General features: G+C 45.9%; 37 protein-coding genes, 2 tRNA genes and 1 pseudogene. 26 read left to right on the top strand and 14 right to left on the bottom strand.

Annotation, left to right across the window (positions count from 1 at the left end; all coding sequences use genetic code 11):
- The 16 genes and pseudogenes from NTW12_11700 to NTW12_11625 form a co-directional block, all read left to right on the top strand.
- Positions 1-631, top strand: a 631-nt coding sequence (locus NTW12_11700; protein MCX5846998.1) for an alpha/beta hydrolase, incomplete at its 5' end; no start/stop codon positions are given.
- A gap of 63 nt (positions 632-694) precedes the next feature.
- A tRNA-Gly gene (locus NTW12_11695) sits at positions 695-769 on the top strand.
- Between the two features lie 8 nt (positions 770-777).
- A tRNA-Cys gene (locus tag NTW12_11690) sits at positions 778-853 on the top strand.
- A 301-nt stretch (positions 854-1154) separates the two neighbouring features.
- Positions 1155-1382, top strand: a complete 228-nt coding sequence (locus NTW12_11685) for a MerR family DNA-binding transcriptional regulator (GenBank protein MCX5846997.1) — start codon at positions 1155-1157, stop codon at positions 1380-1382.
- A 67-nt stretch (positions 1383-1449) separates the two neighbouring features.
- Positions 1450-3330, top strand: a complete 1881-nt coding sequence (gene pilM, locus NTW12_11680; GenBank protein ID MCX5846996.1) for a pilus assembly protein PilM — start codon at positions 1450-1452, stop codon at positions 3328-3330.
- 9 nt (positions 3331-3339) lie between these two features.
- Complete coding sequence (locus NTW12_11675; GenBank protein ID MCX5846995.1) at positions 3340-3873, top strand: hypothetical protein; 534 nt, start codon at positions 3340-3342, stop codon at positions 3871-3873.
- Positions 3874-3950: 77 nt separating this feature from the next.
- On the top strand, positions 3951-4460 hold the full coding sequence (locus NTW12_11670; protein MCX5846994.1) for a hypothetical protein: 510 nt from the start codon (positions 3951-3953) through the stop codon (positions 4458-4460).
- A gap of 26 nt (positions 4461-4486) precedes the next feature.
- The gene (gene pilQ, locus NTW12_11665) at positions 4487-6121 is read left to right on the top strand and encodes a type IV pilus secretin PilQ (protein MCX5846993.1); all 1635 of its coding nucleotides are present in this window, start codon (positions 4487-4489) and stop codon (positions 6119-6121) included.
- 22 nt (positions 6122-6143) lie between these two features.
- Positions 6144-7703: an AAA family ATPase gene (locus NTW12_11660; GenBank protein ID MCX5846992.1), complete on the top strand. Its 1560-nt coding sequence runs from the start codon at positions 6144-6146 to the stop codon at positions 7701-7703.
- A 55-nt stretch (positions 7704-7758) separates the two neighbouring features.
- A complete protein-coding gene (locus NTW12_11655) occupies positions 7759-9462 on the top strand; it encodes an ATPase, T2SS/T4P/T4SS family (GenBank protein ID MCX5846991.1) in 1704 nt (567 codons plus the stop codon).
- A 17-nt stretch (positions 9463-9479) separates the two neighbouring features.
- Entirely contained in the window at positions 9480-10700 is a 1221-nt protein-coding gene (locus tag NTW12_11650) for a type II secretion system F family protein (GenBank protein MCX5846990.1), read from the top strand.
- A gap of 3 nt (positions 10701-10703) precedes the next feature.
- A complete protein-coding gene (locus NTW12_11645) occupies positions 10704-12035 on the top strand; it encodes a sigma-54 dependent transcriptional regulator (GenBank protein ID MCX5846989.1) in 1332 nt (443 codons plus the stop codon).
- A 308-nt stretch (positions 12036-12343) separates the two neighbouring features.
- Positions 12344-12433: pseudogene (locus NTW12_11640) on the top strand (prepilin-type N-terminal cleavage/methylation domain-containing protein).
- A 687-nt stretch (positions 12434-13120) separates the two neighbouring features.
- Positions 13121-13603 (top strand): prepilin-type N-terminal cleavage/methylation domain-containing protein, encoded by a 483-nt coding sequence (locus tag NTW12_11635; protein ID MCX5846988.1) that lies wholly within the window; start codon positions 13121-13123, stop codon positions 13601-13603.
- Positions 13600-14190 carry a prepilin-type N-terminal cleavage/methylation domain-containing protein gene (locus NTW12_11630; GenBank protein ID MCX5846987.1) on the top strand — a complete coding sequence of 197 codons (591 nt, stop codon included), beginning with the start codon at positions 13600-13602 and terminating at the stop codon, positions 14188-14190. The genes NTW12_11635 and NTW12_11630 overlap by 4 nt, the downstream gene beginning before the upstream one ends.
- A gap of 515 nt (positions 14191-14705) precedes the next feature.
- Complete coding sequence (locus NTW12_11625) at positions 14706-16394, top strand: hypothetical protein (protein MCX5846986.1); 1689 nt, start codon at positions 14706-14708, stop codon at positions 16392-16394.
- A 228-nt stretch (positions 16395-16622) separates the two neighbouring features.
- Here the strand turns inward: NTW12_11625 and NTW12_11620 are convergent, their stop codons facing one another.
- From NTW12_11620 to NTW12_11560, 13 genes are all read right to left on the bottom strand, one after another.
- Positions 16623-16952, bottom strand: a complete 330-nt coding sequence (locus tag NTW12_11620) for a DUF86 domain-containing protein (GenBank protein MCX5846985.1) — start codon at positions 16950-16952, stop codon at positions 16623-16625.
- Complete coding sequence (locus NTW12_11615) at positions 16949-17239, bottom strand: nucleotidyltransferase family protein (protein ID MCX5846984.1); 291 nt, start codon at positions 17237-17239, stop codon at positions 16949-16951. The genes NTW12_11620 and NTW12_11615 overlap by 4 nt, the downstream gene beginning before the upstream one ends.
- Before the next feature lie 63 nt (positions 17240-17302).
- Positions 17303-18298 carry a response regulator gene (locus NTW12_11610; GenBank protein ID MCX5846983.1) on the bottom strand — a complete coding sequence of 332 codons (996 nt, stop codon included), beginning with the start codon at positions 18296-18298 and terminating at the stop codon, positions 17303-17305.
- Entirely contained in the window at positions 18295-19239 is a 945-nt protein-coding gene (locus tag NTW12_11605) for an ATP-binding protein (protein MCX5846982.1), read from the bottom strand. The genes NTW12_11610 and NTW12_11605 overlap by 4 nt, the downstream gene beginning before the upstream one ends.
- Before the next feature lie 269 nt (positions 19240-19508).
- Positions 19509-19754 carry a hypothetical protein gene (locus NTW12_11600; protein ID MCX5846981.1) on the bottom strand — a complete coding sequence of 82 codons (246 nt, stop codon included), beginning with the start codon at positions 19752-19754 and terminating at the stop codon, positions 19509-19511.
- A gap of 250 nt (positions 19755-20004) precedes the next feature.
- Positions 20005-21171, bottom strand: a complete 1167-nt coding sequence (locus NTW12_11595) for an ABC transporter permease (GenBank protein ID MCX5846980.1) — start codon at positions 21169-21171, stop codon at positions 20005-20007.
- Positions 21172-22329 carry an ABC transporter permease gene (locus tag NTW12_11590; protein ID MCX5846979.1) on the bottom strand — a complete coding sequence of 386 codons (1158 nt, stop codon included), beginning with the start codon at positions 22327-22329 and terminating at the stop codon, positions 21172-21174.
- Complete coding sequence (locus NTW12_11585; GenBank protein MCX5846978.1) at positions 22304-23008, bottom strand: ABC transporter ATP-binding protein; 705 nt, start codon at positions 23006-23008, stop codon at positions 22304-22306. The genes NTW12_11590 and NTW12_11585 overlap by 26 nt, the downstream gene beginning before the upstream one ends.
- Positions 23008-24225, bottom strand: a complete 1218-nt coding sequence (locus NTW12_11580; GenBank protein ID MCX5846977.1) for an efflux RND transporter periplasmic adaptor subunit — start codon at positions 24223-24225, stop codon at positions 23008-23010. Before NTW12_11580 ends, NTW12_11585 begins: the two co-directional genes overlap by 1 nt.
- Before the next feature lie 38 nt (positions 24226-24263).
- Complete coding sequence (locus tag NTW12_11575) at positions 24264-24836, bottom strand: flavodoxin family protein (GenBank protein ID MCX5846976.1); 573 nt, start codon at positions 24834-24836, stop codon at positions 24264-24266.
- Between the two features lie 3 nt (positions 24837-24839).
- Positions 24840-25904 (bottom strand): 4Fe-4S binding protein, encoded by a 1065-nt coding sequence (locus NTW12_11570; protein ID MCX5846975.1) that lies wholly within the window; start codon positions 25902-25904, stop codon positions 24840-24842.
- 129 nt (positions 25905-26033) lie between these two features.
- Positions 26034-26741, bottom strand: coding sequence for a hypothetical protein (locus NTW12_11565; protein MCX5846974.1), 708 nt, complete (start codon positions 26739-26741; stop codon positions 26034-26036).
- 105 nt (positions 26742-26846) lie between these two features.
- Positions 26847-26969 carry a hypothetical protein gene (locus tag NTW12_11560; protein ID MCX5846973.1) on the bottom strand — a complete coding sequence of 41 codons (123 nt, stop codon included), beginning with the start codon at positions 26967-26969 and terminating at the stop codon, positions 26847-26849.
- Between the two features lie 339 nt (positions 26970-27308).
- Here NTW12_11560 and NTW12_11555 point away from each other — a divergent pair, with 339 nt between their 5' ends.
- The 10 genes from NTW12_11555 (at position 27309) to NTW12_11510 (ending at position 41661) form a co-directional block, all read left to right on the top strand.
- Positions 27309-30800 (top strand): Eco57I restriction-modification methylase domain-containing protein, encoded by a 3492-nt coding sequence (locus tag NTW12_11555; protein MCX5846972.1) that lies wholly within the window; start codon positions 27309-27311, stop codon positions 30798-30800.
- A complete protein-coding gene (locus tag NTW12_11550) occupies positions 30797-31843 on the top strand; it encodes a hypothetical protein (protein MCX5846971.1) in 1047 nt (348 codons plus the stop codon). The genes NTW12_11555 and NTW12_11550 overlap by 4 nt, the downstream gene beginning before the upstream one ends.
- Before the next feature lie 42 nt (positions 31844-31885).
- Entirely contained in the window at positions 31886-32590 is a 705-nt protein-coding gene (locus NTW12_11545; protein MCX5846970.1) for a DUF3800 domain-containing protein, read from the top strand.
- The gene (locus NTW12_11540) at positions 32587-33069 is read left to right on the top strand and encodes a hypothetical protein (GenBank protein ID MCX5846969.1); all 483 of its coding nucleotides are present in this window, start codon (positions 32587-32589) and stop codon (positions 33067-33069) included. Before NTW12_11545 ends, NTW12_11540 begins: the two co-directional genes overlap by 4 nt.
- A 483-nt stretch (positions 33070-33552) precedes the next feature.
- Positions 33553-33840 carry a type II toxin-antitoxin system RelE/ParE family toxin gene (locus NTW12_11535; GenBank protein ID MCX5846968.1) on the top strand — a complete coding sequence of 96 codons (288 nt, stop codon included), beginning with the start codon at positions 33553-33555 and terminating at the stop codon, positions 33838-33840.
- On the top strand, positions 33837-34151 hold the full coding sequence (locus NTW12_11530) for a helix-turn-helix domain-containing protein (GenBank protein MCX5846967.1): 315 nt from the start codon (positions 33837-33839) through the stop codon (positions 34149-34151). The genes NTW12_11535 and NTW12_11530 overlap by 4 nt, the downstream gene beginning before the upstream one ends.
- Positions 34152-34154: 3 nt before the next feature.
- Positions 34155-37490 carry a phospholipase D-like domain-containing protein gene (locus tag NTW12_11525; protein MCX5846966.1) on the top strand — a complete coding sequence of 1112 codons (3336 nt, stop codon included), beginning with the start codon at positions 34155-34157 and terminating at the stop codon, positions 37488-37490.
- A gap of 47 nt (positions 37491-37537) precedes the next feature.
- The gene (locus NTW12_11520; protein ID MCX5846965.1) at positions 37538-38737 is read left to right on the top strand and encodes a hypothetical protein; all 1200 of its coding nucleotides are present in this window, start codon (positions 37538-37540) and stop codon (positions 38735-38737) included.
- Positions 38738-38861: 124 nt separating this feature from the next.
- Complete coding sequence (locus NTW12_11515; GenBank protein ID MCX5846964.1) at positions 38862-40448, top strand: peptide chain release factor 3; 1587 nt, start codon at positions 38862-38864, stop codon at positions 40446-40448.
- A gap of 265 nt (positions 40449-40713) precedes the next feature.
- Positions 40714-41661 carry a fructose-1,6-bisphosphatase gene (locus NTW12_11510; GenBank protein ID MCX5846963.1) on the top strand — a complete coding sequence of 316 codons (948 nt, stop codon included), beginning with the start codon at positions 40714-40716 and terminating at the stop codon, positions 41659-41661.
- 66 nt (positions 41662-41727) lie between these two features.
- On the opposite strand, the gene NTW12_11505 is transcribed toward NTW12_11510, so the two are convergent.
- On the bottom strand, positions 41728-42320 hold a 593-nt coding region (locus NTW12_11505; protein ID MCX5846962.1), incomplete at its 5' end, for an MBL fold metallo-hydrolase.

The raw sequence follows: 42320 nt of genomic DNA, 5'->3' as shown, positions 1-42320 counted from the left end.
CAACATGCTTTTCTTTCACGGCAACGGCGAGATCGTGGCCGATTATAATGATATGGCTGTTTTATATACAGATATTGGTATAAATTTCATTCCTGTCGATTATCGCGGCTATGGCCTCTCTACCGGCAGGCCAACGGTCACAGCTATAATGCGTGACTGTCATGTGATATTTGATTACGTAAAAAAATGGCTCCGGGAAAAACAATACACCGGTCCGTTTATACTAATGGGGAGATCGCTTGGCAGCGCTTCAGCTTTAGAACTGGCGTTTCATTATAAAGACGATATCGACGGACTCATTATTGAAAGCGGCTTTGCTTATGCCGGTCCGCTACTTCTACTCCTGGGAATTAATATGGAAGCGATAGGTGTCAGTGAAGAACAGGGTTTTTGTAACGTAGATAAGATCCGTGGATTTGATAGACCTACACTCATTATTCATGCAGAATATGATCATATTATATCTTTTTCAGAGGGGAGACTTCTGTTTGAGAACTCTCCATCTCATGATAAAAGATTCCTGAAAGTCCCAGGAGCAAATCACAATGATATTTTTTTCCATGGAATGTCGGCGTATTTGGAATCCGTAAAATGGCTGTTGGACAAGTGTGGTGATGCTCAGGCGAAGTGAAATATTAATGTTTTTCTATTGACAAAACAGTTGAATTTGATATAGGGAACAACCAGTATATGAGCGGGCGTAACTCAGTGGTAGAGTGCCACCTTGCCAAGGTGGACGTCGACGGTTCAAATCCGTTCGCCCGCTCCATTTTTTTTGGCGGCATAGCCAAGTGGTTAAGGCAGCGGTCTGCAAAACCGTTATTCATCGGTTCGAATCCGATTGCCGCCTCCAAAAGCATATAAGGAGTTCACCGGAAAAGGTGTTCTCCTTTTTTTATGCGAACAACACAAAAGTGTGAAAACAGTTTAAGACCAATCATATTTCATTCATCAATATTACAGAATTAATGACAGGCGGGACTCCTGTCCTACCGTAGGGTAGGTTGGGCGTCTCGCCCGACATCTATCAGTAGTTATATAAATTCATTGGTAAAAATGATAAAAAAAATATTGAACAGGTGCGAAAGGTGTGATATGTTCGAACCCAAGCTACATTACCCAATGATGCAAAGAATGACCTCAGAGGTGTGTATATGATTATCGTAAAGGGGAAAACATATTATACTATTGTCGATGCATCGGAACGATTAGGCGTTTCGGCTAAAACGATCAGGGATTATATTCACAAGGGGATCATTCCGGAACCTCCGGAGATCAAGTACGGTGTGAGGATTTTGAAACATTTTCCTGTTGAATATATGGATCTGGCTAAACTTCATTTAGATAATTACCGAAACAGCAAGAATGAGAAAAGACAGTAAGATAGTGACCGGCCCTGTACTATGATACGATCTGCAGGGGGATCGAAAAACAAAGAGGAGTTCTGCGTTGTCCCGCTTAAAAGAGATTACTTCTACAGAAAGACTTCTTGATATCATTCGTCATAAAAAGAATGATATTAATGAGTCTGCAGATAAATCGAAAATTGATCCGCCGAAAAAAGGATTTAAATCCACTGCATCAAAAATGATTTCTGTTCAGAAATCAGTAACTATTGGTATCGATATTGGTCATAAATACCTGAGGTTGGTAAAAACGGCAAGATTGGCCGATAACCGGTGGGAATTGCTCAATTACAAGAGCGTGCCGTTCACCCATACAACCACTATAAAATCACCGGAATATATCAATTTTCTAAAATCCGAAATTAACGAATTTTGCGGTAACTGTAGAAATGCGAATCTATGGGCCATTATGTCTGCGGCAAAGGTGAATGTACGCCATATCCATATACCGAAGGTAGCAAAAAAACAGATCGAGAACGCTGTTTATTGGACAATTAAAAAAGAAACACCTTTTGATGAGAAAGATACAATATTCGATTTTGAAATTCAGGGAGAAGTTACCGAACAGGGCATAAGCAAATGGCTGACTATGGTTTATACGGCGCCAAGGGAGGAAGTCGAGGAGATAAAAGGCATGTTCTCCCAAATGGGGTTGCCGTTGACCGGCATATCAATTACGCCGTTCGCAATCCAGAACATCTTCAAAACCGGATGGATTCCACAAGCCGATGAAAGTACGGTTGCGGGTCTTTTTATCGGAAATGATTTTTCCCGAATTGATATCTATGCCAAGGGGAAGCTTATTATGACCCGGGGTATTAAAGCGGGAATAAACAGCATGGTTGAATCATTACTGGAAAAGCTTACAGGACCATGGCAAGGCATATCGGAAATGGGAGGAAAGAGGCCACAAATAAACGTGGAACAGGCGAGGAAGATTCTCTTCAGCCTCAGTCCTGATTCCCCGCCCCTAACGCAGGAGGACGCCGGCTTTGAGCTTACAGAAGAAGAAAAATTTGAGACCGTTTTACCAGCCTTAGAAAGGGTGATCAGGCAGGTAGAGAGAACTTTCGAATATTATTCGGCTATTCTTAATTATGATAGAGTCGCCAAAATTCACGTATCGAGTGCAATGAATTTTTCAAGGCACATCATAGAATATATAGGTAATCAACTCGGTATTGAAAGTGATGTGCCGGATCCTCTCACCTATCAAATGCCTGGCAAAACCAAGAGCATAGAAGAAACTTCTGTTTCTGAAAGACTTGCTCTTATTCCGGCCCTGGGGCTTGCGCTTTCCGATAATGCTTATACGCCCAATCTGTTATTTACATTTAAAGACAAGGAAAAGGCAGCTAACATCGTCCGTGCAAATCGTATCATTTTTATAGTATTTATTGTTGCTGTATTCATTTCTTCGGGATTTTTTCTCTATCAGATTCAAGACGCCGGTCAGAAAGAAGCCATAATAGCCGGACTCGAGAAACAGGTATCGCAGTACAGTCCTCGTGTCGATCAGAATTTGATATCCCAGATGGTCGCAAGCTCCGGAAAGCAGCAGCAAATGTCTAAGGTGTACAGTGATAGGTATCTTGGAATGGCCGTTATCAGTGAATTGTCGTTACTGACCCCGGCAAATATTCGTCTCATTAATCTTAAAACTCATCTTCTGGGAGCTGTTCCCTCCGGAAAGGAGCCCGCAACGGATTCTAAAAAGGAAGCGGTAAAGGAAGAATTAAAAAACGTGGTGGTTGAGGGGCTTGTTTTTGGCGATAGACGGAATCTTGAATCAACGCTTGCCGGATATATCATGAAGTTGGAAGCATCACCAATGTTCCGTCAGATCAGTGTGCAGAAGAACAGCATCGAACCTTTTAAGAAAAGCGAAGTCCTTCGCTTTGTTATCGATATGAAGATAGGTTAGAATCCTCTCATGGGAAAAATATACGCAATAATTCCAAAGCGCAGTTTACTCTATTCATTGATATGCCTGTCGGGTGTGTTGCTTATTGTATTTGCCGGAATCGTTCCGAACCAGTTTTCTTTAGCGCGTTTAGATCAGAAGATCAAAAGTATTCAATTTCAGATCGAGGAACAAAAAAGCCTTTACCCTATTTATCAAGTGTTGCAGAAGAAGTCTCAGACAAGGGATGCGAAGGTTTTACCCGCACCTGCAAGGAGCCCACTTCCACGAACACAGCTGGATACAATTCCATCAACTTTCAGGCAGATAGCACAAAAAGCCAATATCGATACAGTTTCGGTTTCTCCAAACCTGAATTCCTTAGGAAATGAGCCCAGATTTCTTCTTGTTGATACAGTTGTCAGGTGTGATTTCTTAAATTTCCGCAAATTTCTCATCGGTATTGGTGAAGTACCCTATCTGGAGCGTATTGAAGAAATTCAGATTCAGCAAAACGAGGATACAATGGAATTTAAAATGAAGATTTGGCTGGCGCTTGGTTAAGAACAAGGTTCAAGGGGCAAGGTTCAAGGAAGAAGGTTCAAGGGGCAAGGAAGAGTGAATAAGGATCAGGGATTAAAATGCCAAAACTGACAAAACAGCAAATCATTATACTTTCCGTGATGGTTGTCGCCGTACTGTATGCTGCTTATGACTTCTTTATCGCGCCGCGAACAAAATCGGCCGTGATTGATATAGGGAAAAAGTCTATGGAATTAGAAACATTCATCAATAATATTACAGCGAGCATGCCGAAAGGATCGCTCTCTGCTGCTGATGCCTATATAGTCAGCCGTGCTGAAGCCCAATGGACGAAGGACCCGTTTTATGACAAAAAATCGTTCAGGGAATGGGTGAAGCTTAAAGAACCGGCTAAAGCCGGCAGCGGAACATCGCAAAAAATGAGTTTTATTTATTCCGGTTATCTGAAAGTTAGCAATAAAAAGGTCGCTATCATTAATGGCGTCGAGTATGAATCCGGTGATCCTTTAGAAATCGAGGGATATGTCCTGAAAAATATTTATCAGGGCAAAGTCGTAATTATCAATGAAAAGAGTGGGGCAAAATTTGATGTTCCTTTGCAGGAATAACGTACATGTGGAAGGGGGGATTGACCTTGGCTGATAGACACCATCGGAAAAGAATTAGCTGGCTGATCGTTGTCTTTTTAATGGGAGTGCTCATAATGGGTTGTGCCGGCGATAAATCAGTAAAGAAGGATCCTTTCTTTGAGAAATGGGATAAAATGGCGAAGACAAACACGGGACAATCGCCGGCGCCGATACCAAAGACAATGAGTATGCTGGAAGTTGAACAAAAAGGAGAATCTGATTCACCGGGGGGAAGGGTGGTAAAACCTGCAAGGCGCCTTCCTACAGGGAACATAAGCCTGAAAATGCGCCAGGCTGATGTAAAGGCGGTTCTCCGGTCTCTTGCCCGGATTGAGGGACAGAACATACTGGTCAAGAATGAGGTTAAAGGGGATGTTACCGTTGATTTCAAGAACGTTCCATGGGATCAGGCATTCAATAGTATCCTGCGTAACCAGGGCTTGAATTATGCCTGGGAGGGCGACATTATTCGCGTTATGACGTCGGATGATATAGAGCAGGATCTGAAGAGAAAAACCCAGGAGAGGGGCATTAAACAGATGGAACCGCCGCTGACCCGTGTGATCAGCATCAGTTATGCCGATGCTAAGGGGCTCAAGGATAATCTTCAGGAATTTCTGACGAAAGATAAGGACGGCAAGCCATATGGATCAATAAGAGTGGATGAGCACAGCAACTCCCTGATCATTCATGCAATAAGGGATGATTTACTGAGAATGATTCCTGTTATTGAGAGGCTCGATAAACCGACGCCGCAGATTTTGATTAAGGCGAACATTGTGGAAACAACTAAAGATACTGCCCGTGATCTCGGCATCCAGTGGGGTGGTATGTACAATCCCCGGCTGGGCGACCACAATCTGTGGGTAACACCGGGAGGAACGACACAAGTTCCAACTGGAAGCACGTCAATAATAAATCCGATATCAGGTGCTGGTTATTATACCCCCACTTATGGTTCTCCCGGTCTGAGCGGTCAGGGGTTTGGTGTAAATTTTCCTGCAACCATGTCGGCATCTGCCGCGGGGACTCTTGGTCTCATGTTCGGAACCCTTGGGGGGAATATTCTTGAGATGCAACTGAATGCATTACAAAAAGACGGGAAATTGAACATATTATCCAGTCCGTCTATCACTACCCTTGATAATCAAAAGGCCTTTACGGAAAATGGTGAAAAAATTCCTTATGTGACGCTTGATACTACGATTACTCCTCCTACGAAAACGGTGAAATTCGAGATTGCCGTCCTCAGGCTGGAAATCAAACCCCATGTGATCGACGGGAAAAATCTCAAAATGGAGATAAAGGTGGTTAAAGATGAAGTCGATATGACAAGGCAGGTCGAGGGGAACCCCTTTATTATCAAGAAGCAAACAGAAACATCGCTTATTGTAAGAGATGGTGAAACAATTGTGATTTCGGGACTGACCAAGCAGAAAAGTCAGGATTCTGAAAGCGGTATCCCCGGATTTAAAGATATCCCCGTGCTGGGATGGCTATTCAAGGGAACGGGGAAAAGAGAATCTATGGAAGAGGTTCTGATATTCATCACGCCGACAATATTGCCTGTCCAGAAAGTAGCCGCAGTGCCGGAAGGATCGGATAAGAAATCAGAAAAAGCTCCTGAAACGGGAAAGTGAAGGGGCAGAGATTAATTAGGAAATGGATTATTTCAGGATTTTAAATCTAAAAAAGGAGCCCTTTTCCAACTCGCCGGAGCCGGAGTTTTTTTTTCAATCTGTCAAGCATGTAGGTTGTCTGCAAAAGGTTGAACTTGCCGTTCGTCTCCGCCGGGGGTTAAGTGTAGTGGTTGGTGATGTTGGAACGGGGAAAACTACCCTCTGCCGGCAGTTAATCCTTAAATTTGCCTCGTCGGAGGAAGACAGAAACCAGATTGAAACCCACCTTCTCCTGGATCCTTCTTTTACAAATCCTCTTGAATTTTTATCAACAGTGGCAATGACTTTTGGAGTATCCGATGCCGGCGCCAATGTCAGCGAATGGCAACTAAAAGAAAATATAAAAAATTATCTCTTCAGCAAGGGTGTTGATGAGGGGAAGATAGTTGTTCTCATTATTGATGAGGGGCAAAAACTACCGGATTTCTGCCTTGAGATACTGCGTGAGTTTCTCAATTACGAAACAAACGAGTATAAATTACTCCAGATAGTTATTTTTGCCCAACGTGAATTTGATCAGATCTTTAAAAGACATAAAAATTTCGCCGACAGGGTCAACTTCTACTACCTCTTAGAGCCTCTTAATTTTCGGGAGACTCAGGGTATGGTGAACTTCCGTATAGCGAAGGCCAGCGATACGGACAATGCCCCCTCACTATTTACCTATCCCGGACTATGGGCCTTATATCTGGCGACGAGCGGTTATCCAAGAAAGGTTGTGACACTTTGTCATCAAATAATCCTGGCGTTAATCATCCAGAATAAATCGAAGGCAGGATGGTTTCTCGTTCGCTCCTGTGCACATCGGGTACCTGCTGTTAAACGGGGAAGCTTAAAATGGGTGACAGTAACGGCACTGGTAATTTTTTTTGTTATTGCGGCTGTTGCAGGATTTTACCCTGAGCTGATACTGGAAAACAAATCCGGGAGTGAGCCGGCGGGCATTATGAAAACTCAGGAAATTGTTGTACCGGTGCAAAGTGTTGTGAGTGACCCAGCTCAAAGTGCGAAAACACCCGTAACGGAAGCAGCAGCAAAAACCCCAAATATTACGCCGCAGGTGAATAAAACAATGCCCGACCTTCTGGGAAAGATGAAGTTAAAAAAAGGGAGAACCGTGTGGCGGATGCTTAATGACTTTTATGGAGATTTCGACGCAGGGCAGCTTAAAGCGGTTGCCCTTGCCAATCCGCATATTAAAAACCTCAATCGCGTGAAGGCTGGTGAGGCAATCAAACTCCCGGCTATTCAAGCTAAGTCAGATCCCTTTCCCCAGGGGAAATATTGGGTAAAGCTAGCAAATAGCCCTAATGTTGACGAGATATATGAATTATACAAAAATTATGAATCCACATTACCCTCCCTAAAATTCCTTCCATACTGGAATGTCGGTGAGGGGCTGGTATTTGCAATATTTTTGAAGGATGGCTATGATGATACGGAATCAGCCCTAAATGTGGTAAAAAATATACCGCAGAAACTTTCGTCAAATACGAAAGTTTTCACAAAATTGGATAAAGATACGATATTTTTTACAAGATAGGGAAGAATTAGGGGACAGGGGTCCCTAACCCCTGTCCCCTATAATTAGGAGGAACATGATAGTCAAAAAGAAACTAGGTCAGATGCTTGTTGATGAGAATATGCTGACAGAAGAACAGCTTAACAAGGCTCTTACCGATCAGGAGAAGGCCGGCCTGAAACTTGGGCAGTATCTTGTTCGTCGGGGGATCATAACGGAGCAACAGATTGTCGATGTATTAGGCCGGCAGTTGAGACTCAGAAAATATCACCCGGATATGTTTCCCTTTGATGTTGAACTCTCAAAGGCAATATCTATAGAAGTTGCTCAGAAGCACCAGGTTGCACCGTTACGGAAAAGGGGCCGTCTTTTGACAATTGCAATGATGGATCCTCTGGACATCAATGCACTGGACTTCATAGAGACGCTGACGAATTGTGAGGTGGAAGCCGTAGTATGCACAGAACGTGAACTGAATCAGTTGATAAGCAGTCTCTATGGTATTCAATCGGGCCTCGGTAGTGTCCTGGAGAGTATGGAGATTGAAGCCCAGCCTTTTAAGGAAAAGGATGAGGACGATACTGCAGACATTCAGTTAGCCTCGCTTCAGAATATGGCCGGTGAGGCGCCTATTATCAGGCTCGTTAATTCTATTTTTGCTCAGGCCGTTCGCGAAGGGGCCAGTGATATCCATATCAGTCCACAGAAGAACACTATACAGGTTCGATTCCGGATAGATGGCAAGCTCCATGAGGTGCCATCCCCCCCTAAAGCCCTGTTTTTACCAATTATCGCCAGGATAAAGATACTTTCCAACATGGATATTACGGTAACAAGAATGCCGCAGGATGGAAGATTTACCCTCAGAATGGAAAAGAAAGAAATAAATGTCCGTGTATCTTCCATACCGACCATTTATGGAGAGAATGTTGTCTTGCGCCTTCTGGATACGAGCGCCGGTGTTTATTCCCTGGATCGGCTCGGAATGGTCAAGTCGGATAGTGAAAGGCTCAGATCTATCATACAAAAACCCTATGGGATGATCTTAAGTACCGGACCGACCGGATCGGGAAAAAGTACAAGCATTTATGCCGTCTTGAATGAACTTAATCGGCCGGACAGCAATATAATGACCCTTGAAGATCCTGTTGAATATCGGATCGATAATATCAGGCAGATTCAACTTAACCGGAAAGCGGGAATGACTTTTGCCAGTGGTCTCAGATCCATACTTCGTCAGGATCCCGATATTATTATGGTAGGTGAAATCCGTGATGCCGAGACAGCCGCTATTGCAGTACAGGCGGCGCAGACGGGTCATAGAGTATTGAGCACCGTACATACCAATGATGCCGTAGGTGCCATAACAAGGTTTATTGATATGGGGATTGAACCCTTTCTCTTGGCTTCGACGCTTCTGGCATGTATTGCCCAACGATTAGTCCGGACCGTATGCCCTTATTGTAGAGAACCCTATAATCCACCAGAAAAGATACTTGCCTCATGGGGCCTTGAAAATTGGGATTTTGCAAATTTTCAGCGCGGCAGAGGGTGCAATCAATGTTTGAATACCGGTTATAAGGGACGAACAGGTTTATTTGAAGTTCTTGTTAACGATGAGATGATTCAGGATTTAATCATGAAGAAAAAGTCTGCTCATGAAATCACACGTAAAGCTATTGATGCGGGTAACTTGAAAACCCTGAAATATGATGCCGGCAACAAGGTACTCAGGGGGATTACCACCCTTGAGGAAGCGGGCTCAGCAGTAATGATGTGAATCAGGGATCAGCAATTATGCCTAATTATACATTTCGAGCCATAAATGAAAATGGGGCAGTCATAACCGGCGATATCGAGGCGGAGTCACCCGATAAGGCCTCAAGTATGTTGGCTGAGAGGGGATATATCCCTACGAAGGTGAAAGAACAGGGGTACGGTATTAGTTCTCTCCGATGGTCAAGGATTCTCCGGAAAATGAACCCTGTGAAGATTACGGATCTGATCCTTTTTACGAAGCAGTTTCGCTCACTGTTTAAGGCGGGCGTGCCAATAGTCAGGTCTCTTCAGGTGTTGCAGGCGCAAACGCAGGATCGTGTTTTAAAAGAAGCCATCGGTTCTATGTTGCAGAGCATCAATCAGGGGTTTACCCTCACTGCAGCCATGGAAAAACACGACACAATCTTCTCGCCGCTTTACTGCAGCATGATAAGGGCCGGTGAGATGAGTGGTTCCGTCCCGGAGTCTCTCGAACGCCTGATCTATATCATTGAACATGAGTCAAGGATAAAATCTGATATAAAATCAGCCTTGCAGTATCCAATGATTGTGACGATAGCCCTTGTCGCCGCCTTCTTTGTTCTCCTGACGTTTGTCGTTCCACAATTTGTTGAGATGTTTTCCAAGGCGGGCATTGTTCTTCCCCTGCCGACAAAGATAGCTATGATGCTTTATCAGTTTTTATCAAGCTATTGGTATCTTTTACTCGGTGGCGTTATTGCGCTCTTCGTCGGGCTGAAAAGCTATTTAAAGACAGAGCAGGGACACTATGTAAAAGATACGATTATCCTCCGCCTGCCCATTCTTGGTCCTTTGTTCGTGAAGGCTGCCATGTCCCGCTTTGCCAGTATCTTTGGTATTTTACAGTCGAGCGGTGTACCCGTTATGACTTCCATGAAAATTTTATCCGACGTTATCGGCAATAAGGCCATCTCCCGTGAATTTGATCGCGTCAGGGAGCAGATTCAGGAGGGACGTGGTATTGCTGCCCCTCTCGGTGCGGCAAAATATTTCCCTCCCATGGTTGTCGATATGGTTGCCATAGGGGAAGAAACGGGAAATATTGAAGATATGCTCAAGCAGGTTACTCTGCATTACGATGATGAAGTCAGTTATGCCGTGAAGCGGTTATCCGACCTCATCGGTCCTGTTCTGATTGTCGGTCTTGCCGCGGTTGTCGGATTTTTTGCCATGGCTATATTCCTACCCATGTGGGATCTAACAAAATTAGCACGCTGAAATATGAAACAAAAATACATTCAAGTCAGCTTGTATATCATTATTCCATTCACCTTAAGTGGACTCTCCCTCTTGTGGGTAATCCTGACAGACCGATTGATTCAGTCTTACGGAAAGATGATAACCGGTCAGACATGGTCATTTATACTATGGGGGATCACCGTAGTTGTTTTAACATACCTGATTAGCCTTCTCATCATCTGGGTTGTCTTAAAACCGGTAAACAGGTTTGTTAAGATGGCGGAAAGTCTGCCTGTTTTTCCGAAACAGGCAGACGAAGAGGTAAAGGCAAAGGACGACATCGAACGATTTACGCAGGTGTTTGATCAAATAACGACGATTTTGAGCAAAGTCGAGGCCAAAGAGCTTTTCCCCGGTATAATTGGCCAGAGTAAGATCATGAGGGGATTGTTTACGCAGATATTGAAAGTGGCGCCGACTGATTCGACGGTTCTTATCTTAGGCGAAAGCGGGACGGGAAAAGAACTGGTAGCGGCAAGTATTTACGAGCATAGCCTGCGCAAGGGAAAACCCTTTGTGAAAATCAATTGTGTGGCCATACCCGAAAACCTTCTGGAAAGCGAACTTTTCGGTTATGAAAAAGGGGCTTTCACGGGAGCGACGTCTCAGAAAATAGGTAAATTTGAAATGGCCGCAGGCGGCATGATATTTTTAGATGAAATCGGAGACATGCCTCTTACAACACAGGCAAAATTGCTGCGCGTTCTCCAGGAAAAAGAGTTTGAAAGGGTAGGGGGCAACCGGACGATCAAGGTAGATGTCCGCTTCATCATTGCCACCAACAAGAACCTCCCCGAAATGGTCAGACAGGGTCAATTTCGGGAAGATCTCTATTACCGCATCAATGTATTTTCTATTTATCTTCCCCCGTTGAGAGAAAGACGAGAGGATATTCCCTATCTTGTGGATCATTTCTTAGAGAAAAACCAAAAACAAGTTCACATTTCACCTCAGGCTCTTCAGATTATCGCAGGATATTCGTGGCCGGGAAACGTAAGAGAGCTGCAGAATACTATAGAAAGGGCGACTGTCTTAACCGAAACAGAGACAATTGAAGCGATCCATATTCCCGCACACATTGCAGGTGTCATGACCGCAGACTCGTTACATGATCAGTCTTCATTCAATTCTTTGACAATTGATGACCGTATGGATGAGATTGAAAAGGGTATGATCATAGAAGCTTTGACACGCACAGGCGGGGTTCAGGTCAAAGCGGCAGAGCTACTGGGCATTAACCAGAGAAGCCTCTGGCACAGAATCAAGAAACATGAGATCGACACGGAGTCCCTGAAAAGCCTACAAAAAATGTAGATTTTCCATCAATACATGTAGAATTTGAATTATTGAATGTTCATAACATGTTAAATAATTTTCCTTATCGTTTTTTTATAAAAAATACAATATCGTATAATTACAGCATGTTATTGTTCGTCAGGTATTTGACCCCTGACCCCTGATCCCTGACCCCTGCTATCATGGCATGGAAGGTGCTAATTAAATCATCAAAACCATATGTCATTCCGGACTTGATCCGGAAACCAGGAATAAATAGAGAACGAAAATTAAAAAATATAAGGAATAAAAAATTCCGGGAGGTCAAAATGAAAGCAAAAAGTCTAATGAGAAACCAGAAGGGTTTCACCCTCATCGAAATCATCGCGGTCCTCGTCATCCTCGGTATTCTGGCGGCAGTGGCTATCCCGAAGTATCTGGATATGCGTACGGATGCCATAAAAAATGCCGCCCTGGGAGCTGTTTCCGAGTTGAATGCTCGTGAACGGTTGGAACTTGCAAAGAGTAAATTGCAGGATGCCGGGTCGAATGCCAATTATACGGCTCCTTCTTATGACTTAGGTTCAGATTGGGGAGTTATCGTATCAGGCGCACCTGTGACCTTTAAGGGGAGAACCGTAGTATTCACCAAGACGGAACAACCTGATATAAATACGCCCTCATCGTGGGTTTTAACTTCGGTTAATTGAATATTATTTATGAATGAACAGAAAAGGATTATCATATCTGCACAGGAATGCTGAGATATCATCATCAGTTCCCTAACTGATAGAAACATTCCATTCATTAAAACAGCAATATGTAGGGGAATCAGACGATTCCCCTACAAGAAATGCACCTACAGACACCAGCAATGAACCTTACTACTGGACAGTTGCAGTTACTGACTAAGTTTATTAAAATACATCTTTTGTTTGCATAAGAATTTCAGACTGAAAAACGTATTACTGAAAAGGCGGGCAGGGAGGTTTCAACCATCCCTGCCCATAATATTATTTAAACGAACGTCATTTAAAAAAATCCTATCAAAATATTCAATTCAGTATTAATCTGAAAAGCAAAATAACCTTGATATTATAAGCTGTAAAGAATAATTTGCATTTATGAAAAGATTAGCGTCAAATAATCAAGGATTTACCATGATCGAGATCGTGGCTGTCCTGGTCGTGCTTCTTATTGTGTCCACCGTAGTCATGAGTCGATATACGACGACGGGCACAAACGAATTGATAGTTGAGACAGACGGTTTAAAAGCAAGCCTTCGCTATGTGCAGATACAAGCGTTGAATGACGATACTACAACGTGGGGTATCCACATTCCCGATGACAGTTCATATATATTATATAAAAATGGTTCGGCTGCTTCCGTCATGATTCCTGTTAAAATACCTGATCCTGTAAAAGATCCGCCACCGAATAACACACATAGACTACAAGGCAACACGAGAATAACATCCGGGGTTGGTACGACAGTAACTTTTGATAAATGGGGCAGCCCAGGGACAACGACGATATCCATAACACTTGCTCAGGGTACTGAAACAAGCACCATTACAATAACCAGAAATACAGGATTTATTCAATGAAATGCAACCAGTCTGGGTTTACTCTCATTGAAATCATAGTTACCGTTGTTATCGTGGCTATTCTCAGCGCCATGATCCTCACTTTTCTTTCCGATTCTCTTGTAAAGAGCAGCGACCCTGTCAAAAGATTTCAAAAAACTACAGAACTTAATAAAATCACGGCAAATATCATGGCGGATTATAATAAATACCCCAAATGGAGAAGTACGACGTTATATGCAGTAGGTAATTATGTCGTTCCGACAATCAGGAATGGGCATTATTATAAGTGTACTGCGGCAGGTACAAGTGGTGCGAATGAACCAGACTGGCCTCTCACTGCTGGTGGTACAAAAAGTGATGGTACTATTACATGGACAGAGACTGCTGAAAATGGTCCCTTCCTTACACTTACAAATTTACAAAGCAATATAAACAGTAAAAACTATGGAACCTACGGAGTAGTAGAAAATAAGTTTGTGCAATTCCCCTTACCGTCTAATGTAGAAACCGCCGGTGGGAGTAAAATCCTTAAAGTAACGATTAAGAATGATCCTTGCGATCCGCAAACATGCGTTACAATAACTTCATTATTTATTTCAAACTAATTTATTGTGAGATGAAAAATATTAGCTGTAATAGTCGGGGGTTCACACTTATTGAGATTATAACCTCACTTATAATCATTATGATTATAAGTGTTATAGCCGGTATGGGATTGCTCGAGATATCAAAAGGGTATGTGTTTTATAAAAAAAACTCATCAACGGCACAACAAGGTCAAATAGCCATGACACGGCTTAAAAAAGAGATCAGCAATATCAAGTCGGTTACGTCTGGGACGGCAACTTCAATTACATTCACACGAAGTTCAGGAGGACCTGCCATAACTATATCCTGGGCTGGCGGTAACAGCCCTCTTTTGATAGATGGTGATACATTGGCTCAGCCCGTAACTTCGTTTAACTTAACGTATTGCAATTCTTATATCAGTTGTTCTTCGCCTAACCATTCATCAACGATTTCGATCATTGAAATAACACTTCAGTTAAAGGGTGCTGAAGATACCCCTATCAACCTCATTGATCGGGTAAATCTCTACCTGGAAACGGGAGGATAAGCTATGCCCTTTGCAAATCAAAAAGGGAATGTAATTGCCTATGTCATAATCGCCATGACCACGATTGCCGCATTAGCTGTGGGAGCGCTTTACATGAGTTCATCCGCTGCTTTAGGCGAACTCGGCGCTAATAACTTAAATAGAGCCTATTTCCTTGCCCTGGCGGGGAAAGATTATGCTCTGATTAAAAATATAGAGGACACAAATGGTAGAATATTTACATTACAAAACCAGTCTGGTCAGATACTGCCAAGTAATGATAAATTTCAGCTCGATATCACTGGAAACAATATTACATCAACAGGCATCGTCAATGCGGGGACGCCATTTGAAGCGAAAAGAAAAATTTCTATCACCAAAACGGGTTTCAGTTCACGGCCGGATATTTCTGGTTTTGCTGCTATGACGCCAAGAAATCAGCCAGGTTCTTCTTTTGTGCAAGTTGATGCAACGGGTACAACCGCTAGTTTGGGTGGAGGCGAGTATTCTAAATTTGGCGCTCTCGTATATGGAGGGAGTGCTGTTCAAGGAAATTGTCAGAATGGCAAATGTGATTTTGGGACAGGTTTTCGGGCCTTTTTTGTTTTTCAATTCGGTACGGGATCGTCAGGAGATGGTTTTACATTCACTTTTTTTAATGGCGATGGTGTTGATGGTAATAATGTTAAGAATGGTATCACTTCTGTTGGGGGGGATAATGGCAGGGGTGAGTTGCTGGGGTATGCCGGCGATTCACGTGTTGATTCCGCGGGGACCAGTTTTTTAGACGGAAAAGGAGGAAGGGGCATTCAGCCGCCGAAAGTGGCCGTTGAATTTGATCCTTATGCAAATTTCGGTTCGGCGAACGTATGTGTTTCCGGCAGCAGGCGTGATGGGACTGACAATAGAAACCACATAGCCTATGTTTTCTGGGGCGATAATACAATCAGCTCATGTCATTCTCCCGCTACTGTCGGGAGTAACACCTATGATGATAACAGACATAATAATGGTGCGGATACTTCAACTGAACCGAGAAATTCAAGGAGACCCACTGATGGCGCTGATGCAAGTTATTTCGATGCCTCTTCTTTATGGCCAACGCAAACAAATTGGTTGTTAAGCAACACGCCGACAAATATCTACGCTTTCCGGGTAGAGGTGACAAGGAGTAATACTCAGAACAGTAACAATAACTTTTTCTACACGATCAATTCATGGATAAAGCAGTGCACTATTTCGGATTGTTCGGATGTTATTACAAATTATCCAGATTACGATAATACCAAAATTGCGTATGCCCCCCTACCTACTGATCTCCCTACACTGAAGCGAACAATTGAATTAAATCAGACCTATCACGATTATTTTACTACCTTTTTCTTTGGATGGACAGCCGCAACAGGTGGCGCAACGCAAAATGTAATATTAAAACAATTTAAAATGAATTTTAAAAAAGAACCGTCTGGATGCGGGGGATATGGTGTTTGGAATAATGTGGGGAATGCTTATTTTCGCATAAATGGTATCGGATGTACTTCTGTTTTCGACACTGCATTCATTGGGAATATCGGTCCCTTAGGAAATATAGAAGGCTTTACCAATGCTGCCTGTACGATTTCATCTTCTCCTTCGAGTATAAACTACACGCAGGCGACAACTACGGATACTAACAAAAATTGTGTTGTTTACTTTAGTGGAACAGATAAATAGTGGATCGCCGCGTTGATTATGCCTCATCAATAACATTACAGATAGACCTTTCCCCTCAATTCCCTTCAGATTTACGTGATCTATCTTTTCAACCTTGAAATGATCCTTTACTGCTTCGTATGTATTGCTGCAGATAAGGATTTGATCTTCATAGACAAACCATATAACCTTGCCGCTATAGCGAAAAACGGGAGCGGTATTGCCGGATAATGCAGTGACTTATCTTGTTTATTTGGGGAGATAATTCAGGATGGCTTGTTTGAGTTCCGGTAGGTTACGTTTGACCACATTCCAAATCACTTCCAGATCCACACCCATATAATCGTGAATCAAGACGTCCCGAAGGCCTGCCACATTTCTCCATGGTATTTCAGGGTTGCTCTGTTTGAATGGGTCGCTCAGACGCTTTACAGCCTCCCCGATAATTTCTAAATTGCGGATGGTTGCATCTTGCCAGTGGGCTGTAATCATGAATGTTTCTTTACTTACCGCGGTATAGGATTCAATCTTCTCAATTGCGTCGAGAATATGGCGAAGATAAACAAGATCTTCTTTCATAAGGATAGAGCAGACTTTAAAATCTTTTCCCTGAGGTATGGTGAAATCGCATTCGGTGTAACGACATCAACCTTCCGATGAATCAAGTCTTCAAGATCATGCTTGATGGCAATGATGTCAAGAAGCGACCGATCGCGTTCCATTTCTACTAGTAGATCAATGTCGCTATCTGGTCGTTCCTCGCCCCGTGCAAAGGAACCGAATATTCTCAAATTTCGGGCTCCGTGTTTCGTTGCGATTCTGAGGATCTCCTCCCGTTTTTCTCTCAATATTTTACTGATAGGCATAATGAATGTTTCCTAAGTCTTGACTTTTTACGAGTTCATCAAGGTTGAGAAGCGAATAAAGAGCTAAATGACGTCAATAACATTATAGATAGACCTTTCCCCCTCAATTCCCTTGAGGTTTACGTGGTCTATCTTCTCGACCGTGAAAAAATCCTTCACGGCTTCGTATGTCTTGCTGCAGATAAGGATTTGATCTTCAAGGGCAATCCGTTCCAGTCTCGCCGCTAAATTGACGGGTCTGCCCAGGGCTGTATATTCTTTCCTGATTGCAGAGCCAAAAATCCCTACCATGGACTCACCTGTGCTGATCCCGAAGCCGACAGGGATCTTCATATTCTTTATGCGTATTCCTTTGTTTACTTCAGCCACTTTATTTCGCATTTCAATTGCGCATGCAACCGCTCTCTTCGCGTCATCATCCTGGGTGAGAGGTGCACCAAATATTCCCATAATGCTGTCACCGATATGTTTATCGAGAGTGCCGTTATGTTTAAAAACTATGTTATCAAGAGGGTAAAAATAATGAAGATTCAGAAGCTCAGACAGCTCAAGAGGCGTCAGCGCTTCGGCTATTTTTGAGAAACCGCGGATGTCTGTGAAAAGAATGGTTACTTTCTGGTTTCGGGGCGCCAGGTTCTCACTGAATTTCTGTAGTTCATTCAGAACCTGAGATGGCACGAATTGTTTCAACCTCTTTTTGATGTGAAATTCCTTGATCTTCAATCTGATTTCGTTGTTGTCAAAGGGTTTCGTTAAAAAACCATCAATATCCGAATTAACGCTGTCAATGGCACGGTCAAGGGTTGCATATCCGGTCAGAATAATCCTGATAATTTCAGGATTCAATTTACCTATTTCCGTAAGAGTTTCAAGGCCATCGATGCCCGGCATCTTAAAGTCGGATATAACGGCGTCTATTTCGTTCATATGATTTCGAACATAATCAATAGCGTCCATACCATTTTCGGCCAGGATAATTTCGTAGCCGTCTCTTTGAAGAACTTTTTTCAAAGAAATCCGGACACCCTCTTCGTCGTCTACAATTAAAATTTTGATCATGATACCCTCGCTTTTGCCGGAAGATCTATCGTAAAAGTAGTACCCTTGCCCTGTTTGCTGCTCACTGATATAAGACCTTCATGTTTTTTTATAATTTCGTGAGAAATGTAGAGCCCCAAGCCTGTTCCTGAACCGACATCTTTGGTGGTAAAAAATGGCTTAAAGATATCATTGATGACCTCGGTGGGGATTCCTGCCCCCGTGTCACGACACTCTATCATAACACTGTTTGTTTCTTTTATGTATCTTGTTTTCAGGAATATGGTTCCTTTACCATCAGGGAGTGCTTGAAGGGCATTTTTGATTATATTGAGAAATACCTGGCCCAGATTGGCGAAGTTGCCATTAACTCTCGGTAGATTTTCTTCGTAATCTTTTTCAATGACCAGCTCAGAATATTTATACTGATTATGTAGTACTTTCAAAGCATCTTCAATGGTTGTTTTAATATCTACATCCTCAACATAGGTCTGTGTCTGGCGCGACAAGCCCAAAACGCTTTTTACGATCATTTCCACGCGTTTGAGCTCCTTTAATGAAAATTCAAGATCCTTTAACAGTTCTCTGTCAATATCCCTCTTATCCGTTTGCTCGTTGATCAGTTCAATGTCTGTTTGAATCAGGCTTGACGTGCTTGCCAAGGGATTATTCAACTCATGAGCGATTCCGGCAACAAGCTGCCCGATGGAAGCAAGGCTTTCCGACTGAATGAGTCTCTGTTGGGTCCTGTCTTTTTCTTCGAGAGCCGCTTTACGGGAATTGATCAATGTTTGTGTAAAAAATCCATATATAATCACAAATATCACAATAAGTGAGCGTGTGAATAATTGACCTGACGCAGTCATGGAGTCAAGCACCCAATAGATTATCACCATAACAAGTGCGATTAATACCAAGCCATTCTTTTCTATTTGTTGACGGAGCGTGATTTTATCACTCATTTTGTATTTGCCTGCTATTTAGTTGGCGATTAATTGCAACCTGACACTTGTCAAATTAAGCTATTCTTATTTAAAAAGCTGTTCATTGTCAATAGATATGACGTTTTATTTTGCGGTACTAATGCCGTTACCGTTAAGCGTATAAAAAAAATAGAGAATACAATTGTAAAACACAAAATCCGGCAAATTTATAGTTTTAATGGCCACAAATGGTTCAAGTTGTTTGATGAAGAATCAATATTTTATAAACCACATCAACCGGCGATTAATCATCCAAAATAAATTAATTTGCTCACCACGCAAGGTTGATCTAAAGCGACGGTTATTGGTTCAATTCTTTTTAATTCTTCGATATTCCATTTATCTTCTTTTCTTAAAAGATCCAGGGCTTCTTCTTTGGAGTTTGCCAGTACAACCACCTCAGCCTGCATATAATTGTCGTCGTAAATATGGGGTTCATTAAACATCGACCAACTGGAATATTTTTTGCTGTGTCGCCAGATGAAGATATACATCAGATTAAATCCTCCGTAAAAAAGTAGCGATAACGTTAAATAGTAAACGACGTCGTAAAAAAGTTCAGATGCAAGGCGCGTCTTTCGAAGGACTCAGGATAAACTCAACTGAGGAATGAGGCGTACATTCACCTTTCCATGTCCTCATCGGAGACCGGTATGAAAATAGTAAGGCAGCATTTACCGCATCTCTTGCAGATTATGGTGGATGTGTGATTGTATTATCCTGCGGTTTTATGTTTTACATGAATCAAACAGTACGTAAAGCATCTACAATATACATACGTGAGGCCCTTATGGCGGGCAGAACACCCCCGATAAAACCCATAATCAGGGAGAATAAAATGGCTTTATAAATAATATCAAAGGTTAGAGTAAAACTAAAAGCAAGCTCTGAGAAAGTTTGAAAATTCATAGTCGATATGCTTATAAGTTGCATAAAAGAAGCAAGAAAAAGACCCACACAACCGCCGATAAAACCGAGAATAAGGGATTCCATAAGGAAAGCCATCAGAATACTTGTTCTCCTGAAACCGAGGGCTCGAAGTGTTCCGATTTCACCCGTACGGGTAGAAACCGCTGCGTACATGGTTATCATGGCGCCGATTATGGCCCCGAGGGAGAATATTATGGTAAGAGACCACCCAAAGATGCGGAGAAACTTCGCCATCATTTCGGACTGGTCTGCGTAATATTTTGTTTCGCGCCTTGCTTCCAGGGAAAGCCGCGGATCATTTTCGATATGCGACTTTACTCTATCAAATTCTTGAGAATTGCGTAATTTAAATATTACGGATGAATATACGGGCCTTCGGAATGCCTGCATGAGCTGATCTGCATCACCCCATATCTCGGAGCTGAACCCGGTGGCACCCGCATCAAATATTCCCACCACGCTCCAGTTCCGTAACCCGCAACAGATGGCTTCGTTGACCCCTGTTTCCTTGAAACCTTTGTAAATACTCTTGCCTACGATTATCTCCGATGAACCGAACCGGGGAAGGCGCCCTTCGATGAGTTTTACCTGTGGTCTGAGTGCCAGGGAATTCGGTCCGATTCCCCGCATTACAACATTTGAAGGCTTTCCATTTTCACGCTTGTTAAGACTGATGAGAACGACGATTTCTTTAGCCAACAGTTTCCGGCCATCCGCACCGATGGCTATCTCAGGTTCGGTTTCCACAACAGAGGCTTTCTCCCTTTCTATTCCACTCTGAACCTCGGTCGACGATCCTTTCCGGATTATGACGATATTGTCGTAAAAACCTGTGTCCACCAGTGTTTTCTCAAGGCCCTCCGCGAGCATCAGGATTGCGGCAAAGACGAAAACAACAAGGGCCATGCCGCCGGCTGTGAGAAACGTTGTCAGGCGTCTCGTCCAGAGATTGCGCAGACTATAGGAAAAGGGAATCGCCATTCAGCCGATCCTCCTTAATCCGTCGGCTATACGAATTTTGATCGCGCTGTGAGTGGGAATTATAGCTGCTATGAGGCCAACGACAATGGCAGCAGCGAAATCGAAGATGAGTGTATTCGGTTCGACATTGAAAATGGGAAAAAATGTTGAAAGACTGTCGCCAAAAGCTTTCGCCGCGGGAAAGGTAAAAGCAATCCCGAGGGCGCACCCGAGAATCGTGATCACGAGGGATTCACCGAAAATCATAGCTGCCAGATGCCAGCCGCCGAATCCGAGGGTCTTCAAGACCGCATACTCCCCGATTCTTTCCCTGGTCGTCATTACCATCGTGTTGGCTAAGACAACCAGGATAATAAATATTACGACAATAGAAACGACCCTTATTGCCGTCACAATTGCTTCCGTCATGGAGATGAACGTCAACGCGAAGGCCTTTTCCGTTTCCGTAAGTGTTTCCGCCAAAGAGTTTTTAAATAAGCTGTCAATAGAGACCGAGACATCAGCCGCAAGGTCCGGATGCGTTACACCGATCATGTAAAAGCCAATCTGATCGGCACGCCGGGGGGTTGTCTTTTTTAGTGTCTCATTGAGGTAGTCCCAGTGAAAAATAAACTGGGTCTCATCAATGGTCTTATCCTTTCCACGGTAGATCCCTCGTAATACAAAATCCCAGTTTCCCGGAAAAATCGTTCCTTTCAGCGTTACGGTCGTGCCGATCTTCCACCCGTATTTTTCTGCCAGCTTGTGACCTGCGATGAAGCCCTTTCGATCCCTCAAAAAGGATGTTTCCTCGTTGTCTGGAAGGATAAATTCGGGATAGAGTTCAAGATAACTCTTTGGCTCGACGGCGAAGTTTGCGAAAAAGTTTTTTTCATCGATGTAAATACCCCCGAACCAGTTTCCGTAGGAGACTGTCTTCACCCCGCTGACCTGACGGATTTTATCCTTGTAGTTGAGGGGGAGGGGGAAAATAAGGGATATGGCGTTTCGGGTTACGAGGCGACCGGCAGAAGATGCCTCCACGCCGGCGTACCAGGCACTTATCATTGTACGCAGCATACCGAAGGCAAGGATGGCAATAGCAATACCGAGGATTGTGAGTCCGGTTCGCAGTCTGTGACGGAAGGCGTTTTTAAAGAGGAGTTTGAGAAACAGCATCGCTCAAAAATCCCTTTTCCAGCTGACGGATGACCTTTGCTCTTTTCGCTGCCCTCGGATCATGGGTAACCATGATTATGGTTTTGCCAAATTCCTTGTTGAGGTACTCCATGAGGTCCAGCACACCTTCGGCAGAGTTTCGATCTAAATCACCTGTCGGTTCATCTGCTACCAGTATCGTCGGATCGGTAACCACTGCGCGGGCAATGGCAACTCGCTGTTGCTCGCCACCGGAGAGCTGGCCTGGGTAGTGATCTTTACGATCAAACAGATTGACCACCCTGAGTCCCATTTCCGCATGCTCCCTGCGCTCTTTTCCGGACAGCCCCGACAGGTGAAGGGGCAGCTCGACATTTTCAAGGGCTGTAAGAACAGGTATAAGGTTGTAGAATTGAAATATGAACCCCACGTGGGTTGCGCGCCATCCGGCAAGCTCCGTTTCAGAGAGCGACGAGATATCCACCCCGGCGACCTGGATCGTGCCGCTGTCAGGCTTGTCGATTCCGCCAATCAGGTTAAGAAGCGTGCTCTTTCCCGACCCGGATGGTCCCATGAGCGCCAGAAATTCTCCTGCGGCTATGCTGAATGTGATATCACTGAGGACCTGTAAAACATGATGGTCCCGGCGATAGGACTTGCTTACGTTTGAAATCTCAACGACGGGCGTTTTATCTTCCATTACTTTTCTGCAACTTTGATCTTGGTTCCGGTTTTCAGCTTCTCAAGAGGCTTTAATACTACCCTGTCTCCTGCTTTCAGCCCACTTAGGATTTCAATCATGTCTCCGAATTGTTCCCCGACAGTGACCATCGTTTCCGTTACTTCATCCCCTTTTACGACAAAGGAGACGTTTTTGCCGTTGCGGTTGATCACAGCATTTCGATTCAATGCGGTACGCGGTTTCATTTCCTCCGATTTGACCGGACGGGAGAGAAAGGCAACCTTGGCGCTCATCTCCGGTAGGATGCGTGTGTCATTATCCATAAAACCAACCTTGACCATGATCGAGGCTTTGCTTCTATCCGCTGTCGGTACTATTGTCTTGACAACTCCGTTGAAACGGGAATCAGGGAAGGCATCAAGCTGTATCAGGCAGGGCTGGCCGGACTTTATCAGTGAAAGGTTGGATTCGGAGACGTCTGCCTCGACCTCAAGATAACTCATGTCTGCAATGGTTACCACGGCTGCCTTGGCGTTTGCGGCGGCTCCAAGCGGAGTAATGATATCGCCGATGTCGGCATTTTTTGTCAGAACGACTGCATCAAATGGAGCCCTGATGAGTGCATATTCCTGGGCAACAGTTGCACCTCTCAGTGCGGCAGAATTTGCCTTAAGCGTTGCTTCCGCTCCATCAACGGCAGCTTTTGCCTTTTTGTAGCGAGTTTCAGAGTTCTCATATTCCACTTGTGATATGGAACCATTCGTGATCAATCGCTTGTTTCTTTCGAAAGTGAGGCTTGCCTCCTTCAATTCGGCTCTGGCTTGTTCAACGTTTGCACGTGCTGCGTTGAGATTGGCCGCGGCCTGTTCGCGTGAAGCGTCGGCATCTTCGTTTTCTAAACGGGCTATGACCTGGCCTTTCTTTACCCGGCTTCCTTCAGAAACAGAGAGTGAGACGAGTCGTCCGGTGATCTTGGAAGCTACAGCGGCTTTACGCTGGGCTACCACATAGCCACTTGCGTTTAAAAGGGTAAAAGTCTGGGAAGGATAAATTTGAGATACACTGACCACCTCAACGGAAACGGCAGGTGTTATAATACCCGTGATATAAAGAAGACCTGCTATGGCTATTAAAACAAACGCTATTACAAAATACTTGATTCGCGTACGCAAGACAGGTTGGCTGGTCTTAAGCGATTTATCTATCTTCAGTTTTGAAAGGTCTTCTGTGGCCATGGATTGGTGTTCTCCATCGATCAGGTAACAAGAAAAATCTAAAAGCGACGACCAAGATTCAAAGCTCTATCCCCGAGACTTTGAGCTATCTGGGGATATCTCCTGGTATTGGGTTTAACGACCTGGCCTAAGAGTTTGTATCCCCCGTAGTGGAGGATCGTCCATACAGATCGGGCTGCTCCACGGCTGCCCGCCGCTGATAGTAAATTGAACGGCCACGGTGTGCTGCAGGCGGTCACAATTACGGCAAGTTTGCCCTTTTGGCGGGGGTAGGGGATACCGGCTGTTTGCTCTCCGAGGAACACCGGCACGTTTCGGTCGAACAGAATCTTCAACGGAGCGCTCATATTTCCCCAGTGCGTCGGCGTACCAACGATAAGCCCGTCTGCGCTTTTAATCTTCTGACCTACAGTATGGGCATTGTCACTGGTGAGTGCACATGTCTTGTCAGGTCTGCACTTCATGCAGGCGATACATGGTTTCATTTTAAGATCGTATACATCAATCCACTCCACCGTGTGTTTTTCAGATGCACCATCTGCAACTGCCTTGAGCAATATTGCAACCGTTCCGTTTTTTCGGGGACTGCCGTTGAGTACCAGTAAATTCATGCTCTATTTGATTAACCCCCTTTCTTGGGCAATGCGGATGTATGTCTCGACCACGCTGGCCGGGGGCGTATAACAATCCTCTTCGTTTTTACGGACGAGATCGATAGCCTTACCGCTGCACGTAGAGACGCAGAGGCCGCATCCTATACAGTAGTCAAGATTGACCTCGGCAATCCCATCCTGCATGCGAATAGCCTCCATCTGGCACCGTTCTACGCAGGTTTCACAACCGAGGCAGTCATCCTTCCGAATCCCGACATAATAATTGCTGTGTACAAGCGAAGCCGGATTGGGGAGCCTCTTAAGACTTTTCAATATCTGGCAGCAGTCTCCGCAGCAGAGGCACATATTCGTGATTTTCTGGGCATTGGTTGGTTGCAGCACAAGGGCTTCCTCTTCAGCCTTATTTAAAATGTGAATGGCTTCGTCACGGCTGATCGAACGCCCGAGACCGTTGTTTTCATAAAAGTAAGCGCCGCTGGAAAAAACAAGACAGGCCTCAACCGATTTTCCGCAGCCTTTCCCGATCATGGCATGTTCTTTTCGGCATATACAGGGAGCAACGACAATCTTTGTCTGCTGTTCAATAAGTTTCCGGGCTTCTTCATATGGCATTACCGCTCCTTGACCATCCAGGCTGGCCCCGATTGGTATGGTTCTTAATTGATGGGTTTTAAGATTGGATGCTGTGTCCATTAAGGAGGGGATATATTCGTTCATATCCCTGATCAATCCTTCGTCCAGGTCGTTGACATGATACTCCCATATTCCAATCACGAACTGGGATGCCATGTAGCGGTTGCCCTCAGGCAGGTCGGCGCGGTAGATCAACCCCTTGTGCGACATCCGGTAGAGCTTTTCCGCGAGGTCCTCCGGCGGCATGTTGGCCCTTTTCGCGATTCTCTCGACAGGCTCCGGCAGCATGCGTAAATAACACGCCATTAGGGCTTCTTCTTCAGTGAATAGACGTTTCAGGATACGGATTTCAACCCCCGTTTCCGTACGCGGAAATCCGCCGGGGAGGTTATCCAAATGTGTGGCTAAGCGTTCATAAATATCTTGAGTCATTCGTCATGGACCTCATGAAATTAAGGAAGGTTAAAAGTGAACTCTTGAGTATTTCGGGTACAACTAGCGACTTTACCTGTTAGCGTCAAGGATAATTTTAAATCTACCAGCGGGGAGACAGTATATCCATTATTTGAGAAGGATGTCTACAAAACGCCTCAACGTCATTCCCGCTTCACCGAGAGGAGGTGTGTAACGCCAGTTATGTGAATCCTCACCATCATGGTTGACAATCCAGTCTGTATAGTTTTCACCCATCTTGATCTCTTCATATGCCTTGGCTGAGCGTATTTGCAGATCCTCCATTACCTCGGGTAAAAGCAGATTACCCTGTTGCTGCATACGGACAATGAGTTTGGGCAGCATAATAGCGGCTGCGGCTTCTGCCGGCGAATGGAAACCCATGTTGATTTGCAGGGCATGAATTTCGTCTTCGGTAGCCGGACTGATGAAAACGGTACGCACTTCAAAGTCAGCCGATAGCTGCTGTATCAACGGATGATCTTGAAATACTTTGCCGAGGGTAGGATATATTTCGAGGATAATCAAATCATGACGGGTAAATATCTGCTGCATTTCCTCAAGGTCGATGGCCTGCCGGACGGTCCGCGTTTTCCCGACAATATAACGGTCCGGAGAAAAAGACATGATTTCCTGCTCGGAACGAAAATAGTAGTCGATGCCTTCTGTTTCGATAGACCGGGGTGGACGGCTGGTGTACAGGATGGGCATCTGAAAGGATATATCCGGATGCACCCTTTTAAGGGATTTGAGCAGTGGTGATTTTCCGACGCACGACGGTCCCGATAAAATAATAAAACGTTTTTTTATATCCATTATACCGTATTTACGAAATTATTTAAGCAAAATGCTAATCAGATATTTTAATTGCTATTCTCAACGATCCTTAGAAAATTATCACACACGGTATATGAAAGCAAATTATACGTTTATTGTTTCAAAATTATCAATATCGTCCCCCTTTGCAAAGGGGGATCTGGAGTTTGGACATATTTTCGTCCCCCTTTGTAAAGGGGGATTCAGGGGGATTTTAAGATGTTCCATAAAACCTCCCCCGACCCCTCTTTAGAAAAAGAGGGGAGTTAAAGTAATTAAGGCAATGACATTGAATATCAAGTATTTATTTGTGGTTCATCCGGTTCATGCGTAATTCCGGAGCAACTTAATGAATACAGGATCGAAACATGCGAAGGCCTAACAGCCTATTTTCTGTTCAGGGTGAACCTGGTTGCACTTCCTGTATTCATCAATGATCAAGCTTTTTTCTTCATAATAGATTTCTTATGAAAATCGTGATAATAGGACTTCACTTCAATAGAAAATTGGCTTATTCAAACTATGACATGATGACATAGATCAATAATCCGGTCATAAGGGGGGCTGATGCCTGTTCTCGAACGTAAGCAGACCGTACTGAAAATCCTGGAACAACTGCGGGGGCTCGATGCCCTGAAGGAACTGTTCTGGACGGAGCTGAATTACGAGCGTGAAAACGCGCCGCTCAGTATGCGCGGCTGGCCGGATTCCGCCCGTAAGGCATTGGTCGACGACCCCATCCTGTTTGCGAGCGGGGGTGAGGATAATGCGTTTCATGTGTTGTATTGCCGCCTGGCGTCCGATAGCCTTCAGAGAAACCTTGAGCGGCCCATCGTCAACCAGTTGATCCGCGAGCATCCGTACTGCCTGTTCGTTTTCTCCGACACAACACAATCCTCCTGGCATTTCCTGAACATCAAGTATGACGAAAAGGCGGAGAAACGGCGAATTTTCCGCCGGATTACTGTGCGAGCCGACGGCGGTTTGCGCACGGCCGCTGAACGCCTACAGATGCTGGATCTCGTTTCGATTGGGAAAGAACTGTTCAGCATCCCCGCGCTGGAGATTCAAAAACGCCACGATGACGCTTTCGACGTTGAAAAGGTTACCAAAGATTTCTACAAGGAACTCGCCAACTGGTATTTCTGGGCGCTGAAGCACGTTCGTTTTCCCAAAGATGCGCCCAAAGAGGCTGACGGGAACGAGCATATCGGCGTGATACGCATGATCACACGGTTGATCTTCTGCTGGTTCGTGAAGGAAAAAGGTCTGATTCCCGAGGTCCTGTTCGATCAGCGCCGCTTGGATAAACTGCTCGACGGATTCGCTCCAGACAATAATGCCGGGAAGGATTCGGTTTTCTACAAGGCGATCCTGCAAAACCTGTTCTTCGCAACGCTGAATACCGAGATGGACAAGCGGGGCTGGGCAAAGGACGAGCAAAACTTCATGGCGCACAGCCTATACCGGCATCATGATCTGTTCCAGGAGCCCGATGCGGTGCTGGCAATGTTTAAGAACATCCCCTTCCTCAACGGCGGTTTGTTCGAGTGCCTGGACAAGGATCTGGGCGAAAGTGCCAGGCCGCGTTACGTGCGCATTGACGGCTTTTCCCGACGGCCGGACAGCCAGCCGGTTGTGCCGGATTTCCTGTTCTTCGGATCTGAGCGCGAAGAAGACCTCAGTGCGGACTATGGCGACAAGAAGTTCAGGAAGGTCCGGGTGCGAGGGCTAATCCACACCCTTCAACGATACCGTTTCACGATTGAGGAAAACACGCCCATCGAGCAGGAAGTCGCCCTCGACCCGGAGCTTTCCGGAAAGGTGTTCGAGAACCTGCTCGCCGCTTACAATCCCGAAACCGGCGCCACGGCCCGCAAACAGACCGGCTCTTTCTACACCCCGCGCGAAATCGTGGACTACATGGTGGACGAGACGCTAATCGCCTTCATGAAAGGGAGTTTAATCACAGAGAACGCAGAGGCCACGGAGAAGAAATTCCGGCGGCTGGCGTCGTGGGAGGAGAGCGATCATGATTTTGACGATCGGGAAACCGAGACGCTCATCGCCGCGATAGACAAATTAAAGGCGTTGGATCCGGCGGTGGGGTCGGGTGCTTTCCCGATGGGCATTCTGCACAAGCTCGTGTTCATCTTGGGCAAACTCGATCCGCGCAACGAGCAGTGGGAGCAGCGGCAGATCCGGCGCGTCCGCGACGCCATCGATACGGCGGAAAAGATCGAAGACGCCGCCATCCGCGAGCGGACAGTCAGGGAACTGGAACTGCAGATAGTCGGTATCGAGGAGGCGTTCGAACGCAACGAACTGGATTACGGGCGCAAACTCTACCTGATCGAAAACTGCCTCTACGGCGTGGACATCCAGCCCATTGCGGTTCAAATCGCCAAGATGCGTTTTTTCATCTCGCTGATAGTGGATCAACGAATTGACCCGAACGCGCCAAATCTTGGCGTGCGTCCCCTGCCCAATCTCGAAACCAAGTTTGTCGCTGCCAACACGCTGCTCGACGTCGAGAAGCCTGTCCAAGCCATCCTGCGCAACCCGGAGATTGAGCATAGGGAAAAGGAACTGGCCGACGTCCGGCGGAAGCACTTCACCGCCCTCACCCCGGCAACAAAGGGCAGATACCGGAAGCTCGATGAGCAAATCCGGTCCGAAATTGCGGCGCTGCTAAAACTGGACGGCTTCCCACGCGAGACGACCGAAAAGCTCGCCCAGTGGGACCCCTACGACCAGAACACCGCCGCCGACTTTTTCGATCCCGAATGGATGTTCGGCGTCGCTGACGGCTTCGATATCACTATCGGGAATCCACCCTACGTCCGGGCCGACTCCGGTGAAGAGCACCTGAAGCTCCGCAAGGCCATCGAGCAGAGCGGCCGCTACCGGACACTCTGGGAGAAGTGGGACCTCTACGTCCCCTTCATCGAGCGCGGCTTCCAGCTCCTCAAACCCGGCGGCTTCACGACGATGATCGTCTCCGATGCCTTCTGCCATTCCAAATACGCCCTGAAGCCCCAGGAGTGGTTCCTGAAGAACGCCTGTGTCCGGCGTCTCGATTTCTTTAGTAGGATTCAGATCTTCGACGCCGCGGTCCGGAACATTACCTATCTCTTCCAGAGGGCCGACGGTGCCGGGAACCGGCCGGAGCGGCGCCTCCACGGGCCGGAGTTTGGCGTCGTTCGTCTGCTTCCCACGGATGAACAAGCGCGCCTGACCTGCCGAGCATTTTTTCCTGAAGACGAGGCGAACAGTCATTTTGCCAATCCGACGCTTACCCTGGCCGATATCTGTTACATCAGCTACGGTATGGCTGTCAGCGCCGATGAAAAAATTTCAAGAGGGGCCTTTGAATTGAAAGACGTTGTTGCATCAAACCGCGATGAATTGCACCCCAAGCCTTTCGTCGAAGGGAAGCATTTAGATCGATGGCTTCCCTTAACAATTGAATGGTTGGAATGGGGTACAGAACGAGCACCAGCGATGTTCCGAAGGAAGACATTCCCTGAAATGTATAATATTGAGGAAAAAATCTTGGCTCAACGAAGTCCAGGTTCCGATCTTAAAGTCAGTTATGATGACAAATATCTTCACTTTTCGGAAAGTAGCGTAGGCTTCATCCTCTGGCACAGCCTTGCCGGCGTCCGGAACAAATCGATCAAGAAAACGGCCCGCTACGGGGGCGAGAGGCCGCCCCGACCAGACCTCCCCCGACGGGAGGATCTCGAAAAAACCAGCCGCCGCTTCGCCGTGAAATACCTCCTGGCCGTGATGAACTCCGCCGCCGCCCGCGACTACCTCCGCGCCCACCGCCGAAGCAACATTCACCTCTACCCTGATGATTGGAAACAACTCCCCATTCCCGATGCCACCCCCGAGCAACAGGCCTCAATCGTCAGCCTTGTCGACCGGATCCTCGCCGCCCGCCGCACCGATCCCCACGCCGACATCGCAGTGCTTGAAGGGGCAATCAATGAATCGGTGAACCATTTGTATGGACTAACAGCAATCAGTGCCGAATCGGGGAGGGTTGAATGAAGGCCAGGCGCACACAGCTGCCATTTCTATCCATTCCTTTCATTGAAGAGGTGAAGAAAACCTATCAAGATCTTGTCACTGATGTGCATCCATTCGGCGATAGTTTCTTTGAACAATTCGGCATTGGAAATGTACCGTCCAACCCCGATTTTCCCTACGAACGATTCTGCGATTATGAAGAACTCCTCAAGCTGCTCCACAGGGAAGACCCGGATAAGTATCAATTGATTCACAAAGGAACGCCTTTCTATCACATGTCCTGGCTGGCATTTGATTTCCGGGATTTTGAGAAGGCGCTGTTCTACATTGACGCCGCTATCTCGGAGGATATTCGTGCACATCAACATACAAGAACTCCCGACGAATGGTTGCAGTTACCTGGATCTGCAATCCTAACTTTCAGAGATTCTCAACAGCAGGTTGCCCAACGGACGATCGTTGAAATCAAAGACTGTCTTCTTGAACAACTCGAAAGGTTTAATAGCATCTCCGGGCAGAAGAACTGGACCTTGGAGGATTTCATAAATCGCTTTGTCCGTTGTCTGCTGAGAGACAATACCAAACGGACGATTGTGACGGCATTCTACGTATTTCTCATGGAATTTAAAGATCGATTGACACAGCTTCAACTCAGAAGCGCCATCGGCGGCTCGATTGCGCCGTTCACCGGCCATCTGTTTAGTGGTGCTTTGATCTTTGAGTCCCTGTTGAAGGCGTGCTATCCCGATATTACAAAGACGATCACGAAAGTAACCAAAAAAGTAAAACCTGAGACACTTGGTGATATTCTATGGTCTGATGAATTTGAACAAGACTTTTCTCTTCGAGTAAGTGGAATACGTTCATCCAGTCTTGAAGAGATTCTTGGTGGCATAACCGACGACACTGCAGAAACCGCGTTTAGAACCGCAGGCAAGCTCAGAAATACCACGGGGCATAACCTGATCTGGAATGACGTCTTTGATTGTCAGGAAAATTATCAGAAGCTTTATCATCAGATCGTTAATGCCATTCTATACCTGATAGCGAAGAAATTCGTTTAGAAAACTTGGGAGAACTGCCGCAATTGGTGGATGGGGTCAAAAATGAACCAAATATTCAATATCTACTGCGACGAGAGCTGCCACCTGGAGCATGATCGGCAACCCATCATGGCTCTTGGGGCTATTTCATGTCCCCATTCCGAGGCCGGCCGGTTGGCTGCAACAATAAGGGAGATGAAATTCACCTATCGAGCCGCTGGTGAATTGAAATGGACCAAAGTCTCGGTGTCTCGGATCGATTATTATCTACGACTGGTGGATTGGTTTTTCAGTGAAGAATGTCTTCATTTCCGAACGCTTGTGGTTCAGAACAAAGCCCTTCTGAATCATGACGCATTCAACCAGGGCTCCCATGATACCTTTTATTACAAGATGTACTTTGCCCTGCTGGAAAAAATCCTGAACCCGCAGGACCAGTACCGGATATATCTGGATATCAAGGACACGCGAAGCCGCAAGAAGCTGCAAAAACTTCGGGATGTGTTATGCCGAAATGTTCACGATCATTCGAATCAGATGATCTGCCATTTTCAGAACATCCATTCCCATGAAGCGGACTTGATGCAACTGGCAGATTTTCTGTTGGGAGCGGTATCTTACCAAAACCGGGATTTGTTGGGAAATCAGGCAAAAGAGGCGGTGGTCACACATATTGAAAATCGAATCGAACGGAGTTTAAAGATCTCATCTGCCTTGTCGGAAAAGAAGTTTAACGTTTTTATTTTTAAACCCAGAGAATCTCTATGACGCCGGATAGACCTGACTGGTTGCCGGATATATTTCAGGTTTCTCCCTGGAAAGACGATACCTTCGACCTTTTATACGAGATTTTTCAAAAGGATTTCCTCACGTCGCAGCCTTTTTTTCGTGGGATCAATGTCTGGTCATTCCCCGAAAAAGAAGATGGCAGGGAGAAAGTATTCTGGCACCTTACCTCAAGAAAAGACCCCGCAACGGGCGAACGGCTGCCCGATCTGCGCAGATCGGAGTTGTTGCCTTGGGTCAGGTCCATGATCGAGCATCCCGATGAGCCGGAAGTGCTGACCTGGGACTATGAGGAGGGCGATAAAGACATACACACCTATATATGGCTGCACCAATTTGATTTCGTTGTGATTATGAAGAAATATCCAGACGGAAGACGCAGATTGATCACATCGTTCTGGATTGAGTACCCCCGCAAAAAAAGAGAATTAAGGAAAAAATACGAGGAGAGGATCAGATAAAAAAAGGCCAACGCGGAGCGTCGGCCCATCTCCTTCTACCATGGGTAGATGAGATGGTTTCCTTATGGAACAGATCTTCATCAGTTGTCAAGAAGAATTTTTACGGTAACGGTAGCGGAGATAGTGGTTTAGGGAAGGATAAAAAAACAGCGACCGTCTTTTCAAGCGGTCTTCGAGCTCCTTCCACCTCCATTGGTAGAAGAGTGGATTTACGACTAAAGTGTCCCTTGCCATTTGCCAAGGACATTATTTTTCAGATTATGAAAGCATATTTGATAATGTTCCGTACGATTGTGGATGGAATTCGCCGTTGCGACAAGAAGGTTCAGCTTGCGCTTTGCAAGGAGACCCCGCAGGTTTGGAAAGCCGTTGGTTTGGAGGGAAAGGGGCTGTTTTGCAACTGCACCGGTTGACGGAAGCAGCGAATAACAACGAAGATAAATGTTGACAAATATGATCATTTATATTATCAGGTAGATCATCATGGAAAAATTGTTTGCCCCGGCGTTCCGGCGATTTGTTAAAAAGCAGTCCTTGCCTCTGCAACTGGCCATCCAGGATGAAGTGGACGGTATCGGTGACAACCCCGGAATAGGGGCAGAAAAGAAGGGTGACTTGACCGGCTTTCGGGTGCATAAATTCAGGTTCCATCAACAGCAGTATCTGATCGCCTATGAGGTAGCGAAGGCGAATCTGATTTTTATTATGATCGGGACACATGAAAACTTTTATCGTGATCTGAAGAAATATAAAAAGGAGTTTCAGCCATGAACAGGGCAGAGAAAATTTATAAAGATATTATCACCTTACCGATTGCAGAACGGGAAAAGCTTTTCTCACTCATTGCCCGCAAAGGTTTCGACAAGGATTATTACGCCTATGATGAGGTTTTTGATGATATTCCTTCGACCTTTACCATCAAAGAGGCTGCGGAGTACATGGATGTCGCTGTAATAACGATACGAAGATGGGCAAAAGAGGGGAAACTGTCTTTTCATAAGGTCGGCAAGAATTATGTCTTTCTTGTTGACGATTTACGGAAATTGAAACGAAAAATGTCGCGCAAATCAATAGAAGGATAATTCATGCCTGCCCATGACATTATTGACAACCGTCAGGAAAAACTGGTGGATCATATCAACCGGATTCTTGACTCCAGCGACGCGGCGCGATTTGCTGTGGGTTACTTCTTCCTTTCAGGTCTGACCGCTATTTCGGAACGACTTGCAAACATCAAAGAATTACGACTCCTGATTGGCAATACTACGAATCGTGAAACATTAGAACAGTTAGCCGAAGGATATCATCGCCTGGAGATGGTTGCCGACGCTGTCGAAGCAGAGCGGTATCCAAAAAGAAGTGACATAAAACAAATGTCAACGGAAACAACCAGTAGCATCCGATCAGGCATAGAACTGATGGATCAGACAGACGAAGGCGAAACGCTGGTCAAAGCCCTTGTTCAGATGATCGAAGAAAAGCGCCTCAAGGTTCGAATTTACACGAAGGGACGTCTCCATGCGAAGGCTTATATTTTCGATTATGGCAAAGTTTACGACCGGAACGGCAAACCTGTGGATCGACATGAAGAAGGGATCGCCGTGGTCGGCTCATCCAACCTGACTCTCGCCGGCGTCTCCCACAACACGGAACTCAATGTGATTGTTCAGGGTAACGACAACCATACTGAGCTTGTACGGTGGTTTGAAGATCTCTGGAAGGAGGCGCAGGAGTTTGACGAGACCCTGATGCAGGAAATGAAGGTGTCCTGGGCAATGGCCCCTGTCCGGCCCTATGATATCTACGTGAAAACCCTGTATGCGCTCGTCAGAGACCGGATCGAAGGTGGCGATGATCAGGATATCCTCTGGGATGACGAAATCACCAAGAGACTGGCAGATTTTCAGAAGGTAGCTGTCAAGCAGGCCGTGCAGATCATACGGGACTATGGCGGGGCCTTTGTATCCGACGTGGTGGGTCTTGGAAAATCTTATATCGGTGCTGCCATTGTCAAACACTTTGAGCGTGTGGAACACTCCCGACCTCTGATTATCTGTCCAGCTACTCTGGCGGATATGTGGGAACGCTACAACGAGGTTTATCAGCTTAACGCCAAGGTCCTGTCTATGGGCTTTCTCAAGGAGAGGGACGACCGGCCAGCTCAGTTTCTCAAGGAAGATGTGAATTATCGGGATCGGGACTTCCTCCTGGTCGATGAAAGTCACAACTTCCGTTATTCAGACACCCAGCGCTACAAGATCGTAGAAGCGTTCCTTGAAACAGGCAAGAAATGCTGTTTCCTAACGGCTACACCCAGGAATAAAAGTGCTTGGGATGTCTACTATCAAATGAAGCTCTTTCACCAGGACGATAAGACGGACCTACCCATTGATCCGCCAAACCTGAAGGAGTATTTTCGACTGATTGAAAAGGGGGAAAAGGACCTTCCGAATCTCCTGGCCAATGTGCTCATCCGCCGGACTCGTAATCACATCCTACGATGGTATGGTTTTGATAGCGAAACTCACCGGCAAATTGATCCATCCCGTTTCAGAGAATATAAGGATGGCCATCGTCGTGCATACGTCATGGTAGGAGGTAGGCACCAGTTTTTCCCCAAGCGTGAACTGGAAACCATCGAATACAGCATTGAAGAGACCTACCAAGGACTCTATCATGAATTACGTGGATATTTAGGCAAAGCCCGGAAAGGGCAGCCAGTCAAGCCACCTGCTGACGAGCTGACCTATGCCCGATACGGCCTATGGCATTACGTAATCAAGGATAAGCAAAAAAAGGAACCCTATGCCAGTCTCCACCGGGCCGGATCTAACTTGCGTGGCCTGATCCGAGTCTTACTATTTAAGCGATTTGAATCGAGCGTCTATGCCTTCAGAGAAACAGTACGTCGTCTGCTGAAGGTCCATGGCCGTTTTTTAGAGGCCCTTTCCCAGGGAATCGTACCTGCTGGTGAAGATGCACAGGCTATTTTGTATGAACCTAATCAGGATGAAGAACAGGACCTGATGGATGCACTTCGGCAGGTTTCGGGTAAATATAATGCCAGTGATTTTGATCTGTCAAGATTGAAGGAACATATCACCCATGACATCTCCCTTCTGGAAAGAATGTTGCAGCTCATCAATCCCATTACCCCAGATCAGGATGCGAAGCTCCAGACTCTGCATAAAAGGCTTACGGAAAACCCTCTGAAGGACGGGAAACGGCTGATCTTTACCCAGTATGCCGATACAGCACGCTATCTCTTTGACAATTTAAATCCAAGTGGTGTGCGGGAGGATATCGATGTAATCTTTAGTGGAGATAAGAGTAAGGCCAAGGTGGTTGGCCGATTTGCTCCAAAGGCTAACCCGGAATATCGTTTCACTGCTGGGGAAAAAGAATTGATGACTGTTATTGCCACGGATGTTCTTGCTGAAGGTTTGAACCTCCAGGACTGCGATAAAATCATCAATTACGACCTGCACTGGAATCCTGTTCGGCTGATCCAGCGATTTGGTCGTATTGACCGTATCGGGTCGGAACATGATGTGATCTATGGCTTCAACTTCCTTCCCGAAACAGGCATCGAACGCAATCTCGGTCTCCGCCAGAAACTTCACAACCGCATCCAGGAGATCCACGATACCATAGGTGAAGACTCGGCCATTCTGGACAAAACAGAACATCTTAACGAGGAAGCGATGTATGCCATCTACGAAAAGAAGGGAGGGCAGCTTTCCCTGTTTGAGGATGAAGAAGAGGAATTCCTGGATCTCAACGAAGCCGAAGAAATCCTGCGGCAATTAAAACGGGATAATCCTGCGGAATACGATCGGATTGCAGACCTACGAGATGGTATTCGTACGGTAAAGCCCTCGGTAACGAAGGGGCTGTATGTATTCTGCCAGGCTGGTCGATATCAGCAGCTATTCCTCCTTAACGATAAGGGAGAAATTACCTCCAGAGACATCCCACGTATTCTTGGTAACATCAAATGTGGGCCTGATATTGAAGGACTTGTACTTCCATCAGGTTATAATGCGTCTGTTATGCGAGTCAAACGCCAGTTCGCCGAAACAGTGAAACAACGCCAAGCGGAACGGGAACATACCTTGTCGTTATCCCAAGGACAGCGATATATCCTCCGTGAACTAAGGGTCCTCTTTGGTCTTAGTACTGATGAGGATGTAAAGATCCAAATCAACATTCTTGAAAAAACCTTCCGTGGTCCCATGACTACTGCTATCAACCGGGAACTTAACCGTATCCGCCGCAATGGAATGACGGGTGAACATCTAATACGAGCACTGACAGACCTTTATCATCAACACAGTATGCGTGATTGGTCAGATCGTCGGCGTCAGAGATTTGAAGACCATGTTATACCAAAGATAATCTGTAGCGAGGGTTTGGCATAGAAGAACTCATGTTTGTCAAAATACGCTTGAAAAAATAGCATACGATTATGATTACAATTAGCAGCTACATACATAGAAATGATTTGAGCGATATCATTCGGCGGTGGATGTATTGTGATGTATATCCTTCCGATGCAGATACGATTGTACGCCTGGTTCATTTCAATAATGTATACGTTTCCCGCTACCTGAAAATATTTTCAGAAAAAGTTTTTCGGGAATTACACCAAGAGGAACTGTACACGAGGCCTGCGTTTCTTAAGAGTGATCTGAAAGATATAATTGTCACAAATCCACCGTACCGCAATGCGCGGATAGATGAGTTAATTGATAACTACTACGCTGACCCGGGGCGATTTTACCGGGAGACTCCTTTCCATGCGACTTTATTCTTACGACGACAAGGCGACAGCGAAGAATATATTGGGTCATACAGGATAAAGCGTGTTCACAGGCTGGCTGAGAAATCTGCCCGGAAGATTATTGACAGGATGTTCGATACCATAAGGAAACATGCCGATTTACTCGCTGATGACCGCGCCAGAATTCTTGGTATTTCCCGAAATCAACTTTTGACATCTCAGGAAGAAATGAACGAAGAGTTTCTCAAGGCCGAGAACCGGTTGCTTGATGATTTACGACAAAAAAAGGAGATTCATGATACTGAAAATATGATAATCAATGACGTGGCGGGTATGAAGGTAATCCTTGATAATTCGCAACAGGACCGGCTCCTGACCTTGCTTCAGCATATGGATGACTGCGAGATCGTCGAAGAGGAGCGACACGCCGGAAGGTATAACGCCACAAATCTGATTGTATCTTTCAAACCGCCCCGTGAAGAAATACTTATTCAGCCCTTAAGCGATAAGATCATTAATATCATGCGGGGCAGGGGCTTTAACCAGGAAGATTCTAATAAAGCATTCTCCGAATTTGTTCGATCCGGAGAGGAAAGTATATGTCTGGAAATCATCGTTTCCGATTACGAGGAAATGCTGGAGAGTGAAATCGGCCGATGTATGCATGAGGATCGAATCATCGAACAGCGCTTGCGCCAGCAATATTGCGGTCATCTGGCAAAAAATATTGAATATCTTATGGAATATCTTTTCACGTTTCCTTCTACACCACAGCTTGAACTGGGAGAATTGCCGATCAAGCTCTGGAACCGGTACCTGCCTGATTACTTTGAAGAGGTTCTGAAAAGTCTTTTCCACATTCCACAAGGTAGTGTACTTGATTAGGAAATCTTTGCAATCTGAATAACCATTGACTTTTGCCTGTCAATCATTGTATTGACGTAATCCTACAAACCGGGCCCGATACGCCCGGTTTTTTGTGTTAAAAAAAGCTTTTGAGGTTCTAAAATTGGACAAACACCATAGAAGAGAAGTGGACCGCCGCCGCAATTTCGGGATCATCAGTCATCCCGACGCCGGGAAAACCACCCTGACGGAAAAACTGTTGCTCTTTGGCGGGGCCATCCAGCAGGCCGGGGCGGTCAGGGCGCGCAAGGCCGCCCGCCATGCGATGAGCGATTGGATGAGCATCGAAAAGGAACGGGGAATTTCCGTCACCACTTCGGTCATGAAATTCAACTACCGTGACTACGAAATCAATCTTCTGGATACACCGGGTCATCAGGATTTTTCGGAAGACACCTACCGGGTGCTGACTGCCGTTGACAGCGCCCTGATGGTCATCGACAGCGTCAAAGGTGTGGAGCCGCAGACGAAAAAGCTCATGGAGGTGTGCCGGATGCGCAACACCCCGATCATCACCTTTATCAACAAGCTGGACCGCGACGGTCTGCCGCCCCTGGAACTGCTCGCCGACATCGAAGAGAAGCTCCAGATCGAGTGCGTCCCTATGTCATGGCCCATCGGCATGGGTAAGTCTTTCCGGGGCGTCTATAATATCTACCGCCGGGAATTGCACCTCTTTACGCCTGGTGAGAATACCCAGCCCCAGGAGGGTGTTATGATAACCGATCTTGCCGATCCCCGCCTCGATGAGATACTGGGAAGCCAGGCCGGTGAGCTTCGCGAGCAGGTGGATCTGCTCGCGGGGGCCGCCAATCCCTTCGAATTGAAGCAATATCTGAAGGGCAATCAGACCCCCGTCTTTTTCGGCAGCGCCATCAACAACTTCGGCGTGAAAGAGCTCCTCGACGCCTTTGTGGAAATGGCGCCGGCGCCTGTAGCTCGCGCCGCCGTGACGAGGGAGGTGTCGCCCTATGAAGAGGCCTTTTCGGGTTTCGTCTTCAAGATCCAGGCGAACATGGACCCCGCCCATCGCGACCGCATTGCCTTCCTCCGTATCTGCTCGGGTACATTCCGCCGGGGGATGAAGGTGATTCACCACCGGATCGGCAAGGAAATTACCCTCGCCAACGCCACAATCTTCATGTCTCAGGATCGTACCCATGTTGAAGAGGCCTATCCGGGAGATGTCATCGGCATTCACAATCACGGCACCATCAAGATAGGTGATACCTTTACGGAAAATGAACCGCTGAAGTTCACAGGCATCCCCAACTTCGCTCCGGAGAACTTCCGGCGCGTACGGTTGAAGAACCCCATGAAGAGCAAACAGCTCCAGAAGGGTCTGGTTCAACTCTCCGAGGAAGGGGCCGTTCAGGTGTTCCAGCAACTGGGGAAAAGTGATTACATCCTGGGAGCGGTGGGTGTCCTCCAGTTTGACGTGACCGCCGAGAGGCTGAGAACCGAATACGGCGCCGACACGGTTTTTGAAGAGACTCCGTACACCGTCGCCCGCTGGGTCACATGCGATGACAAAAGCCGCTTCAAGGAGTTCGAACTGAAGAACGGAAACTCCCTTGCCCTTGACGCCGAAGGTCGCCCGACCTTTCTCACCGCCAGCGAGTACCGACTTGAACGATGCATGGAGAACTGGCCCGATGTAACATTCCTCAAGACGCAGGAACACAGCTAACCCATCCTTCCGTTTCCGAATCTCTCAACCCAAGCATAATGATATCGCTATAATAAGTAGTTTCGGTGCGCCGAAATTATTTTAAGATCCAAAATACTATAAGGTAACGGCTGAGGTGATGCGGCAGTTCATCCAGCCAATTTAACTCAGGACACCACTGTAACAAACCGCCGGCATATACCGATTATTGTGGCCATTTTTTTCTGTTGTCAAAAGGACAATTAATTGTTACAAAAATATATATAATTTAAAGGGATGGTCGACCATGGGAGAGGGTATTTCAGACTATACAAAATTTACCGTTGATCTGCGCAGACATATGTGGAAATCAGGTGTGGAAACGGAATTGCGCAGGTTAATGTTGCAAATAGCCGTTATGGGAAAATACATCTCTGCCAGAGTTCAGGAATCAAACCGGAAACTGGCCGGTTTAAAGAACATTCGCCTTTTCCGCCACGGTGAAGAGCAAATGACTATGGATAGAAACGCCGATGAAATTCTCAAGAACCAACTCCAGTATTCAGGGTTTGTCCGGGCGTATGCATCAGAAGAACAGGATTCTGTGATTCAGATCGGCAAGGGAGAAGAAAAATATTTCATTACTGCAGACCCTCTGGCCGGTTCTTCTTTAGTGGATACCAATCTGGCCATAGGAACAATAATCGGCATTCATAAAGAGCCAATGCGTGCCGAAGGCAGAAGAACGCTTGTGGCAGCTATGTATATTATGTATGGTCCCCTTATTACGATGGTCTATTCCGCGGGAAAGGGAACTCATGAATTTGTCTTGAACAGAGAAGGGGAATACGTTCTTTCAGAGAAAGACATAACCTTAAAGGAACGGGGAGACATTTACAGTCTGGGAGGATTGAGAAAAGACTGGAACCCGGAACACCTCAAGTACGTAGAATTCCTGGAGGAGGAAGGATACAAGCTCCGTTACAGCGGAGGGTTCGTGCCGGATATCAATCAGCTGCTCATCAAAAGAGGGGGTATCTTTTCATACCCTGCACTCAAGAAACGCCCACAGGGGAAGTTACGGCTTCTGTTTGAACTTCAACCCATGGCATTTATCATTGAACAGGCAGGCGGTAAGGCTACGGACGGCAAACAGGATATCCTGTCCATCAAGGTAGAGGATCTTAATCAGCAGTGTCCGATATATATCGGGAGCTGTTTTGAGGTGGAAAAGGCGAGAGAGTTTCAGGTTTAAAGCAGATATCGGGACATAATCGTAATTTCAAATCGTAAAAATGAGAGAAACCGGAGCCGCAAAGGTCTAAATGCTGCCCTCAGATTCAAGCATACGGTTAAGCCGACGTTCCTCTCCTATCGTGGTGGCTGCACCGTGTCCGGGATAAACAATAGTATCATCAGGCAATGTCAGCAATTTTTCGTGAATGCTCTCCTTCAATTGTTTGTGGTCATGACCGGGAAAAAGTCCGGGAAGGGTTACACCGATACCGCGCCTGAACAATGTGTCGCCGCTGAAGACAATACCATGACCAAAAAAACTAACACTATCCGAACTATGCCCCGGTGTATAAAGTACCGAAAAGTGTAAATCGTCAATATCTATGGTATCGCCATCATTCAGTAATATATCCGGCGGGAAGGGTAGTTTAAAGGGAACGAATACCAATCCTTTTGTTACCTGACTTGGTTTAGTGGGCGCTTTTATAGTACTTGTATCAAAGGCGGCCAATTGAGCCTTTGTGGCATTTTTAACGATATCAAGAGCGCTAAAGTGATCAATATGCACATGAGTAAGTGCAATGAAAGAGACCGATATGTTCAGTTCCTCCACAGCCTCTGTAATATGCTTCGCTTTAACGCCGGGATCGATAATCATACCGCGCCTGGTCGTTTCAG

This window comes from Deltaproteobacteria bacterium (assembly GCA_026388545.1).
Taxonomy (GTDB): domain Bacteria; phylum Desulfobacterota; class Syntrophia; order Syntrophales; family UBA2185; genus JAPLJS01.
This window is presented reverse-complemented; position numbering and strand designations above follow the sequence as displayed.

Excerpts from the sequence above, each read along its gene's own strand:
- NTW12_11605 (MCX5846982.1), bottom strand. The coding sequence starts at position 19,239 with ATGAGTGATAAAATCACGCTCCGTCAACAAATAGAAAAGAATGGCTTG.
- NTW12_11575 (MCX5846976.1), bottom strand. The coding sequence starts at position 24,836 with ATGAATTTACTGGTACTCAACGGCAGTCCCCGAAAAAACGGAACGGTT.
- NTW12_11610 (MCX5846983.1), bottom strand. The coding sequence starts at position 18,298 with ATGATCAAAATTTTAATTGTAGACGACGAAGAGGGTGTCCGGATTTCT.
- NTW12_11540 (MCX5846969.1), top strand. The coding sequence starts at position 32,587 with ATGACGCCGGATAGACCTGACTGGTTGCCGGATATATTTCAGGTTTCT.
- NTW12_11510 (MCX5846963.1), top strand. The coding sequence starts at position 40,714 with ATGGGAGAGGGTATTTCAGACTATACAAAATTTACCGTTGATCTGCGC.
- NTW12_11650 (MCX5846990.1), top strand. The coding sequence starts at position 9,480 with ATGCCTAATTATACATTTCGAGCCATAAATGAAAATGGGGCAGTCATA.
- NTW12_11615 (MCX5846984.1), bottom strand. The coding sequence starts at position 17,239 with ATGCCTATCAGTAAAATATTGAGAGAAAAACGGGAGGAGATCCTCAGA.
- NTW12_11570 (MCX5846975.1), bottom strand. The coding sequence starts at position 25,904 with ATGACTCAAGATATTTATGAACGCTTAGCCACACATTTGGATAACCTC.
- NTW12_11520 (MCX5846965.1), top strand. The coding sequence starts at position 37,538 with ATGATTACAATTAGCAGCTACATACATAGAAATGATTTGAGCGATATC.
- NTW12_11685 (MCX5846997.1), top strand. The coding sequence starts at position 1,155 with ATGATTATCGTAAAGGGGAAAACATATTATACTATTGTCGATGCATCG.
- NTW12_11565 (MCX5846974.1), bottom strand. The coding sequence starts at position 26,741 with ATGGATATAAAAAAACGTTTTATTATTTTATCGGGACCGTCGTGCGTC.
- NTW12_11670 (MCX5846994.1), top strand. The coding sequence starts at position 3,951 with ATGCCAAAACTGACAAAACAGCAAATCATTATACTTTCCGTGATGGTT.
- NTW12_11600 (MCX5846981.1), bottom strand. The coding sequence starts at position 19,754 with ATGTATATCTTCATCTGGCGACACAGCAAAAAATATTCCAGTTGGTCG.
- NTW12_11625 (MCX5846986.1), top strand. The coding sequence starts at position 14,706 with ATGCCCTTTGCAAATCAAAAAGGGAATGTAATTGCCTATGTCATAATC.
- NTW12_11580 (MCX5846977.1), bottom strand. The coding sequence starts at position 24,225 with ATGGCCACAGAAGACCTTTCAAAACTGAAGATAGATAAATCGCTTAAG.
- NTW12_11655 (MCX5846991.1), top strand. The coding sequence starts at position 7,759 with ATGATAGTCAAAAAGAAACTAGGTCAGATGCTTGTTGATGAGAATATG.
- NTW12_11555 (MCX5846972.1), top strand. The coding sequence starts at position 27,309 with ATGCCTGTTCTCGAACGTAAGCAGACCGTACTGAAAATCCTGGAACAA.
- NTW12_11635 (MCX5846988.1), top strand. The coding sequence starts at position 13,121 with ATGAAAAGATTAGCGTCAAATAATCAAGGATTTACCATGATCGAGATC.
- NTW12_11675 (MCX5846995.1), top strand. The coding sequence starts at position 3,340 with ATGGGAAAAATATACGCAATAATTCCAAAGCGCAGTTTACTCTATTCA.
- NTW12_11530 (MCX5846967.1), top strand. The coding sequence starts at position 33,837 with ATGAACAGGGCAGAGAAAATTTATAAAGATATTATCACCTTACCGATT.
- NTW12_11545 (MCX5846970.1), top strand. The coding sequence starts at position 31,886 with ATGAACCAAATATTCAATATCTACTGCGACGAGAGCTGCCACCTGGAG.
- NTW12_11620 (MCX5846985.1), bottom strand. The coding sequence starts at position 16,952 with ATGAAAGAAGATCTTGTTTATCTTCGCCATATTCTCGACGCAATTGAG.
- NTW12_11560 (MCX5846973.1), bottom strand. The coding sequence starts at position 26,969 with ATGGAACATCTTAAAATCCCCCTGAATCCCCCTTTACAAAGGGGGACG.
- NTW12_11550 (MCX5846971.1), top strand. The coding sequence starts at position 30,797 with ATGAAGGCCAGGCGCACACAGCTGCCATTTCTATCCATTCCTTTCATT.
- NTW12_11595 (MCX5846980.1), bottom strand. The coding sequence starts at position 21,171 with ATGGCGATTCCCTTTTCCTATAGTCTGCGCAATCTCTGGACGAGACGC.
- NTW12_11535 (MCX5846968.1), top strand. The coding sequence starts at position 33,553 with ATGGAAAAATTGTTTGCCCCGGCGTTCCGGCGATTTGTTAAAAAGCAG.
- NTW12_11630 (MCX5846987.1), top strand. The coding sequence starts at position 13,600 with ATGAAATGCAACCAGTCTGGGTTTACTCTCATTGAAATCATAGTTACC.
- NTW12_11585 (MCX5846978.1), bottom strand. The coding sequence starts at position 23,008 with ATGGAAGATAAAACGCCCGTCGTTGAGATTTCAAACGTAAGCAAGTCC.
- NTW12_11525 (MCX5846966.1), top strand. The coding sequence starts at position 34,155 with ATGCCTGCCCATGACATTATTGACAACCGTCAGGAAAAACTGGTGGAT.
- NTW12_11660 (MCX5846992.1), top strand. The coding sequence starts at position 6,144 with ATGGATTATTTCAGGATTTTAAATCTAAAAAAGGAGCCCTTTTCCAAC.
- NTW12_11645 (MCX5846989.1), top strand. The coding sequence starts at position 10,704 with ATGAAACAAAAATACATTCAAGTCAGCTTGTATATCATTATTCCATTC.
- NTW12_11590 (MCX5846979.1), bottom strand. The coding sequence starts at position 22,329 with ATGCTGTTTCTCAAACTCCTCTTTAAAAACGCCTTCCGTCACAGACTG.